The organism is Methylorubrum subtropicum, assembly GCF_038442325.1.
GTDB lineage: Bacteria > Pseudomonadota > Alphaproteobacteria > Rhizobiales > Beijerinckiaceae > Methylobacterium > Methylobacterium subtropicum.
This window is the reverse complement of sequence record NZ_JBBXMW010000031.1, coordinates 1-43,410: the sequence shown is the minus strand read 5'-3', so window position 1 is coordinate 43,410 and position 43,410 is coordinate 1. Positions and strand designations below refer to the sequence as shown.

Here is a 43,410-nt window from a genome sequence, read left to right as displayed (position 1 = left end):
TGCGTTCAGTGCCTTCCTTTACAAGTACCGCAATCGGGTCGAGCGGTTCTTCAGCAAAATTAAGCACTTCCGTGCGGTCGCGACCCGATACGACAAGGACCCGGAAAACTTCCTTGCCAGCGTCAAGCTCGCCGCCGTCCGCATCTGGCTTCGGATTTTATGAGTCCGCGACCTAGCGATCCCTGGAGCCCTCCTTCGAGGCTTCGCCTTCGGCTGCGCACCTCAGGATGAGGGGATTGGGTAGGAGACGCCGGGGTTTAGCCGGACATCGATGGCCTGTGCCTCAGGTCATCGCGTCCAAGGCCGCCCGGATGCGCGCGGCGTGCTCGGCCAGCACCGCATTGTCGGCCATGCCGCCCTCGTGGCGCTGGAGCGAAATACCCTCGCGGCGCGGGATCACGTGAAAGTGCAGGTGGAACACCGTCTGCCCGCCCGCCGGCTCGTTGAACTGGAACACCGTGAGGCCGTCGGCGTCGAAGGCCTTCTTCACCGCGCGCCCGACCCGCTGCACGCTGGCGATGAGCGCGGCGAGCGCCGCCGGCTCGGCGTCGAGCAGGCCGCGGCTCGGCGCCTTGGGGATCACCAGAGTGTGGCCCTCGCCCTGGGGCATCACGTCCATGAAGGCCAGCGTGTGCGCGTCCTCGTAGACCTTGTGGGCCGGAATCTCCCCGCGCAGGATCTTTCCGAAGATGTTGTCGGGGTCGTAGGCCGTCATCGAACTCTCCTGTCTGCCCGGCACGTTGCACCGGCGCCCCCGCGCCGTCGACCGCGAAAAATCATCCCCGACAATCGCAATCGAACCATGCGGCCCATGCGCGCGTTGGATGGCCCTGACGACGGCGACGCTTCCGGGGCGCCGGGCGGGAGCGCGAGAATGGCCGAGAGCACGGGTGCGATCTACACGGCGGCGGGGGCCAACCTCGCCATCGCGGCGGCGAAGTTCGTCGGCGCCTTTCTGACAGGCTCGACCGCGATGTTGGCCGAGGGCGCGCACTCGCTGGTGGACACCGCCAACCAGATCCTGCTGCTCGTCGGCCTCAAGCGGGCCGAGAAGCCGGCGGATGCCAAGCACCCGTTCGGCTACGGCCGCGAGGTGTATTTCTACGCCTTCATCGTCGCGCTGTTCATCTTCCTCGGCGGCGGCATCTTCGCGATCTACGAGGGCGCCCACAAGATCGAGCATCCCGAGCCCGCCGCCGACGCGACGATCCTCGGCTTCCACCTGTCGGGCTTCTGGGTGAACGTCACGATCCTCGGCTTTGCGATTCTGGCGGAGGGCTATTCCTGCATGGTCGCACTGAAGGCGTTCTGGGCCGAGAAGGGCGACCGCACCGCGATCACCGCGATCCAGCGCAGCAAGGACCCCTCGCTCTACACCATCCTGGTCGAGGACGTGGCGGCGCTGATCGGCCTCCTCATCGCCATGGCGGGCGTGGTCGCCGCGCACGTGCTCGACATGCCGGTGCTCGACGGCTGGGCCTCGATCGGCATCGGCGTGGTGCTGATCGGCATGTCGATCTTCCTGATGTTCGAGACCCACGGCCTGCTGATCGGCGAGGCCGCCGACCCGGAGGTGGTCCGCTCGATCGACGCCGCGGTGCGCGAGGAGCGGGCGGTGCGCCACGTCAACGAGGTGCTGACCCAGCATCTCGGCCCCTCCGACATCCTCGTGAACCTCAGCCTCGACTTCGCCGACGAGATCCCCGCGGGCGAGGTGGAGCAGACGGTCGGCCGGCTGGAGCGCCGCATCAAGGCCAAGAGCCCGGACGTGAAGCGCGTGTTCATCGAGATCCAGGACCGCAAGGCGCACGCCGCCACGACCGATGCGGCGAAGACGGATGCCCCGACGGATGGCGGGAAGAAGGACGCGACGCCCGCCCCGAGCCCGGCCCGCGGCCCCACGGGCCCGGAATCGGCCCCGCCCGGCTCGGCCGTGCCGGCCTGAAGGCCTCACACCGTCTCCGCTGGGCAGAGGGAGCCACGAAGAGCGCGTTCTCCTCCCCCTTGCGGGGAGGGATCAGGGGTGGGGGTCGGGCAGAAGGCACCGCAGAGGTTCCTCCTGAACCACCCCCACCTCCGGCTCCTCCCCGCAAGGGGGAGGAGAGGTGTCAGGCCCGCGCCCGCCGCTCCACCACCCGCGCCAGATACGCCGCCCCGAGCGGGATCAAACTATCGTCGAAATCGAAGCTCGCGTTGTGCAGGCCCGGCCCCGGCGTCGCGCCGAGCCACGCATAGGCGCCGGGCACCGCCGCGACCATGTCGGCGAAATCCTCGCTGCCCATGCGCGGGATCGTGTCGGCATCGACCTTGTCGGCGCCGAACAGCTCACTCGCGATCTCGGCCGCGGCCTGCGCCTGCTCGGCGCTGTTGTCGAGCACGGAAAACACGTCGCGCAGGTCCACCTCGATGGCGGCACCGTAGGCCGCGGCGAAGCCCTGGGCCAGCTCGCGGATACGCTGGCCGATGAGCTTGCGCAGGGTCGCGTCGAAGGTTCGCACGGTGCCGGCCAGATGCGCGCCCTCGGGGATGACGTTGTAGGCCGCGCCCGCATGGATCTGCGTGATCGAGACCACCGCGGCCTTGAGCGGGTCGCTGTTGCGGCTGACGATCGACTGCATCGCCTGGGCGAGGCCGGTGGCGATCACGATCGGGTCGATGCCCTGCTGCGGCATCGCCGCGTGCGCGCCGCGCCCGGTGATGCGGATGTCGAAGAAGTCGGCCGCCGCCATCATCGGCCCGGTGCGGGTCTGGAACACGCCGTGCGGCCCCTGCGGCGCGTTGTGGAGCGCGTAGATCTCGTCGACCGGAAACTTCTCGAAGAGCCCGTCGGCGATCATCGCGCGGGCGCCGCCCAAGCCCTCTTCCGCCGGCTGGAACACGAACACCGCGGTGCCGTCGAAGTCGCGGGTCTCGGCGAGGTAGCGCGCGGCGCCCACCAGCATGGTGGTGTGGCCGTCATGCCCGCAGGCGTGCATCTTGCCGGGCGTGGTCGAGCGGTAGGGGAGGTTGGTCTCCTCGGTGATCGGCAGGGCGTCCATGTCGGCGCGCAGGCCGATCCGGCGCGCGCCCGGCCGCCCCCGGAGCACGCCGACGATTCCGGTCCGCCCCAAGCCCCGGTGGACCTCGATGCCGAAGCGCTCCAAGTGCTCGGCGACGATGCCCGAGGTCCGCACCTCCTCGAAGCCGATCTCGGGATGGGCGTGCAGGTCGCGCCGGAGCGCGGTCAGCTCGTCGGCGTAGCTGCGGATGCGGTCGATCGGGCTCATTTATCCTCGCATTCCTCTCCGCCGCGGCGGAACGGCGACATCTGCGCGTATTCGTCGATGGCCGCGCGCACCGCGGCCCGCTCGCGCTTCAGATAGTCGCCGACCGCGCGGCCGAGGCCCGCATCGGCGAAATCGTGGGCCGAATGCATCGCCACCGGGCGGTAGCCGCGGGCGAGCTTGTGCTCGCCCTGCGCGCCGGCTTCCACCCGCCTGAGGCCGCGGGCAAGCGCGAAATCAATCGCCTGATAGTAGCAGACCTCGAAATGCAGGAAGGGGTGGTCTTCGAGGCAGCCCCAGTTGCGCCCGTAGAGCGCGGTGTCGCCGATGAAGTTGATCGCCCCCGCGATCGGCCGTCCGTCCTTCCGGGCGATGACGAGCAGGATGCGCTCGGCCATCCGCTCGCCGATCAGGGAGAAGAAGCGCCGGTTGAGATAGGGCCGGCCCCATTTGCGGGCGCCGGTGTCCTGATAGAATGCGTAGAAGGCGTCCCAGTCGGCCTCCTGGATGTCGGACCCGGTGCGGTGCTCGATGGTGATGCCGGAGGAGAGTGCGTCGCGCCGCTCGCGCTTGATCGCCTTGCGCTTGCGGGACGCCAGCGCCGAGAGGAAGTCGTCGAAGGTCGTGTAGCCCTCGTTGAGCCAGTGGAACTGCTGGTCGATGCGCGGCAGCATGCCCAGCGCTTCCGCCTGATCGGATTCCCGCTCGCGCAGGAAGGTGGCGTGGATCGAGGAGGCTTGCGTCTCCTCCCGCAGCGCCCTGAGGCCCGCGACGATGGCCGAGGCTGCCGCATCCGCATCCTCGCCCGGCGCGATCAGGAAGCGCGGGCCGGTGACGGGGGTGAACGGCACGCTGACTTGCAGCTTCGGATAATAGCTGCCCCCGGCCCGCTCGTAGGCGTCGGCCCAGGCATGGTCGAACACGTATTCGCCCTGGCTGTGGGACTTCAGGTAGCAGGGCGCGGCGCCGACGAGCCGGCCCTCGCGCTCGACCCGCACGTGCAGCGGCAGCCAGCCGGTGCGGCGGGAGACGCAGCCCGATTCCTCCAGCGCCGAGAGGAAGGCGTGGGAGACGAACGGGTTGAAGGTTTCGTCACCGGCCGAGAGGGTCTCGGGGGAGGTGGCGCAGGCGTCCCACTCGGCGGCCTCGAACCGGGCGAGGCCCGGCACGGCCCGCACCTGCAGGACGGGCTCGGAGCCGGTCGCCGTCGCGGGGGATGTCATGAGCGCCAACCTAGCGCCGCGGCGGCCGGGCGCAACGGGACATATGGTCGGGTGGGTTTCTGTGTGATGCGGTCTGTTGCGCCTTGATTGCCGGGGTTGTCGCACCCCAAATCCAAAAAATGTGCGGACGCTTCTTCATCGGCCAGCCCCCGGAGGTGTACCGGACGGTCTACGGCTACACCGAGCGGCCGAACTTCCCCGGCCGCTTCAACATCGCCCCGACCCAGCCGGTGCCGGTGGTGCTGACCGAGCAGGGCGAGCGGCATTTTCGCCTCGTGCGCTGGGGCCTGTGGCCGACCTGGCTCAAGGACCCCACCGGTTTTCCGGTGCTGTTCAACGCCCGCATCGAATCGGCCGCCGAGAAGCCGGCCTTCCGCGGGGCCCTGCGGCATCGCCGCTGCGTCTTCCTCGCCGACGGCTTCTACGAGTGGCGCCGCGAGGGTACGGGCAAGGCTTCGGTCAAGCAGCCCTTCGCGGTGCGCCGGAGCGACGGCGCGCCGATGGCGCTTGCCGGCCTGTGGGAGCCCTGGGCCGGCGCCGACGGCTCGGAGGTCGATACCGGGGCCATCGTCACCTGCTCGGCCAACGGCACCTTGAGCGCGATCCACGAGCGCATGCCCGCGATCCTCAGCCCCGAGGCGGTCGATGCGTGGCTCGACCCGCGGGTGGACGCCCCCGAGGCCGCCCGGCTCTGCCGCCCCTGCCCGGACGAGTGGCTGCAGCTCGACCCCGTGAGCGAGCGCGTCAACGGCACCCGCCACGACGATCCCGACCTGATCGCGCCGGTCGGCCGGGCGCGGGCGGAGGCGCCGCCCCGCGCCATGGTCCAGGGCGAGCTGTTCTGAGCGCCCGTTGGTTCGGATGCCCCCACCCACCCCCCTCATCCTGAGGTGCCGCGCCAGCGGCCTCGAAGGAGGGCTTCAGAAGTCTCCGCGATCCCTGGAGCCCTCCTTCGAGGCTCCGCTGCGCTTCGCACCTCAGGATGAGGGGGGAGCGTGGGGTTGAAGGAAGAATCGACGCAACCAGCCCCCCCGAACTGGCTGAGCGAACAAAACCTCGTCCTCTCCTGCGAGGCCGCGCGTCTCTACGGCGAGGGCGGGTTTCCGGGCGATGCCGGCCTGCTCGATCGCCTCTCGAACAAGGTCGCGCGCCACACCCGCGTCCTCGACACGGTCTTCCCCGGTTGCCCCGCCCGCGATCCCGGCGCGCCCCGCCTGCACGGCGGCGGCGCGGCGTTTCGCGAGGCCCAGGCGGCGCGCTTCGCAAAAGAATTCTCGGCCGTACCGCCGACGCTGCTGCTCGAATCCCGCGACATCCGGCTCGCCGGCAACACGCTCTACACGCTGGAAGACGGGCGCCCCGAAATCCTGTTCGAGACCGTCCGCCCGCAGGAACGCCACGTCACCCCCGGCCCGGGGCCGGACCCGGAGCCCTGCGACGAGACGGTGGACGGGGAGGGGCTCACCTTCCTCCTCAACTCCGGCGGCTCGTTCAATTACGGCCACTGGCTGATCGACGACCTGCCGCGCCTGCGGGCGATTCAGTTGCTCCGCGCCCGCCATCCCGGCCGGCCGGTCACCGTCGCGCTCGTGGCCCACGTGCCCCATGTCGATGCCGCGCGGGCGCGCTCCGTCGCCCTGTTCCTCGGGGATATGCGTGGCGTCTCGGTGCGCTTCCTCGACCGGGAGAAGACCTACCGCTTCGCCCGCCTTCACCACGCCACCCCCTGCGGCCTGCCGAACGACCGCAAGTCCCCCGATGCGCTCCGCTTCCTGCGCGAAACGATCCGCCGCCGCACCCGGATGCCGCGCCTGTGGCAGCGGCTGCGCCATCTCGGACGCGCCCCGGAGCGCCGCCTGTTCATCGACCGCCAGCCGGACCGCGGCCGGGCGCTCGTCCAGCGCGAGGGCGTGATGGCGCTGCTCGCCCGCCACGGCTTCACCGTGATCGATCCCGAGACCCTGAGCCCGCGCCAGCAGGCGATCCGGTTCGCCGACGCGGACATCGTCGTCGGCATCGCCGGCGCCGGCATGGCCAACACCGTGTTCTGCCGCCCCGGCACCCCCGTGATCCACCTCGTGCCCGAGGGCTGGGAAGACCCGTTCTACTGGGAGATCGCGGTGGCCTGCGGGCTGACCTACCACGCCGTGTTCGGGCCGCGGGTGGTGTCGGAAAAGCCGGACTTCCTGCAGGATTTTACGATCGATCCGAACGACTTGGCCGAAGCGCTCCGGCATCGGTCCGAACGGGAGGCGATGCCACACGAGAAGCGAGAGCCCATGAGCTGATGCAATCAGCTCATGGGCTCTCGTTCCGGGCTCCGCCCGGACCCGCCAAGGGCTTGCCCTTGGAACCCTTGACTTGGCTCAGCGCAATCGGCGGGGCTTGGCCGGCACCTTGCGGAAGATGCCGACGAGTTCGACATGGCCCGACCACGCGAACTGATCGACCGGCGTGACCCGCTCCAGCCGGTAGCCGCCCGCGATCAGGATCGCGGCGTCGCGGGCGAAGGTGCCGGCGTCGCAGGCCACGCCCACCACCAGCGGCACCTTCGATTCGGCCAAGCGGCGCGCCTGCGCCTCCGCCCCCGCTCGGGGCGGATCGAACACCACCGCATCACACCGGTCGAGTTCGGGCCCGAGCAGCGGGCGGCGGAACAGATCGCGCGCCTCCGCATCGATCCGCGACAGGCCGGCCGCGACCCGGTAGGCGCGGGTCAGCGCCTGGATCGAGGCCGCATCGCCCTCGGCGGCATGGACCTCGCGGCCGGTCGCCGCGAGCGCCAGAGCGAACGGGCCGCTGCCGCAAAAAAGGTCGGCGACGCGCTTGGCCTTGCCCATCGGCTCCAGCACGAGTTGGGTCAGCGCCGCCTCACCCGCTCCTGTCGCCTGCAGGAAGCCGCCGGGCGGGGGCACGCGCCGGGCCGGCCCCTCGCCGACCGCCGGCCCGCGGCGCTCCACCACCACGTCGCCGTGCAGCGACAGCCGGGCGAGGTCGAGCTCGGACGCGAGCCGGGTCAGCACGCCGCGCACGCCGTCGCTCACCGGCCCGTGGCCGCGGATGTCGACATCGAGCCCGGCGCCCGCGGCGGTCACCGCCATGTCCAGCGGCTTGCGGCCGTGGCCGAGCGGGGCCGCGAGCGCCTCGGCGACCGCGGGCGCCCGGTGCAGCCCCGGCACGGTGATCGGGCAATGGTCGAGCGGCACCAGCGCGTGGCTGCGCGCCGCCATCAGCCCGGCCCGCGCCCGGCCCTCGATCTCGCGCACGTGCAGCACGATGCGCCGCCGGCCCTCGCCCCGCGCGTCGAGGAGCGGGGCCACCTCCGTCTCGATCCGCGCCTGCGCCAACGCCCCCTCGACGATGCCGCGCTTCCACGCGGCGTAAGGCTCGGGCGCGAGATGCTGCACGGCGCAGCCGCCGCAGGCCGAATAGTGCGGGCAGAACGGTTCGATGCGCTCGGGCGAAGGCGTCTCGACGGCCACCAGGGTGCCGTGGCGGCCCTCGCGATGCACCTGCACGCGCTCGCCGGGCAGCGCGCCGGGCACGGGCAGGCCGTCCTCACTGATCCCGTCGCCGCGGGCGCCGAGGCGGGCGATGGTCAAGGTCTCGGATTCAGACATGATAGATTCGCTTGGCGCCGATCAAGAATTCGCGGTTGCCGTCGCCGCCCTCGACCGGGGAGGGGATCAGGCCGAGGGGGGTGAAGCCGAGATCGGTGAGAAGGGTCCGCACCGCCTCGCACACCTCCGCATGCACCGCCTCGTCGCGGACGATGCCGCCGCGCCCGACCCGCTCGCGCCCGGCCTCGAATTGCGGCTTGATCAGCGCCACCAGAGCCGCCTCCCCCGCCAGCAGTTTCGCGACGGTCGGCAGGACGAGGCGCAGGCCGATGAAGCTCACGTCGATGACCGCGAGGCGCGGCACCGGGTCGAGCCCGTCGAGGCCGCGGATGTCGGTACCCTCGCGCAGGCTCACCCGTGGATCGGCGCGAAGCCGGGCATCGAACTGGTCGCGGCCGACATCGACGGCGTGGACGAAGGTCCCGCCGCGCCGCAGCAGCACGTCGGTGAAGCCGCCGGTCGAGGCGCCGACATCGAGGCAGGGCCGGCCGGCGGGGTCGATTCCGAAGGCGTCGAGGGCCGCGGCGAGCTTCAAGCCGCCGCGGGAGACGTAGGGGTGGGCGGCGGCGGCCTCGATCCGGGCGCCCTCACGGATCGGGGCGGCGGGGCGCGTCACCGGGCAGCCGTCGGCGAAGACGAGGCCGGCCTCGATCGCGGCCCGCGCCTGCGCCCGGCTGCGGAAATGGCCGCGCTCGACCAGCACCCGGTCGGCACGGAGGCGTTCGCCCGTCATCATCCCTCTCTTCAGCGGCCCCGCGGTTTCGTGAAGGGCGGATCGTGACCGCCGCCGCCGGCCCGCCCCTGTCCCGCGGCCCCGGCCCGCCTTACCTTGAGCGGGTCCAATGTGCGGTGCGAGTTCCAGCGCCCGCGCCGGGGCCGGATAATCCGGTTACCCGAAGGTCACAAGCGACCGCGCCCCACGCCGGGCGGTCGCCATCGGGAGACGAACGACCCATGCGAGGACAGATGAGCGGTCTCATGACGCGTGCCACCCGACGCCTCCCGCTGGCCGCCGCCGCGCTCGCGGCCCTGTGCGCCCCGGCCCTCGCGCAGGCGCCGGCGAAAGAGCCCGCCAAGGAACCGGCCAAGGAAGAAGCCTCCGCCCCACAGACCTACGAGAGCGCCATCACCAACGGCAAGGGAGAGACCATCGGCAAGATCATGATCCGCGACGGGGCGAACTCCCTCGTCATGCGGGTGATGGTCCAGGCGGGCGGCCTGCCGCCGGGCTGGCACGGCATCCATTTCCACGCCGTCGGCGACTGCTCGGACACGGAAAAGTTCGAGAAGTCGAAGGCCCACGTGAACCACGACCAGAGCAAGCACGGCCTGCTCAACCCCGACGGCCCGGACGAGGGCGACCTCCCCAACGTCTACGCCGCCGCCGACGGCTCGGTGAACGCGGAGGTCTCCAGCGAGACCCCGCTGACCGGCGAGGGGGGCCTGCGCGACGGCGACGGCTCGGCGCTGATCGTGCACGCCAACGAGGACGACCACACCACGCAGCCGATCGGCGGGGCGGGGCCCCGGATCGCGTGCGCGGTGATCAAGTAAAGCACGCCGACAGATAACCCTCCCCCCTCCGCGGGGGAGGGTGCCTCGCGGATGCGAGGCGGGAGAGGGGACAACGCTTCCGGAGAGAACTGGACGAGCGCGGCCAAGCGGCACCGTCGCTCCCCTCTCCCGACCCCCTTCGGGGGCCACCCTCCCCCGCAGAGGGGGGAGGGCTTGGAGGCAGCTTATCGCTTCAGATTGACCACGCTGCTCTCGCGCGGCTCCGCGACCTCCCGCGGCGGCAGCGCGGCGCGGACCGCCTTGAGGATGCCCTCGGCGTCGAGGCCGGCTTCGGCGTACATCTTCTCCGGCTTGTCGTGGTCCTGATACAGGTCCGGCAGCGTCAGCGTCCGCACGCGCACCCGGCCCGCATCCAGCACGCCGCGCTCGGCCAGCAGATGCAGCACGTGTCCCCCGAAGCCGCCGACCGAGCCTTCCTCGACCGTCACCAGAACCTCATGGCTGTTGGCCAGATCCACCACCAGCTCCGCATCGAGCGGCTTCGCAAACCGCGCATCCGCGACCGTCACCGCCACGCCCTCGGCCTCCAGCGCGTCCGCCGCCTTCAGCGCCTCCGACAGCCGCGTGCCGAGCGAGAGAAGCGCCACCCGCGCCCCCTCGGGCCGGCGCACCACGCGGCCTCGACCGATGGCGAGCACCTCGCCCCTCTCCGGCAGCTCGACGCCGACGCCCTCGCCGCGCGGGTAGCGCAAGGCGATCGGGCCGGTGTCGTGGGCGTGCGCGGTGGCGACCATGTGCACCAGCTCGGCCTCGTCGGCCGCCGCCATCACCGTCATGTTCGGCAGGCAGCAGAGATAGGCCAGATCGAACGCGCCCGCATGGGTGGCGCCGTCGGCCCCCACCAGACCGGCGCGGTCCAAGGCGAAGCGAACGGGCAGGTTCTGCAGGGCGATGTCGTGCACGACCTGATCGTAGGCCCGCTGCAGGAAGGTCGAGTAGATCGCCACGAACGGCTTGTAGCCCTCCGTCGCCAGACCGCCCGCGAAGGTGACGGCGTGCTGCTCGGCGATGCCGACGTCGAAGGTCTTGTCGGGGTGGGCCTTGCCGAACAGGTCGATGCCGGTGCCGCCGGGCATCGCAGCGGTGATGGCGACCACCTTCGGGTCGGCGTCGGCGGCCTTGATCAGGCTCTCGCCGAACACGCGGGTATAGGCCGGGGCGTTCGCCTTGGCCTTGGCCTGCACGCCCGAGACTACGTCGAACTTGACGACGCCGTGGTAGCGGTCGGCCGACGCCTCGGCCGGGCCGTAGCCCTTGCCCTTCTGCGTGACGACGTGGAGCAGGATCGGACCCTGGTCCGAGTCGCGCACGTTCTTCAGGACGGGGAGCAGGTGGTCGAGGTTGTGGCCGTCGACCGGGCCGACATAGTGGAAGCCCATCTCCTCGAACATCGTGCCGCCGCCGACGACCAGCGAGCGGGCGTACTCTTCCGCCGCCGCCGCGCGCTGGTAGAGCGCCTTCGGCAGGAGCTTGCCGAGTTGCTTGGCCGTCTCGCGCAGGGAACGGTAGGTGCCGCCCGAGGCCAGCCGCGCGAAGTAGGCCGACATCGCGCCGACGGGGGGCGCGATCGACATGTCGTTGTCGTTGAGGATGACGATGAGGCGCGAGTGCAGCGCGCCGGCGTTGTTCATCGCCTCGTAGGCCATGCCGGCCGACATCGAGCCGTCGCCGATCACCGCGATCATGTTGCGGCGCCGGCCCGGATCGGTGCCCTTCGCCTTGGCGTCGGCCTCCGCCAGATCGCGGCCCACCGCCATGCCGAGCGCCGCCGAGATCGAGGTCGAGGAGTGCGCCGCGCCGAACGGATCGTACTCGCTCTCGGAGCGCTTGGTGAAGCCCGACAGCCCACCGCCCTGGCGCAGAGTGCGGATGCGGTCGCGGCGGCCGGTGAGGATCTTGTGCGGGTAGCACTGGTGTCCGACGTCCCAGACGATGCGGTCGTCGGGGGTGTCGAACACGTGATGCAGCGCGACGGTGAGTTCGACCACGCCGAGGCCCGAGCCGAGATGGCCGCCGGTGATCGAGACGGCGTCGATCATCTCGGCGCGTACGGCGTCGGCCACTTCCTGCAGCTTGCTCTCCGGCAGGAGCCGCAGCCGGTCCGGCGTCTCAAGACCTTCGAGGATCGTCGTGTCCGCTAGTGCCACCGGAGCAGCCTCATGCCCGAAGAGAGGAAAGGCGCGCGAATCCCTCGCACGCCGTGAAGTCTTGAATTCGCGGAGAGAGCCAAAGCCTACTCGACATCGAGCGGCGCGGTGCCCGCGGCCCGGCCGTCGGGCCCGACCGCGATGGTCTGGATGCGCGCCTCGGCCCGCTTCAGCAGCGCCTCGCAATGGCGCTTGAGCGCCTCGCCGCGCTCGTAGATCGCCACCGATTCGTCGAGGGGCACGTCGCCGCGCTCGAGGCGCCGCACGATCTCCTCGAGCTGCTCCATGGCCCGCTCGAACGGCAGATCGTCCGGCAGCGCCTCCGCGGGCGCGGCAGGTCGTTGAGCGTTCATCCCGGCTTTCCTGCCCGATCCCCCGTCGAGGCGGGTTATGACGGGCCGGCTCCCGTCGCACAAGCCCGGGTGGATTGCGTGCGACCGATCAGGGGGCACGTTGGCGCGAGCGGGGTCACGTGGGCGTTCGCCGAGCCTAGGGTAACGTAAGCCGAAATGGCGTGCCTTCGAACGCCTCCGCGCCCCGGCCGATCGCGGCGATGGCGGCGCTCATCCGGCCCCGGCGCCCGAGTAGGTCGTCGGCGATGGCGACGAACCGCTGGTTCGGCGTGGCGCTGGGCGCCAGCCGGCGCAGCTCCCTGGCCAGCTCGGCCTCGTCGCGGTCGGGCGAGAGGGCGCAGGCCACCGCGTAGGCGGCGGCCGTCGAGCGGCTGATGCCGGCGTAGCAGTGCAGCAGCAGCGGGCGCTCCCTGTCCGGCCCCTCTGCCCACCCGGCGGCGAAGTCGAGCACGGCCCGCACATGGGTCTCATTCGGCGGCAGATGGCCCTCCATCGGCGCGACGATGTCGCTGAAGCCGACCCGCAGATGGTGCTCCGGCGCGATCTGTGGCGGGCGCTCGATGGCGAGCCCCGGAGAGCCGAGCGTCGCAAGGGTGACGAGATGGCTGGCGCCGCTCAGGGCCAGGGTCTCGGGCAGCCGCGACAGCGGGCAGACGTGGAGATGCGGCATCAGGCGCCCGCCTGGAGCGCGCCGAGGCGGGCGAGGTAGGCGGCTTCCGCCTCCGCGGTGGGGCGGGGGGTGAGCAGGGCCTCGATCACCGGCATCGCTTCCGCCGATAGGGCGGGAGGTCTTCCAAAAATCTGGTCGGCCTCGGCCATGGAGAAGCCGGCGAGCCGCGTGGCTTCGAGATAGGCCGCGATCCGGTCGGCGCGCTTGACGAGGCGGGTCAGGGCCGGGGCCGGGGCGGGCAGGCCGACGCGCTGGCGGATGGCGCCGAGCAGGCGCCGCTCGACGCTGCGATAGGCGTCGCCGATGGCGTTCTTGAGGGGCGAGATGATGTCGCCGATGACGTATTCCGGCGCGTCGTGCAGCAGCAGTTCCAGCCGCTCCGGGGCCCCGAGCCGCGGATCGAGGGCGCCGCCGATGGCCTCGACCAGGAGCGAGTGCTGGGCCACCGAGAAGACGTGCGGCCCCGCGGTCTGGCCGTTCCAGCGGGCGACGCGGGCGAGCCCGTGGGCAATGTCGGCGATCTCGACATCCAGCGCCGACGGATCGAGCAGGTCGAGGCGGCGCCCGGACAGCATCCGCTGCCACGCCCGCGCTTTCTTGGGGGTTCGCGTCGGCGCGTTCACGGGCGGGCGGCCTCGCCGAGGGCGGCGCAGGGGCCGTGGCGGTGGCAGCCGACGAGATGGTCGTTAACCATGCCGACCGCCTGCATGAAGGCGTGGACGATGGTGGGGCCGACGAAGGTGAAACCTTTCTGTTTCAGGGCCTTACTGATTTTGCGCGAGACCTCGGTCTCGGTGGCGATGTCGGCCCGGCTCCTGGCGTTGGTCTGGATCGGCCGGCCGTCGCAGAAATCCCAGAGGAAGTCCGAAAACCCCGGCCCAGCCTCCTCGATGGCGAGCCACGCCCGCGCCCCGGCAACCGTCCCGCGGATCTTGGCGCGGTTGCGGATGATGCCGGTGTCCCCCATCAGCCGCTCGACATCGGCCTCGGTGAAGCGGGCGACGCGCTCAGGGTGGAAGCCCTCGAAGGCCCGGCGAAACCCCTCGCGGCGGCGCAGGATGGTGATCCACGACAGCCCGGCCTGGAACCCGTCGAGGATCAGCTTCTCGTAGAGGGCGCGGGACTCGTATTCCGGCACGCCCCATTCGGTGTCGTGATAGGCCACGTAAAAGGGGTCGAGCCCCGGCCACCAGCAGCGCGGGCAGCCGTCGGGATGCTCCGTGATCAGGCCGTCCGCACTCATCCGGCGGCGGCCGTGTCGGTGGGGAAGGCGAAGGTGGCGAAAGTCGGCTTCTCCACGCCCGCGACGCTGCCCCCGGCCCGCACCGGCTCGCCCGCAGCGAGCGCGTCGCCAAGGCGGTCGAGGCGGATCGTGGCGAGGCCGCGCCCGCCCGCCGTACTGCCGAGGACGCCGAGGCTGCGGGCGCCCGCCGTCACCTCGGTGCCGGGCGCCGGGGCCGGGCCCTCGGTAAACACCACGGGTAGGATGCGGGTGCGGGCGGTGCCGCGGTGCTGCATGCGCGAGACGACCTCCTGGCCGACATAGCAGCCCTTCCGGAAGTCCACGCCGCCGAGCTGGTCCATCAGGGCCTCGTGCGGGAAGGCGTCGGCGAAGGCGAAGTCGCGCCCGCCCTCGGGGACGCCGAGCGCGATGCGGTGGGCGTGGTAGTCGTCTTCCGAGGCATCCGCCGAGAAGGCGCCTTCCGAAAAGTACAGGCGCTCGCCGAGTGCCGGCAGGCGCCCGTCGCGCAGCCGGATCGTCTCGGCGGCGGTCTCCGCGCCGTCCCAGGCGGCGGCGACGCCCAGCGTCGGGTCGGCCACGATGCCGACCTTGGCGCGCAGGCGGTAGAGCCCGAGGCGCTTGACGAGATCGGGCGCGCGCTCCGCTGCCACGTCGAGCTTGAACCCCTCCGCGCCGTCCCGAGAAACAAAAAAGTCGAACTGGATCTTGCCCTGCGGCGTCAGCAGGGCGCCGAGGCGGGCCTCGCCCTCGGGCAGGGTCTCGACGTTGCAGGTGAGGATGCCCTGGAGGAAGGCGGTCGCCTCCGCGCCCGTGACGGCGACGACGGCGCGGTCCGGCAGCAGGGCGATCGGCATGGTCTCTCCGGAGGCTGGCGTTGCATGGGGTCCGCGGCTGACATAAGCCGCGCCCATCCCGGCCTCAATCGCCCGACTGGAGAGAAGAGCCCCGATGGACACTCCCTTCGATCTCGTCCTCGCCGGCGGCACGCTGGTCAACCACGACGGCGCTACCATCGCCGATCTCGGCATCCGCGGCGGGCGCGTCGCCGCCATCGGCGACCTGTCGAACGCATCCGCCGCCGAGCGCCGCGATTGCCGCGGCCTGCATCTCCTGCCCGGCGTGATCGACAGTCAGGTGCATTTCCGCGAGCCCGGCCTCGATCACAAGGAGGATCTGGAGACCGGTTCGCGCGCCGCGGTGATGGGCGGCGTGACGGCGGTGTTCGAGATGCCCAACACCAACCCGCAGACCACGACCGCGGAGGCGCTGGCCGACAAGGTGGCCCGCGCCCGTCACCGGATGCATTGCGACTTCGCCTTCTGGGTCGGCGGCACCCACGAGAACGCGGGCGAGGTCGCGGCGCTGGAGCGGCTGCCGGGGGCGGCCGGCATCAAGGTGTTCATCGGCTCCTCCACCGGCTCGCTGCTGGTCGAGGACGATGCGGGCGTGCGGGCGATCCTCCAGAACATCCGCCGCCGGGCCGCCTTCCATTCGGAGGACGAGCCGATGCTGCGCGAGCGGAAAGCGCTTCGCGTGCCGGGAGACCCAGCCTCGCACCCGGTCTGGCGCTCGCCGGAAGTCGCGGTGAAGGCGACGCAGCGGCTGATCGCGCTGGCGCGGGAGACCGGCGCGCGCATCCACATCCTGCACATCTCGACCGCGGACGAGATGCCGATCTTGGGCGCCGCCAAGGACGTGGCGAGCGTCGAGGTGACGCCGCACCACCTCACGATCGACGGCACGGAAGCCTATGCCCGTCTCGGCACGCTGGTGCAGATGAACCCGCCGGTGCGCGACGCGGCCCACCGCGACGGCATCTGGCGCGGCCTCGCGCAGGGCGTGGTGGACGTGCTCGGCTCCGACCACGCGCCGCACACTTTGGACGAGAAGGCCAAGCCCTATCCCGACTCGCCCTCGGGCATGACCGGCGTGCAGACGCTGGTGCCGATCATGCTCGACCACGTGGCGGCAGGCCGGCTGTCGCTCGCCCGCCTCGTCGATCTGACGAGCGCGGGCCCGAAGCGCCTGTTCGGCATCGCCCGGAAGGGGCGTCTGGCGCTCGGCTACGACGCCGACGTGACGGTGGTGGACCTCAAGCGCCGCGAGACCATCCGCAACGCGTGGATCGCCTCGAAATGCGGCTGGACGCCCTACGACGGCGTGACCGTCACCGGCTGGCCGGTCGGCACCGTGGTCCGCGGCGTGCCGGTGATGTGGCAGGGGGAGCTGGCCAACCCGTCGCGGGGCGAGGCGGTTGTGTTCGAGGAGGCGTTGCCGACGGGCTGAGGGCCGAACTCGGCTGACGATACGTCCACGTCCGCTCACCAGCACCCTCATTCCGGGGCGCCGCAGGCGAACCCGGAAGCCACGACTGGCCGCGACGGTTCGACTTAGGCCGGGTATCCCGCATCACGGGTGGATTCCGGGTTCCGCTTCGCGGCCCCGGAATGACGGCGATCCGGATGAAGGAAGTTCGAGAGCTACTGCGGCTGCGCCCAGATCAGGTGCAGCCCGGTGCGGCTGCGGAACCAGCGCGTCATCGGCGGCAGGTCGCAGCCGTTCTCCTCGAACACGCCGGCCAGACTCTCCACGAGCTGCCCGGCGGTGCGCCGTCCTTCGATGTCGATGGCCAGTGTCTGAGACGGATGCACGACTTCAGGGTCGATCCGGCGATACTTGATCGCAAAACGCATAGCATACACCCTTACGCGTTGTTGACGAAAGCCCGAGAGGGCTCGCTCTAACAATCGCACGACTTGGCGTGTCGCTGCATACGCAAAATGAGAAACTTCATTGTTGCGCAGATAAGCCAAAAATGTACGTAAAATTTTTGGATTTACAGTGTCGTCAGCTCGATCCGCGCTCTTCCACCCCTCGACCTCATCCTGAGGTGCTGCGCGAAGCGCAGCCTCGAAGGAGGGCTCCAGGGGTCGCCAAGCGAACTGGAGGGCTCCTTCGAGGCCGCTTCGCGGCACCTCAGGATGAGGAGATTTGGTAGGAGAAACCGAGCGAACGGGTCCTCAGTGCTGCAGCGTCGTGGTGAAGCCGCCGCCGCGGATGCGCTCGGGGAGGGTCTCGGCGTAGCGGGCGGTCGCGTCCTCGCCGTAGGTGGCGACGAGCTCCTGGAAGGCGGCGAACAGGGCGGCCTGGGCCATGCAGTCGCCGTCGATCCCGTCGAGGCAGCCTTCGGCGAACGCCTCGGTCACGAGGCCCAGCGCGGCGCGCTTGCTCTCCGGATCGGATTCGAACGGAGCGGGGTCATGGATCATGGCGCGGACTTCGTTTCCCGGCCGGCATGGTGCCGGCAAGACATCGGCACGATACGGCGTCGCGGACGGGCCGGGAAGCAGGGAATTGCGAAGAGGTTAATGCGGACGCTCGATTGCGAAGGTTTTTTGGAAGCCGTCGGGGTTGTGGTGTTGGGGCAACAGAGCCGTCCCGACCCCGAAAAGAATCAACCGCCGAAGCGGCCGGCGATGGCGTGGGAGAGGCGTTCGCCTTCCGCGAGGTAGCGGCGGGAGGCCTCGGTCGCGGCCGGGGTGCAGACCCGGTAGGTCAGGCTGTAGCCGCGAAAGCCGCGGTTGTAGGCGCCGGCCAGCCGGTCGCGGCGGGCGGGGGTGACGCCCTCGGTCTCGAGGATCGCCTTCATCCGGGTGGGCCATTCGGGGGCGTCGGAAGCGGCGCAGAGGTTGCGCAGGAAGGCCAGCGCCCCGACGATCTCGGAGAGCCGCATCAGGTCGCGGTCGTAGGGCGCGGGCGGCGGCTCCGGCGGGGGCGGGGGTTCCTTCTCTTTCTCCGGCGGCTTGGCCGGCGCGCGCGCGGGGGCGGAACGCTGCTGCGCCCAGGCCTCGGGGGCGAGCGGCGCGAGCATCAGGAGGGCGGCGAGCGCGAGGCGCGTCGTCTTCATGCGGCCTCGCCCACCCGAACAAACGCCTCGCGCAGGGTGTCGATCAGGCCCGGCGTGGTGGCGAGGTCCGCGACCTCGTCGAGGTGGGCCCAGCGCACCGCCAGCGCCTCCGGCCCCGGCGCGGGCTCGCCCGCGCGCCAGAGCGCGGCGTGGGGATGGATGACGTAGTGGTGGCGCAGGCGTTCGTCGGCGTCGCGCATCAGGATCTCGGTCGGGGTCAGGCTCGGGCCGACCACCTCGGCGTGGACGCCCACCTCCTCCTCCAACTCGCGGAGCGCGGCCTCGGCCAAGCGCTCGCCGGCCTCGACGAGGCCGCCGGGCAGGGTCCAGACGCCGCGCATCGGCTCGGCGGCGCGCTGCGCCAGCAGCACGCGACCGTCCCGGATCACCGCGATGGAGACGCCGATCAGCGGGCGGCCCGGAAACAGGCGCCCGTCGTCGGCCGGCACGTTCGCCCCGGCGCTCACGGCGCCACCGTCGCGGCGGCGAGCCGCCCGTCACCGAGGCCGACGAGGATTTTTTTGGGACTTAAGGCGGCGACGCCGTGGGCGGCGGGGGCGGGTAGGGGGATGCGAAGCCGCTCGACCGGGGCGCCGCCCTTCAGCGACAGCACCGCGAGCGCAGTGCGGCCCGAGAGCGGCAGGACGAGCGAGGCCGGCTCGCCGGGGAGGACGGCGGCGAGGCTCGCCGCCTCGCCCGCCTCCGGGCCGGCATAGCCCGGCCACGCGCCGGCCTGCGTCAGGGTGCTTTGGGAGGGGCGCCAGAGCTGGAGTTCGCCCCCGCCCTCCGTCGTTCGGACAGCGGCGATCTCGGCGCCGGCCCCGGAGAAGGCGGCGATGCCGGCGACGCTCAAGGGCGCGCTTCCCGCCTGCGGCGGCGTGCGGGCCGTGAGGCTCCAGCCGGCGTTGTTCGAAGAATCCTTCGTCGCGACGACGAGGCTCGATTCCGTCGCGCCCTGCGCGGTCACGGCGATCACCGCCGGGCGGCCGTCGAGGGGCGCGATGCGGGGCGCGCGGCCGGCGAAGACCTGATCGGGGCCGGGCGTCAGGGTGCGGGTCGCCACCGGCACCGCCTTCGGCTCGGCGGTGACGCCGATGGGCTGGCGCTCGCGGATGGTCAGGCCCGCGGCCTGTCCCGGCGCGCCGCCCAGCGCCCGGGTCGGGCCGGTGAGGTAGGCGCTCAAGGGGCCGTCCTGCGCCATGCGCGAGCCCGGCACGGCGCCGCGCGGGGTCTCGGCGGCGGCGAATCCCTCGATCGCCTCGGCGCCGACCAGCGTGGTGCGCAAGGTCTCGCCGTCGAGATGGATCACCGCGCCGCCGCCCTCGCCCCAGACCACGACGACGGGCCGCGGGCCCTCGACGGCCTTCGGCGCCAGCTTCGGGTCGGCGCTGGCGCCCGCGCGGGCGACCGGCAGCAGGCCCGAAGTCGCGACCGCGAGCGCGACCTCGCTGCCGGGCCCGCGCATCGCCGTAATGCGGAACGGCAGGTCGATCGGCTCAGCCGGGACCGTGGCGGGCTCGGCCAGGGCGGGGAGGGCGACGAGGTACAGCAGGGCGGCGAGCGCCGCCCGGCGGTCACACATGCTGGCCGCCGTTGATGTGGAGTTCGGCACCGTTCACGTAGGAGGAGGCCTCGGTGCAGAGGAAGTAGATCGCCTTGGCGACCTCGTCCGGGGTGCCAAGCCGCCGCTGCGGGATCTGCTCCACCAGCTTGTCGGTGCCGGGCGAGAGGATCGAGGTGTCGATCTCGCCGGGCGAGATCGCGTTGACGCGGACCCCCAGCGGCCCGAAATCGGCGGCCATCTCGCGGGTCAGGCCGGCGAGCGCCGCCTTCGAGGTGCCGTAGGCCGCGCCCGCGAAGGGATGGACCCGCGAGCCCGCGATGGAGGACACGTTGACGACCGAGCCGCGGGCGCGGGTCAGCTCGTCGCGCAGGCCCCGCGCCAGGAGGATGGGCGCGAAGAAGTTGACCTGGAACACGCGGGCCCAGTCGGCATATTCGGTGTCGATGGCGCCGAGCCGCGCGCCGCCGGGGCCCTTGGGCGAGATGCCGGCATTGTTGACCAGCGCGTGCAGCAGGCCGCCCTCGGCCGCCAAGCGCTCGGCCACCTCGCGCACGCCGCGCACGGTGTCGGCAGCGTCCGCCAGATCGACCTGAAGGTGGTCCTCCGGCCCCATCTCCCACGGGCAGTTCTCGGGAAACGGATGGCGCGAGCAGGTGATGACGCGCCAGCCCGCGGCGGAGAAGCGCTTCACCGTGGCGTGCCCGATGCCCCGGCTCGCGCCGGTGAGCAGCATCACCCGTCGACGTTCGTTGGAGGCCAAGGCCGATCCCTCGCTGCCCCGTCTCGCGGCATCGCGTGCGGGGCCTGTCCGGGTTCAGGTCTAAGCCGCACGGGGGCGGAAATCCAGGGTCGCCGCTGCGATGCGAAAGAGGAAGCGGAGCGTCACGCGCGCGCGAGGATCTGCACGCGGAATTGTAAGGCGGATCGGCGGGGGCCTGTTATCCGTTGGGACAGGTTGCCGGTGCGGGCGTTCCGTGCGACCGGGCGCCGTGGGCGGGCTCTCGACAGCCTCTGGGGATGAAGACGCGTGAGCGAGGCGCTGCCGAGGCCGACCGTGCTCGTGGTCGAGGACGACGCCTTCACCCGCCACGCCGCCGTCGCGATGGTGGAAGATGCGGGCTACGCCGTGCGCGAGGCCAGCAACGGCAACGAGGCGATCCGCCTGCTCGACCGGGAGGTCGGCATCCGGGCGGTCGTCACCGACATCGACATGCCGTTCGGCATCGACGGCATCAAGCTCGCCGCCTGCATCCACCGGCGCTGGCCGGAGATCGGCATCGTCATCACCTCGGGCAAGGTGCGCCCCAAGGACGGCGACGTGCCCGCGCAGGGGCGCTTCGTGCGCAAGCCCTACACGGAAGAGCAGGTGATCGGGGCGATCCGGGCCGTGCTGGCCGGGCGTTGAGGCGGCCTCAAACCGCCGCTCCCGGCACACCTCAGGGATAGAGCCGCGACCGGCACCACCCCTCCCCCTCGCGGGTGAAGCGCACCCGGTCGTGCAGGCGGTAATCGCCGTTCTGCCAGAACTCCATCCGCACCGGATCGAGGCGGAAGCCGCTCCAATGCTCGGGCCGCGGCACCGGGCCGTTCTCGTATTTCGCCGAGAGTTCGGACACCGCCGCCATCAGGGTCGGGCGGTCGGTGAGCGGGCGCGATTGCTGGCTGGCGATGGCGCCGATGCGGCTGTCGCGGTGGCGGCTGGCGAAGTAGGCGTCGGCCTCCTCGGGGCTCACCGGCGTCACGGCCCCGCGGGCGCGGATCTGGCGGCGCAGCGACTTCCAGTGCAGCACAAGCGCCGCCTGCGGGTTGGCCGCGAGCTGCTCGCCCTTGGTCGATTGCGTGTTGGTGTAGAACACGAATCCGCGCCGGTCGAAGCCCTTCAGCAGCACCACCCGCACGTCGGGCAGGCCGTCGGCGTCGGCGGTGGCGAGCGCCATGGCGTTGGCGTCCTCGGGCTCGGCCGTTTCCGCTTCCGCCATCCACGCGTCGAACAGCGCGAAGGGATCTGACGACAATGTGAAATCGCTCGGATCGACGCCGACGCCGGCCGGCTCACCGTCTCTTAACCGTTCGATGGCCATTTTCACCCCTGTGACATCCGGGTCGGGGGGCACCGGCACGGGCAGCACACCCCGATGCGCAATCCGACCGTCGAACGGACTGCACGTCAAAACAGAACTGCGAGCCAGGCTCGACCAGCGGTCGGGCAGGGCTCGGACGGACCCTTCAGTCTGCCTCGAGTTCAGGTGTAATGCGTCTGCGTCTGTGTAAAGCCCTCGACCGGGTCGTGCCGATGGCCTTCGCGTGGATGGCGGCGGGCTTCGTCGCCGCATCCTGCACCGGCTGCAGCGGCCCCGTGCTGTCCTTCCAGGCGAAGGAACCCGCGGCGGCGCCCGAGCCGCTGGTGACCGGCAGCATCGCCAAGCGCCCGACCCGGTTCGGCGCCGACCTCGGCGACGAGGATTGGCGGCGCGCCCACGGCGCCCTGGCGATGGCGCTCGATCCGCAGGGCAACGGCCGTCCGGTGAAGTGGGACAACCCCGAGACCGCGATGCGCGGCTCGGTCAACCCGACCGGCCTGCCCTACGTGGCGGGCGACGAGATCTGCCGCGACTTCCTGGCGACGGTGGTCGCGGGCGGGGAGGGCAAGGGGGAGAGCAAGGGCCGCTTCCTGCGCGGCACCGGCTGCAAGCTCACCGGCGGCGAGTGGGAGCTGAAGCGGCTGCGCTCGGCGCGATCGTGAGAGTGCCGGAAGGGTGTTGCAGAACCGCAACGCCCTTCCCACGTTGAAGCGACGCGGCCATAGCCGTATCTCTCGACGGTAGACCCCACAAAAGAACCCCGATGCGCAACCCCTACGACGTGCTGGGCGTGCCGAAAGGCGCGAGCGAGGCCGAGATCAAGAAGGCCTTCCGCAAGCTCGCCAAGGCCTATCACCCCGACAGCAACAAGGACCCGAAGGCCAAGGAGCGCTTCTCGGAGGCGAACACCGCCTACGAGATCCTCGGCGACAAGGACAAGCGCGATCAGTTCGACCGCGGCGAGATCGACGCCGAGGGCAAGCCGCGCGCGACCGGCTTCGAGGGCTTTTCCGGGTTCGGCGGCGGCGGCTTCGACGGCTTCACCCAGCGGCGCGGCGGCGGCGGCGGGGCCGGCCCCGGCGGCATGGGCGAGGATTTCCTCAGCAGCATCTTCGAGCAGGCGTTCCGCGCGGGCGGCGCCGCCTCGGGCGGCATGGGCGGGCGCGGCGGGCCGACCCGCGGCGAGGACGTGGCGGCCGAACTCAGCGTGAGCCTGGAGCAGATCGCGGGCGAGGAGAAAATGCGCATCGGCCTGCCCGGCGGGCGCGACGTCGACGTGATGGTGCCGAAGGGCGTCGTCGACGGCCAGACCATCCGCCTGCGCGGCCTCGGCGGCTCCGCCGGCCCCCGCGGCGAGCCCGGCGACGCGCTGCTGACCATCCGCGTGCTGCCGCATCCGGTCTTCAAGGTCGAGGGCGCGGACCTGCGCGCCACCGTCGATCTGCCGCTGGAGGACGCGGTGCTGGGCGGAACCCTGCGCGTGCCGACGCTGACCGGCGCCGTCGAGATGAAGGTGCCGGCGATGACGAGTTCCGGCCGCACGTTTCGCCTGCGCGGCAAGGGCCTGCCGAAGAAGGACGGCACCCGCGGCGATCTTCTGGCGACGACCGCCGTGACCCTGCCCGCGGGCGAGGACTCCGCGCTGGTCGATTATGCCCGCCGCCGCCGCGAGGCGAAGGCCGGGACGGCGTAAGAACTTCGTCTCCCCCATCAACTCCCCTCATCCTGAGGTGCCGCGCAGCGGCCTCGAAGGAGGGCTCCAGCTCGCGCAGTGATCCCTGGAGCCCTCCTTCGAGGCCTCCGCTTCGCTGCGGCACCTCAGGATGAGGGGATGGGTGGGAGCGGCCGATTCGATGACCTTCCCCGTTAGACGACCTTCAGGCTTCCCCCCTCGGCAGGCCTCCGCTAAGGAAGCGGCCTTGCGCGGGCGGCCTCCGGCAGGGCCGGCCGCTTTAGGCCGAAGCGAAGGTGACGCATGTCGGATCAGAAGGCGGGCGGATTGCTCGCGGGCAAGCGCGGGCTGGTGCTGGGCGTGGCCAACAACCGCTCGATCGCCTGGGGCATCGCCCGCAGCGCCGCGCAGCACGGGGCCGAACTCGCCTTCACCTACCAGGGCGACGCGCTCAAGAAGCGGGTCGAGCCCCTGGCGAAGGAGCTGAACGCCAAGGTCGTCGGCCATTGCGACGTGACCGACCCGGCCTCCATCGACGCCGTGTTCGCGGCGACCGCCGAGGCGTTCCCGGGCGGGATCGACTTCGTGGTCCACTGCATCGCCTTCTCCGACAAGGACGAGCTGACGGGGCGCTACATCGAGACCTCGGAGGGCAACTTCACCAAGTCGCTCCTGATCTCCTGCTACTCGTTCACGGCCATCGCCCAGCGCGCGGAAAAGATCATGCGCGACGGCGGCTCGCTGCTGACGCTGACCTATTACGGCGCCGAGAAGTGGATGCCGCACTACAACGTCATGGGCGTCGCCAAGGCCGCACTGGAAGCCTCCGTGCGCTACCTCGCCGCCGACATGGGCCCCAAGCAGATCCGCGTGAACGCGATCTCGGCCGGCCCGATCAAGACGCTGGCGGCCTCCGGCATCGGCGACTTCCGCTACATCCTCAAGTGGAACGAGTACAACGCCCCCTTACGCCGGACCGTGACCATCGAGGAAGTCGGCGAGACCGCCGCCTACCTGTTCTCGGATATGTCCAAGGGCGTCACCGGCGAGGTGCTGCACGTGGACGCCGGCTACCACGTCGTCGGCATGAAGCACCCGGACGCGCCGGACATCGCGCGCGAGCGGGAGTAGGGCTTCAGCCTCCGGCTTCGTCCGGCGAAGCCGGAGGATCGCGTCGCGTCAGTGCTGCGTAGAGCGCGGGTGGCAGCACCTCGTGGGCTGGCCGCATCCGGGTCAGCTCTTCGGCCGTCAGTTCGCGGGCATCCGGGTCCGAGGCGATGCGGGCTTGAAGCTCGGCTTCTTCCGCCGTACCGAGAAGCGGTACGCCCGTGGCTCCGGTGCGCGGCATAGGGCCGTTCTCTCGCATTTCGATTCGTATTGTATCAGCGATACCGCTTTAAAAGCGCTGGCAAAGATCGGCGCGGCAAGGCGGTGCATCGGACCTTATCCCGAGCCGAAGCCGTAGCGCGACGCACACCGCTGCATCTCCCTCTCCCCTCCGCGGGAGAGGGTGGCCCCCGAAGGGGGTCGGGTGAGGGGAGCGACGCTTCCAGAGATAGCTGGACGACGGCGGCCAAGCGGCACCGCCGCTCCCCTCTCCCGCCCGATCCGCGGGCACCCTCCCCCGCAGAGGGGGGAGGGTTTGGGCGCACCCCTACCGGAACGCCAGCACCAGCGCCCCCACGGCGATCGCCCACAAAGCCAGCGTGGACCAGACCGCCCGGCTCTGCTCCAGATGGGCGATGCGCTCCAGCGCCTTCACGTCCCGCGCCCCCTCCTCGTCGAGGCGGATCATGATGCGGCGGATGCGTTGCGCGATGTCGGGGATGTCGGAGACGACCTCGGACAGCGTCAGCGCGGCCCGCGCGCCGCCCTCGATCCGGCCGATGGGGCCGAGATGGCGGGTGATCCACGAGCGCACCACCGGCTCGGCGCCGGTCCACATATCGAGCTGCGGATCGAGGGAGCGGGCCACGCCCTCCACCACCACCATGGTTTTCTGCAGCATCACCAGCTCGGTGCGGGTGCTCATGTCGAACAGCGCGGTGACGTCGAACAGCAGGGTGAGCACCTTGGCCATCGAGATCTCGTCGGCCTTCCGCTGGTGGATCGGCTCGCCGATGGCGCGGATGGCCTGGGCGAAGTCGTCCACCGAGTGGTGGCGCGGCACGTAGCCGGCCTCGAAATGCACCTGCGCGACGCGGCGGTAGTCGCGGGTGATGAAGCCGAGAAGGATTTCGGCGAGGAAGCGCCGCTCGGCGTGTCCTAGCCGGCCCATGATGCCGAAATCGACCGCGACGAGGCGCCCCTGCGGGTCCACGAACAGGTTTCCGGGATGCATGTCGGCGTGGAAGAAGCCGTCGCGGATCGCCTGCCTCAGGAAGGACTGGATCACCGTGCGCCCGAGCGCCTTGGCGTCATGGCCCGCCGCGACGATGCCGGCGCGGTCGTTGAGCCGAATGCCGTCGATCCACTCGCTGGTCAGCACGTCGCGCGCGGTCAGCGCCCATTCGGGGCGGGGCGTGCGGAAATCCTCGTCGCCCGCGGTGTTCTGCGCGAGTTCGGACATCGCCGCCGCTTCGAGGCGGAAATCCATCTCCATGGTGACGGAGCGGGCGAGGATCTCCACGACCTCCCGCGGGCGCAGGCGCTCGGCATCCGGCAGCAGCGCCTGGACCACGCGCGCCATGAAGCGCATCGCCTGGATGTCGCGCGCGAACCGCTCGCGCACGCCGGGGCGCATGATCTTGACGGCGAGCGTCCGCTGCGTGCCGTCGGCGTCGAGCACGGTCGCCCGGTGGACCTGGGCGATGGAGGCCGCGGCCACCGGCTCGCTGAAGGCGGTGAACAGGGCCGAGACCGGCTTGCCGAATTCCTGCTCCACCACCCGCAGCGCCACGCCCTGGGGGAAGGGCGGCACCCGGTCCTGAAGGCGCTCCAGATCGCGGGCGGCGGCCATGCCGACGATGTCGGGCCGCGTCGCCAGGAACTGGCCGAACTTGACGTAGGACGGCCCGAGCCGGGTCAGCGCCCGCTCCAAGGGGCTGGCGCCGGGGGTCGCGGCGATGCCGCGCCGCTCCAGCGAGCGCCCGAGCTTCAGCGCGAGGCGCAGATGGGGCGGCAGCGCCTGCGCATCAATCAGCGCGAGCCCGCCCTCGCGGGCCAGCACGAAGCCGACATGGGCGCCGCGGGCGAGGTGGAAGACCGCGCCTAGCATGGCTGGAACCCGCCCTGAGGTAATGCCGAATGCCGGGCGCGAAGAGCGCCCCGCGCAGTGGCCTCGGCGTCAGCCGAGGCGTCTAACGGAGCGAAGCCTAAGGCCGCGGATGCGGCCGCCGGCGTCTGAGGCCGGAAGAAAATCAAGTGATTTTCCAGCCGGAGTGGATGGCCACGATCCCGCCCGACAGCCGACGATGCGTCACGTGCGTGAAGCCGGCCGCCTGGATCATGGCGGCGAAGGCGCCGGGGGAGGGGAACTTGCGGATCGATTCCACGAGGTACTGGTAGGATTCGCGGTCGCCCGCCACCCGCTCGCCGATGCGCGGGATCACGTGGAAGGAATAGGCGTCGTAGATCTTCTCCAACACCGGCAGGTCGACGCGGGAGAATTCCAGACAGAGGAACCGCCCGCCGGGCTTGAGCACGCGCCGCGCCTCCTTGAGCGCCGCATCGATGCGCGGCACGTTCCGGATGCCGAAGGCGATGGTGTAGCTGTCGAAGGTATTTTCGGGCAGCGGCAGGGTCTCGGCGTTGCCGGTGACGAAATCGATGCGGCCGTCGTACTTCGTGCCCGCCCGCTCGGCGCCGACGCGCAGCATCGACTCGTTGATGTCGAGCACGGTGACGTGCGTGTCCGGCCCGCCGGCTTCCAGGGTGCGGAAGGCGATGTCGCCGGTGCCGCCCGCCACGTCGAGATGGCGGTAGGGCCGCGTGCGCGAGGGGCGCAGCATGCCGATGAGGTGAGACTTCCAGGCCCGGTGCAGGCCGCCCGACATCAGGTCGTTCATCAGGTCGTAGCGGCGGGCGACCGAGCGGAAGACGTCGTCGACGCGGGCCTGCTTCTCGGAGAGCCGGACGCGCTCGTAGCCGAAATCGGCGGTGTCCTCGCCCGTCTCAGAGCCGATTCCGGTGCTGTTGCCGCTCATCCGATTCCGTGCCGTCCGCGCCGCTGCATCCCCTGGCCGAGCCTCATAGCGAAACCGCGCGGGAACCGCCATGCGGCAGGGGGAGCGGCGGAAGGCGCCGGTGCGGATCGCGCGGCGCGCGCCTATGTGTGAGCGTCCCTGATCGAAAAAATCCCAAAAGAATGCCCGAACTGCCCGAAGTCGAGACCGTGCGCCGGGGCCTCGCGCCCGCGATGGTCGGCGCGCGGATCACCCGCGTCACCTTACGCCGGCCGAACCTGCGCTTCCCCTTCCCCGAACGTTTCGTCGAACGGCTGGAGGGCCGGCGCGTCCTCGACCTGTCGCGGCGGGCCAAGTACCTGACGGCGGCGCTCGATTCCGGCGAGAGCCTGATCCTGCATCTCGGCATGAGCGGGCGCTTCGACGTGGCGCGGCCCGACGGCACGAACCTGTCGCCGGGCGACTTCTACCTCGACGGGGCGCTGGGCACCCCGAAGCACGACCACGTGGTGATGGCGTTCGAGACGGGGGCCACCGTCACCTACAACGACGCCCGCCGCTTCGGCTTCATGGACCTCGTGGCGACGCAAGAGCTCGAACGCTGCCGCCACTTCGCCAACATGGGGATCGAGCCCCTGAGCGAGGCCCTCGACGGCGCGGCCATCGCCCGTCTCTTCCGCCACAAGATCACGCCGCTGAAGGCCGCCCTGCTCGACCAGCGCCTGATCGCGGGCTTGGGCAACATCTACGTCTGCGAGGCCCTGCACCGGGCGGGCCTGCACCCGGCGCTGCCGGCCGGCGCGCTCGCCAAGCCCGACGGCAGCCCGACGCCGAAGGCGAAAAAGCTCGCCAAGGACATCAAGGCAGTGCTGACCGAGGCGGTCGCCGCGGGCGGCTCCACCTTACGCGACTACGCCCACCCCGACGGCCAGAGCGGCGGCTTCCAGCACGTGTTTCGGGTCTACGACCGCACGGGTTTTCCCTGCCAGGCGCGGGGCTGCACCGGGCATGTGATGCGGATCGTGCAGGGGGGGCGTTCAACGTTTTTTTGTGAGGTTTGTCAGGTGATGCCGGGACGGTGAGGGGTGGTGCCCAGGAAACAACTAAGGCGCTCGCCGCTCAGAAATCTGATCCTATTGATCTTTTAAGTAGCTGCCCACGATTGCTGAATAGGCCCAACGAAGAACTACGGAAGCTTATTGTCGAGGCGAGGATAACGGCACCACCGGACGACCAAACGGCTTCGTCACGCCTCCCACCCCTCGAAGAAATCCTCGTCGAGCCTCTTGATTACAACCGTCCTATCAACCTGAACCCCGACTCCGAATCGAACCATCAGCTCAGCAAGCTTGTCGCCATCGATCAGAGCGATCTGCTTCTGACTAGCTCGGCCAGACCGTTGTGCAGCCTCGCTGAATTTCGCAGTCGTGATGAACACGCCTCTTGTTGCGCCCTTGTCGTCAAGAGCACCCTTGAACGCCTGAATTTTTTCCGGCCCGATGCCACTATCGCGGTCGTAGCACTTCGCCTGAACGTAAACCGGATCAAGACCAAGGGCATCTTGATGGATGACGCCGTCAACTCCACCGTCACCACGTCCGCCTGTATGGAACGCGGATTGGTCTCTGCCACCGCCGTAGCCCATCGCCACAAGCAGCCGGATCACGAGTTGCTCGAAGAACCGCGCTCTCGTTGCTTGTGGCTCAATTGAGAAGATACGGTCTAGGAGATCGCCTCGCAGCTCTGCCTCAAGTTCCTTTGCGGCTCCGTCGATCCGCTCATCAGGCGGAACCGTAACTGTATTGCGATCAAGGTGGACCACATCAGCGACTGGAAGAGATCGATCAGAAATTGGCAGATTGCCAGCCGCGGTTAGTTTGGTCTTGGCAAACGCGCGGAACTCCTCGAACTCGGCAAGGACGGCATTGTCGATGCGCTTCGGCTTCCGCTGAAGCACCTCCCGTCCTCGCGCGGTCGCCTGGAATACACCTCGTCGAGGCTGCTCCAAGAGACCAGCCTTAACGAGATAAGTTTTTGCCCAGTGAGCACGGTTGTTGATCAGACGGATGCCACGACCACTGGGAAGCAACTCTGCCATCTGATCAGGTGTAAGCGCGAACTCGACGGCTATCTGTTCGACCACCTTCGGGATCGTTGTCTCGCCTACCGCAGCAAGGCGCAGGACCGGTAGCATCAATGTCTGGTAGTCGGGGATGTCGGGCAAGATCGTACCGGAACGGTTCCGCGCACCACAGAAAGGGATCAGCTCCACCGTAGCAAGATCGTAGGCCAACGATCCACGGTAGAAATTGCTGGCGGAAGTTTTCGCGCCCCCTCGACGATCCCCTCTTTGGTCCTGCGTTCCCCTTCGGCTGGCTCGGACGAAGGAGCCACGAGGAAGAATTTGTCCGCCCCCGAATTGCGCTCCATCGGTCAGATGTCATCGAACGGCTTACCGCCTCGCGACAGCGCAATGTTACGCCAATGGAAATCCCGGCGATCGCATTGCCGGCTCCCGGGATCGTGATCACTCCCGGAACGGTTTTCCCGCGCCCATAGTTCGACCGGGGCAAACAGAACGGAGGAACCGTCCGCCATGCGTATCGCCCGTCTTCTGCCCGTCTTCGGCCTCCTCGCCCTGGGTCTCGCGGCCTGCAAGGACGAGAAGAAGGATGCTCCGCCGCCTCCGCCCCCGCCGCCGGCCACCACCGCGCCGACCCAGCCGAGCGCGCCTCCGGCCACGGCGCCCACCCCGCCGCCGACCAACAAGCCCGCCGGGCAGTAGGCCCGAACACGACAGGGAAGGGCGCGCCCGCGCGACGGGCGCGCCCTTCCCCCCGTGAAAAGGCTCGTGAGGGGGCCTGAACGTTCGGGCGCGGCTCGCGTTGGTTGTCGGTCAGGCTCTGCCTTCCAAACCACCGGGAGCACCCATGAAGCCGCTGTTTCTCGCCGCCCTCGCCCTGCCGCTCGCCACCGCCGCGCTGGCCCAGGCCGGCCCTGCCGAGATCAAGCCGCCCGGCCCCAAGCAGACGCTCGGCCCCGCCGACGGCACCACCACGGTCGTCCAGCCCGGCGGCGTCGACAACGGCGGACCCGGCTCGCTCGGCACAGCGGCGCCCGGCGCCACGGGGGCCACCAACATCACCAACAATCCAGGCGCCGCCGGCAACGCCGAAAAACCGGCCTTACCGATCGGCAATGCCGGCTCGCCCGACACCGCGGGCGGCGGCTAAAACCTTACTCCTTCCCGGCCACCTGCCGCAGCACTTCCGCCAGCTCCTGCGCCGAGTAGGGTTTGCGCAGGAGTTCGAACCCGTGCGCGTCGTCCTGGGCCAGCACGTGGCTGTAGCCGGAGGTCAGCACCACCGGCAGCGCCGGGCATTTCTGCCGGAGCAGGCGGGCCAGCGCGATGCCGCCCATGCCGGGCATCACCACGTCGGAAAACACCGCGTCGAACGGCTCGGGCGCGGCGGCCAGCGCAGCGAGCGCGGCCTCGGCGTTCTCGGTCCAGACCGGGCGATGGCCGAGGTCTTCCAGAATCTGCGTGCAGAAGCGCCCGACATCGAGATTGTCCTCCACGACGAGGACGCGCAGCCCCGTCGCCCCGGCGCCGGAGACGGTCTCGCGGCGGGCGGCGGGCGCGTCGGCGGGGGCGGGGGCGGGGACCTCGGGCAGGTAGAGGGTGAAGGTGGCGCCCGCGCCGGGCTGGCTCTTCACGTCCACGTCGCCGCCCGATTGCTTCGCGAAGCCGATCACCTGCGACAGGCCGAGGCCCGTGCCCTTGCCGACCTCCTTGGTGGTGTAGAACGGCTCGAAAATCCGCATCAGGTCGGCCTGCGGGATGCCGGCGCCGGAATCCGCCACCGAGACGGCGACGAAGGCGCCCGCCGCGCCGGCATGGCCCCGGATCGGCGGCAGGGTCAGGGGCGCGTCGAGGCGCAGCGTCAGGGTGCCCTCGCCGTCCATGGCGTCGCGGGCGTTGACCGCCATGTTGACGAGCGCGGTCTCGAACTGGCTGGCGTCGGCGCGGACGTAGCAGGATTTTCCGGGCAGGTCGGTGACGACGCGGATGCGGGCGCCGGTCACCGAATCGAGCATCTCCGAGATGCCGCGCAGGCGCTCGCACACGTCGAAGGTCTCGGGCTTGAGCGCTTGGCGCCGGGCGAAGGCCAGCAACTGCCCGGTGAGCTTGGCGGCGCGGTCCACCGTGTCGGAGACCGCATCGAGATAGCGGGCCTTGCGCGCCTCCGGCAGCTCGGGGCGCCGCAGGAACTCGACCGAGGAGCGGATGATGGTGAGCAGGTTGTTGAAGTCGTGGGCGACGCCGCCGGTGAGCTGGCCCACCGCCTCCAGCTTCTGCGACTGGCGCAGCGCCTCTTCCGCGTGGCGCTGCTCGGTGATGTCGCGGCCGAAGCCGTAGAGCAGGCCGTCCTCCGGCACGATGGTCCACAGCACGCGCCGCGGCTCGGCCCCGGCGGCGAGGCAGGTCAGCTCCAGTTCGAGCTCGCGGCGGGTGTCCGTGCCGGCCATCAGCCCGTCGAGGGCGGCCGTGAGGGTGGGGCGCTCCTCCGCGACGACGAAGGCGTCGAGCGTCCGGCCGAGGGACTCGGCGGCGGGCCAGCCGAGCGCGCGGGTCCAGGACGGGTTCACCGCCGCGATCCGCCCGTCCGGCCCGGTCACGGCCTTCAGCACCGGCGAGAGCGCCCAGACGCGATCACGGTCGCGCCGCTGCGCCGTCACCTCGGCTTCGAGATCGGCGGCGCGGGTGTGCAGCCGATGCTCGACCCGGCGGCGCGCGGTGATATCTTGGAACAGCACCGCCACCTGCCGCCGCTGCGGCGGCTCGATGCGGAAGGCGGCGAGTTCGAGATAGCGGCCGGTCTCGACCAGCTCGCGCTGGAACCGGATCGGCGTGCCGGTGCGCAGAACCTCGCCGTAGAGCCCGAGCCAGCCCTCCGCCTCGTCGCCCGAGACGACCTCGCGCAGCCGCTTGCCGACGATGTTCTCGAGGCCGGCATGCTGCGTGTAGGCGCGGTTGGCCTCGACATGGACGTAGTCGCTCAGGGCCCCGTGCGGCCCGTCGATGAACTGGATGACGCAGTAGCCCTCGTCCATCTGCTCGAACAGGGCGCGGTAATGCCGCTCGCGCTCGGCGAGCTCGGTCTCGTGGCCGCGCTCGGCGGTGACGTCGCGCACCACGCCGGCCCATCCGCCCGGCGCGGGCACGAGGGTGCGGTTCAGCCACGCCACCGCGCCGGTATCGGCCCGCCGGATGCGGTAGACGGCCCTTTCCGGCGGCGCCTCGCCGGAGAGGGCCGCCCCGTCCCCGGGGAAGGCCAGCGCCTCGACCGCAGCCAGCGGAAGGGCGGCCCGGGGCGCGAGGCCGTGCAGGCGGCAGAAGGCCGGGTTCGGGCGCAGGGTCGCGCCGGATGCCTCGACGGTGAACAGGCCGAGGCCGGCCGCATCCTGGGCGCGGGCGAGGGCGTCGGCCTCCGGGGAGGCTTCTTCGTGCGGTCGGTCGATGGGGCGCAGGCTCTCGGTCTCGGTCACGGCGCCATCCTACTCCGCCGGGACTGGCGTGGAGCTGACCTAAGATAGCGGCGGCCACGCTTCCGGACAGCGGCCGAGGCGCGTAGGTGGCGGGTCGGTACGCTGTCCGGCCGGGCAACTCTGATTTCCGCGCCGCGCCGTCCTTGCGCGGCGGGGCCGATCAGTCCGGGTCCAGCTCCGGATAACGCCGAAAAACCCCGTCCTCGCTGAACGGGCGGCGGCGGTCGCTCGCGAGGTAGGCGGCGAGGCGGGGCAGGCGGCGCACGCGCTCGGCGTGGGCGGCGATCCGCGGTGTCGCGTCCAGCGCCCGGGCGGTGGCGTGGGGGAAGGCGTAGCGCAGGCCCTCCACGAGCTGGAACAGCGAGGTGTCGGCGTAGGAGAGCGCGCCGCCGACGAGATGCTCCGGCCCCGCCGGGTTGCGGGCGAGCACGCGCTCGAACCACCCGAAGAATTTCGGGATGCGGTTCTCGCGAAAATCCCGCGCCCGGCGTTCGGCCTCGGGTTTCTGGTCTTCGTAATACAGGCCGACGCCGACCGGATGGTGGGTGTCGTGGGCTTCCGTCACCATGTCGGCGACCGTGAGTTGGATCTGGTGGGTCCAGACCCGGTCGGTCTCATGCGCGCCGACGAGGCCGATGCGGGGGCCGAGATAGAGCAGGATCGCCGCGGTCTGGCCGACGACGAGGTCGCCGTCGCGCAGGAAGGGCGGGGCGAAGGGCGGGCGGATCGGCTCGTCCTCCAGCCGGTCCATCATCGCCGCGATGCCGCCGCCCTCCTCGTGCGGCAGGCGGGCGACGTCGATGTAGGCGGCGCCGGCCTGTTCCAGGGCGAGGCGGACGAACTCGCCCCGCCCCTGGATCATCGGCCAGTAGTGCAGCTCGTAGGCCATCGAGCTTACCAGCCGCGGGCATCCTCGCGGCTCGGCGGGCGGCCCTGCGGGGTCAGGGCGTCGATCACGCCCGGCAGCGCCTGGGCGAGCTGGCCGAGCAGGTCGTCGCGCGACAGGCCGGTCTCGCGGCTGAGCGAGTCGACGGTGTCGGGGCCCAGCGCCTCGGCGAGGCGGTTGGGCGCGACCTGCTGGTTCGGGCCGTGGCCGATCCACGAGCCGATCACGTCGCCGAGCCCGCTGCGCTCGAAGCTCTGGATCAGGCCACCGAGCCCGCCCGCGGCCTCCTGCCCGGCGGCATCCGCCTCGTCGCGGTCGAGCCGGGCATAGGGGCCGGCGCCCGGCGCGCGGTCGCCGCCAACGCCCGGCCCGTCGAGCATGCCGGCGAGGTCGCCGAACTCGCCGCCCAAATCGGAGTCCCCTTGACGCTGGACCGGCGGCCCGCTGCGGCGGCCCTGGCCGAACCCGCCGAGATCGCCGTCGTCGGCGCCGGGGTCCGGCATGGGGGGACGGCCTTCGTGTCCGCCGCCCTCCTGCCCGCCGAGCCGGCCCAGGATGTCGCCGAGCCCGCCGCCGCTCGCGCCCTTGGCGAGCAGCAGCATGAGCAAGGCCTTGACGATGGGCGAAGACAGGGCGCCGCCGCGCCCCCCGCCCAGAACCTGTCCGACGACCCCGCCGATGACCTGATCGAGCAATCCCATGCGGCTCTCCCTCGTTCGATTTCGGTCAAACGGCCGCGGCCGGGCCGCGGTTGCGCGGCGGCCAGCCCGACCGGCTCGTCCCGTCCAATCCCCTCATCCTGAGGTGCGGAGCGAAGCGCAGCCTCGAAGGAGGGCTCCAGCGAATCGCGCGATCCCTGGAGCCCTCCTTCGAGGCCGCTGCGCGGCACCTCAGGATGAGGGGGAGGGTGGAATGTCTCGCAGCATCGAACCGGCGCGGCCTCGAAGAGCCGAGCCGGCGTGTCCGATCAATTCTCCAGGCTGGAGCGGTAGCGCGCGGAGAGGTGGTCGAGGGGGTTGGTGCGGGTCTTGCCGCCGTCGGGCACCACCGAGGTCGAGGAGCGGATCGCGCTCGGCGCCCGCACCTCGCCGGTCGGCCGGTCGGCGGAGGGGTCCTGGCGGGGGAGCGTGCTGGTGCCGGAAGGCAGGGTGCCGGCGGTGGGCTGGTCGTTGGGGTTGGCCACGCTCTGCGCGAGCGCGGCGCCGGGCAGGATCGTCGCGGCGAGGAGGGCCGCCGCGAGGGGGCGTCGAAGGGTGGGGCGCATCGGAGGGCTCCGTCGTGCGGCAAGCGGATCTGACTAGCCAATCCGAGGCTGCGGCCGAGGTTCCGATCTCGCCCTGCCCGAGTTTCGGGCAGGGGTTTTCGTCACCCCCGCTTGCGCCCACCGCCGCCCTTGTAGCGCGGCTTCTGCCCGCCCAGCCCTTGCGTCGAGCGCGCCTTGGGCCGCTCCTGCCAGGGTACGGCGCCCGCCGGCAATTCGCGGTCGGTGCCGGGGCCCATGTTGTCGAGCGTCGGCTTCGAGATGCGGCTGCCCTTCTGGCCGTAGCGGCCGGCCTCGCGCTCGATGTCGCCCTGGCGGGCCATGGGGTCGTCGGAGACCATGAGTTCGGTGGTCTGGAGCCGCTTCAGCTCGTCGCGCAGGCGCGCGGCCTCCTCGAAGTCGAGGTCGGCGGCGGCCGCCCGCATCCGCTTCTCGAGGTCGGCCATGACCGCCTTGAGGTTGTGGCCCACCGTGATCGCGTCCTTGGCGAGACCGGTGTCGACGCGGACATGGTCCCGCTCGTAGACGCTCTCCAGAATGTCGCTGATGCCGCGCTTGACCGATTGTGGCGTGATGCCGTGTTCGGCGTTGTAGGCGAGTTGCTTGGTACGGCGGCGCTCGGTCTCGGCCATCGCCCGCTCCATCGAGCCGGTGATGCTGTCGGCGTAGAGGATGCAGCGGGCATCGGCGTTGCGGGCCGCGCGGCCGATGGTCTGGATCAGCGAGGTCTCGGAGCGCAGGAAACCTTCCTTGTCGGCGTCCAGGATGGCGACCAGCGCACATTCCGGGATGTCGAGGCCCTCGCGCAGGAGGTTGATGCCGATGAGGACATCGAAGGCGCCGAGCCGCAGGTCGCGGATGATCTCGATGCGCTCCAGGGTATCGATGTCGGAGTGCATGTAGCGCACCCGCACCGAGTTCTCGTGCAGGTACTCGGTCAGGTCCTCGGCCATACGCTTGGTGAGCGTCGTCACCAGCGTGCGGTAGCCGGCCTGGGCCACCGCGCGGACCTCGCCCAGCAGATCGTCCACCTGGGAGCGGGCGGGGCGGATCTCGATCACCGGATCGACCAGGCCGGTGGGGCGGATCACCTGCTCGGCGAAGACGCCCTGCGTCCGCTCCATCTCCCACTTCGCGGGCGTGGCCGAGACGTGGATCGACATGGGCCGCATCGCGTCCCATTCCTCGAACCGTAAGGGTCGGTTGTCGAGGCAGGAGGGCAGGCGGAAGCCGTATTCGGCGAGCGTCGCCTTCCGCCGGAAGTCGCCCCGGTACATGCCGCCGATCTGCGGCACGGTGACGTGGCTCTCGTCGGTGAAGACGAGCGCGTTGTCCGGCAGGTACTCGAACAGGGTCGGCGGCGGCTCGCCGGGTTTGCGCCCCGTGAGGTAGCGGGAATAGTTCTCGATGCCGTTGCAGGCGCCGGTGGCCTCGATCATCTCGATGTCGAAGGTGCAGCGCTGCTCCAGCCGCTGCGCCTCGATCAGGCGGCCCATCTTGGTCAGCTCCTCGACGCGGAGCTTCAGCTCGGTCTTGATGCCCTTGATCGCCTGCTGCAGGGTCGGGCGCGGCGTGACGTAGTGCGAGTTGGCGTAGACTTTTACGAACTTGAGTTCGTTGATCTTCTTGCCCGTCAGCGGATCGAATTCCACGATCGACTCGATCTCGTCGCCGAACAGGCCGATGCGCCAGCCGCGATCCTCCAAGTGGGCCGGCCACAGCTCGATCACGTCGCCGCGGACGCGAAACGTGCCGCGGGCGAAGTCCGACTGGATGCGCTTGTACTGCAGCGCCACGAGGTCGGCGATGAGCTGGCGCTGCTCGATCTTCTCGCCGAGCGAGACCGTGAACGACATCGCCGTGTAGGTCTCGACCGAGCCGATGCCGTAGATGCAGGACACCGAGGCGACGATGATGACGTCGTCCCGCTCCAAGAGGGCGCGGGTGGCCGAGTGACGCATCCGGTCGATCTGCTCGTTGATCGACGATTCCTTCTCGATGAAGGTGTCCGACCGGGGCACGTAGGCCTCGGGCTGGTAATAGTCGTAGTAGGAGACGAAGTATTCTACGGCATTATCTGGAAAAAAACTCTTGAACTCGCCGTAGAGCTGCGCCGCGAGCGTCTTGTTCGGCGCCAGGATCAGGGCCGGGCGCTGGGTCTCCTCGATAACCTTGGCCATCGTGAAGGTCTTGCCCGAGCCCGTGACGCCGAGCAGCACCTGATCGCGCTCCGTCCCCTTCACACCCTCGACCAAAGCCGCGATGGCGGTCGGCTGGTCGCCCGCGGGGGTGAAGTCGGATTTCAGGGTGAACTTGTAGCCGCCCTCCGACTTCGCCGGACGCTCCGGCCGGTGCGGCACCCAGGCCTCGCCGTTCTTGAACAGCGGATTGCCCTCGGTGAGGAGCTTTTCGAGGGCCTCGACGGTGGCCGAGACGCCCTCGGTGGCGAGGGACGGAGCGTCCTCCGGGGTGTTGCCGGGGGCCGGGCCGTCGTCGGGCGGGGTCAGGCCGAGCGCCTGCGCCAGCCGCGGATCGACGTCGGCGGCGTCACCCAGGGCGAACCCCGCCTGCGGCGCCTCGGCGAAGCCGTCCTGCGCAATGCGCTTGTAGGCGGTCGCCTCGCCCTTTGCCGTGTCCTTGGTCTCGCCCTTGCGCCCGCGCCCCTTCCGCGGCGGCTCCGGCACCGGCTCGGCCGGGCGGATGCGCTCGCGGTTGAGCGCGGGGCTCAGCAGGGCGGCCAGATGCTCGTCGAGGGGCTTCAGCTCGGGCTTGTCGGCCCGCGTGGTCGCGGCGCGCGGTTTTTTCGGTGCGGGCATGGGTGCAATATGGGCCGGACGGCGCTCAAGCGGAAGACGCGGGCCGGTTCGGTGTTGCCGCGCCCGTGCCGGCCGCATACCGTCATCCGCCCGACGCACGAGGACGCGCCATGAAGACGGTCAGCCTCCGCGAGGCCGAAGCGGATTTCTCCCGGCTGGTCGAGGAAGCCGCCCGCGGCGAATCCTTCGTGATCGCCGAGGACGGCCGCCCCCTGGTCCGCGTCGTCCCCGCCGAGACGGAGGCCCCGCGCACCCGGCGGATCGGCGGCCTCGTCGGTCAGATCACGGTGCCCGACGACTTCGACACGATGTTCCAAGACGAGATCATCCGGATGTTCGAGGGCGAGTACAAGGGCAAGCCGGAGCCTTGAGGCTTCTCCTCGACACGCATCTGCTGGTCTGGGCGCTGGGCGCGCCTCATCGTTTGTCGAGCGCGGCCCGGCAGATGATCGACGATCCGGCTCATATCCCGATGTTCAGCACGGTGAGCATCTGGGAGTTGGCGATCAAGCAGAGCCTCACCCGCTCGAAGAGCCCGATCGATGCGGCGGTGGTCCGGAACACCCTGCTCCGGGACGGCTACGAGGAACTGACCGTCCTCGGCACGCACGCCGTCGCGGTCGCGAATCTTCCGCTCGTTCACAAGGACCCGTTCGACCGCTTGCTCGTCGCCCAGGCGACCGTCGAGGGCCTCACGCTGCTGACCTCGGACGGGCTCCTCGCGCGCTATCCGGGGCCGATCCGGCGGATTTAGCCGTCCCGCTCGACGAGGCGAGGGGCTTCCGAATCGGGGTTTCCGAAGGGCTCGCCCTTCGGCGGGTCGCCAGGGCAGAGCCCTGGCACGGCATTCCGCTTGACGGCTCTGCATTCGCGTGTACTTTGCGATGCAAAGTAGGCAAGCCTCGGAGGGGGCGCCCCATGCGGGATCTGGACAGAGCCTTGGCCGATATCGTCGCGATCCGGATGCAGATCGCGCGCGATACCGCCTTCCGCGGCCTCGGGGCGGCGACGCTGGCTGCGACCGGCGCGCTGGCGCTCGCGGTGGCGGCGGGGCAGGCGCTCGTGCTCGACGATCCGACCGGGCGGCCGGTCGCCTTCTTCGGCCTGTGGATCGCGACCGCCATTGCGGCCTGCGCGCTGATCGGCTTCGAGGCAGTGCGGCGCTCGCGGCGGGTCCATTCGGGGCTCGCCGACGCCATGGTGTTCAACGCCATCGAGGGCTTTCTGCCGGCCGGCGGGGCGGGTTTGTGCCTCGGGCTCGTCTTCGCCCGGTTCGTGCCCGAGGGGCTGTGGATGCTGCCGGGGCTGTGGCAGGTGCTGGTCGGGCTCGGGCTGTTCGCCTCCGCCCGCATCCTGCCGCGCCCGGTCCAGCTCGTCGGCGCGTGGTATCTGCTCGCCGGCCTCGCCGTGCTGGCGCTGGCGAGCGAGGGCCGCCAGCTCTCGCCCTGGCTGATGGGCCTGCCCTTCGCGGCCGGCCAGGGGCTGCTTGCCGTCATCGTCCACCGCCAGAGCGAGGGAGGCCTCGATGCCTGACGCGACGGAAGCGCGCTTCTCCTACGAGGGGCTCGACCGGGTCATCCACGAGCGGGCGCGGCTCTCGGTGCTGACCTCGCTGGTCGCCCATCCCCGCGGGCTGGCCTTCCCCGATCTCAAGCGCCTGTGCGGGCTCACCGACGGCAATCTCAGCCGCCACCTCGCGGTGCTGCAGGAGGCCGACCTCGTCGCCCTGGAGAAGGGCTACGACCACAACCGCCCGCAGACCCTGTGCCGGCTGACGCCGTCCGGCCGCGCCCGCTTCCTCGACTACCTCGCGGTGCTGGAGCAGGTGGTGCGCGACGCCCAGAGCGCGGGCGGCAAGCCCGCCGGTAAGGACACTACAGCCAGCGGAAAAAAGGCCTCGGGCCTCGCCGAGCCGGCCTGACCGGCACCGAATTCGCTTCGATCTTAATGATTTTCCGCTTTCCTCGTCCGACCGTGCCCGGGAGCTTTACGATGCAAAGCCATTTCGAGCGCAAACCCGAAAAACTCCACGCCGCCATCATCATGGACGGCAACGGCCGCTGGGCCAGCGCCCGCGGCCTGCCGCGCGGGGCGGGCCACCGGGCCGGCGTCAAGACGATCCAGCGGGTGGCGGAGGTAGCAAGCGATCTCGGCGTCGGCACGCTGACGCTCTACGCCTTCTCCTCCGACAACTGGCGCCGCCCGGCCGACGAGGTCGGCGGGCTGATGCGCCTGCTGCGCGCCTATCTGCGCAGCGAGACCGACCGTCTGGCCCGCACCGGCACGCGGCTGACCGTGATCGGCCGCCGCGACCGCCTGCCCGAGGGCATCCCCCAGGCGATCGAGCGCGCCGAGGCCGCCACCGCCGCCGGCACCCGGCTGAATCTGCGCATCGCCGTCGATTATTCCTCCCGCGACGCGATCCTTTCGGCCGCCGCCCGTCTCGGACCCGAGGGATGTTCGCGGGAGGCGATGAGCGGCGCCCTGGGCGAGGCCGGCGACGTCGATCTCCTGATCCGCACCGGCGGCGAGAAGCGCCTGTCCGACTTCCTGCTGTGGGAGGCAGCCTATGCCGAACTGCACTTCACCGACCGGATGTGGCCGGATTTCGGGGAGGCGGATCTGGCGGCGGCGGTGAGCGACTTCACCGCGCGGGACCGCCGCTTCGGCGGGCTGACCGCACCGCGGGTGCCCGAGGCAGCATAAAATTTCAGACTTTCATACCTAAAATTATCAGACAGTCGCGAAATTGCTACATCCTGATGGCAAATCATGCAGAATTCATTCCTATAATATTACCATAAAACAAAAACTTGTCGCGCATGCAGATTATATAAAAATGACATTAGGTCTCTTGTTTTATTTACAAGCAAATCCAAGGCTGAATTATAAAATCGACAAATCAACTCATAACTCTTCTTTTTCGCAAGTCGGACAGCCTTTGATTTTTTCGAACAAATGAGTCAAAGCGCTCGATTTGATGCTTTGAAATGTATGCCTTATCGATCATTATTCCGTGGGAAGAAAATTTAATCGCCGCCAAGCCATTAACATCTGCGCCTGAAATTAAGCCATCATCGTAAACGGCAATGCCAGCTTCGATTGAGTTTCGTGCAGAACCAATCTTGTCACGCAACATTTCCCGGACAGCATCATGTAAGCAGCTCAACCCATCAGCGGCATCGCGCATTAGATCTTGAACACTTCGGCCACGCAACTCCGTCTCACGATTAGCAACCCTCTCACCTGACTTTCTATCATTCCTCAATCCGTCGAGGTCTATTGCGGCAAACACATCATAAACAGTGATATCCTTCTGATTGAGCTGGCTTCTTGAGCCGCCGATACTAATGCTATCGATTGCGCCGCTGGCATGCTGTGCGAAGTTCCGCAAATGCTCAAGAATAAACATGCCAGCATTGCTGTTTTTGAGAGAAACAAGCAACTCATTGAACTGAGCGATCTCAGGAGATCCCCTGCCGCAAACATTTGTCAAGTGGCGCTTAGTTTGGTCAATATACATCGTTGTTGAGGTGAGATAATTGAGAAGATTCCTATTCAATAGAGCAGTCTCACCCAGAAATATGTCGTCTGGTATCTCAAATAACATATGGCGCAGCGCGATATCAAAACATGCCCTTTCAAATTCGCAAAAATTCTCCATCATAATGTCATATTTTTCTTCAATATTTACAAAATTACGCCAATTATTTGTTGAAAGAACTATATCTTGAAAAGCTTGCTCGCTTATGTGAGCAACTCTCTGCGGCCCTATTTTTACGAACGCAATCGCATATTCACCATGCATCCGGACGGCATCAGGAGAAATATGCACCATAATACACCCCCTTCTGTATATTCGTAAATTTGCAAACGAATAATCCTACACCGCAAGCAATAAAGATTGCTTGCAAAATTGGAAACTTGCTCCCGAACGCTGTCGGTTGCCGCGCGAAAGGACTTGTCCTTTCGAAACCGGGATCAGCCGTAGGCCGCCATCGCCCGCACCCCGCCGGGCTCGGCCACCGGCACGCCGGCATCGACATACTCGTTGAGCTTGTTACGGAGCGTCCGGATCGAGATGCCGAGGATGCGGGCGGCATGCGTGCGGTTGCCGAGGCAATGGTCGAGGGTGTCGAGGATCAGGTCGCGCTCGACATCGGCCACCGTGCGGCCGACGAGGCCGCGGGTGGCGGCTTCCGCGAGGCTCGCGGCGCGCTCGACCGGGCCGGACGGCGCGGGCGCCGCCAGGGAGTCGCCCTCCGGGCTCAGGATCGCGTCCGCGCCGATCTCGGCGCCCTGGGCCAGGAGCACGGCGCGGTGGATCGTGTTCTCCAATTCCCGCACATTGCCGCGCCACGGGTTGCGGGCGACGAGGCCCTGCGCCTCGCGGGCGAGCGCGCGCACCGGCACGCCGTTGATCTCGGCATATTTGCGGGCGAAGTGGGCGGCGAGTTCCAGAATGTCGGCGGGGCGCTCGCGCAGCGGCGGCAGGCGCAAGTGCACGACGTTCAGCCGGTAGAACAGGTCTTCGCGAAAAGTGCCCTTCTTCACCTCCTCGGCGAGGTTGCGGTTCGAGGTCGCGAGCACGCGGATATCGACCTTCACGGGCGCTGCGCCGCCGACCCGGTCGATCACCCGCTCCTGCAGGGCGCGCAGGAGCTTGGATTGCAGCCGCACGTCCATCTCGGAAATCTCGTCGAGGAGCAGCGTGCCGCCGTTGGCCTCCTCGAACCGGCCGATGCGCCGGGCCACCGCGCCGGTGAAGGCGCCCTTCTCGTGGCCGAACAGCTCGGATTCGAGCAGGGCCTCGGGGATGGCCGCGCAATTGACCGAGACGAAGGGCCGGCTGCCGCGGTTCGACTTGACGTGGACGTGGCGGGCCAGCACCTCCTTGCCGGTGCCGCTCTCGCCGGTGATGAGCACCGAGGCCTCCGAGCGGGCGACCTGCTCGGCGAGCTTCACGACCCGCTCCATCGACGGATCGCGCCAGACGAAGCTGCGGGCGTCCGCCGCCACCGCCTCCAGCACCGCCGCGATCAGCTCCGGGTCCGGGGGGAGGGGAATGTATTCCTTGGCGCCGGCCTGGATCGCGGCCACCGCGGCGCGGGCGTCCGAGGCGATGCCGCAAGCGACCACGGGGGTGCGGATGCGCTCCTCGCTGAGCGCCTGCACCAGCCGGGCGATGTCGAGCCCGACATCGACCATGACGAGGTCGCCGCCCTTGGCGCGCAACACCGCGAGGCCCTGATCGAGCCCTTCGGCATGGGTCACCGAGGCGCCCCGGTGCATGGCGATCTTCGAGGCGGTGACCAGCTCGCCCGAGAGCCGTCCGACGATGAGGAGCCGCATGACGTCGTCCTGTTCCTGATCCCGTCGGCGAGTGACCGCCTCGGTTGAGCGTGCATCCCCTCTCCCCGCCCGAAGTTGGGCCTGCCCAACTTCGGGCGGGGAG

General features: G+C 69.9%; 46 protein-coding genes and 1 pseudogene. 18 read left to right on the top strand and 29 right to left on the bottom strand.

Features of this window, described 5'->3' with window-relative positions; translation table 11 throughout:
* Positions 1-163, top strand: a pseudogene (locus tag AAHG03_RS25360) (IS5/IS1182 family transposase); the annotation flags it as partial.
* 120 nt (positions 164-283) lie between these two features.
* Here AAHG03_RS25360 and AAHG03_RS25355 read toward each other — a convergent pair.
* Entirely contained in the window at positions 284-715 is a 432-nt protein-coding gene (locus AAHG03_RS25355; RefSeq protein ID WP_342154297.1) for an HIT family protein, read from the bottom strand.
* Between the two features lie 159 nt (positions 716-874).
* Between AAHG03_RS25355 and AAHG03_RS25350 the strand changes: the two genes are divergently transcribed.
* On the top strand, positions 875-1,945 hold the full coding sequence (locus tag AAHG03_RS25350; protein ID WP_342154295.1) for a cation diffusion facilitator family transporter: 1,071 nt from the start codon (positions 875-877) through the stop codon (positions 1,943-1,945).
* Between the two features lie 163 nt (positions 1,946-2,108).
* Here AAHG03_RS25350 and AAHG03_RS25345 read toward each other — a convergent pair whose 3' ends face one another.
* Together AAHG03_RS25345 and AAHG03_RS25340 are read right to left on the bottom strand one after the other, a co-directional pair.
* Entirely contained in the window at positions 2,109-3,266 is a 1,158-nt protein-coding gene (locus tag AAHG03_RS25345) for a M20 aminoacylase family protein (RefSeq protein WP_342154293.1), read from the bottom strand.
* Complete coding sequence (locus tag AAHG03_RS25340) at positions 3,263-4,486, bottom strand: GNAT family N-acetyltransferase (RefSeq protein ID WP_342154291.1); 1,224 nt, start codon at positions 4,484-4,486, stop codon at positions 3,263-3,265. The genes AAHG03_RS25345 and AAHG03_RS25340 overlap by 4 nt, the downstream gene beginning before the upstream one ends.
* A gap of 119 nt (positions 4,487-4,605) precedes the next feature.
* On the opposite strand from AAHG03_RS25340, the gene AAHG03_RS25335 reads away from it, so the two are divergent.
* Positions 4,606-5,331: an SOS response-associated peptidase gene (locus tag AAHG03_RS25335; RefSeq protein ID WP_342154289.1), complete on the top strand. Its 726-nt coding sequence runs from the start codon at positions 4,606-4,608 to the stop codon at positions 5,329-5,331.
* 156 nt (positions 5,332-5,487) lie between these two features.
* Positions 5,488-6,774 carry a glycosyltransferase family 61 protein gene (locus tag AAHG03_RS25330; protein ID WP_342154287.1) on the top strand — a complete coding sequence of 429 codons (1,287 nt, stop codon included), beginning with the start codon at positions 5,488-5,490 and terminating at the stop codon, positions 6,772-6,774.
* 78 nt (positions 6,775-6,852) lie between these two features.
* Here AAHG03_RS25330 and AAHG03_RS25325 read toward each other — a convergent pair whose 3' ends face one another.
* Both AAHG03_RS25325 and AAHG03_RS25320 read right to left on the bottom strand, forming a co-directional pair.
* Positions 6,853-8,106, bottom strand: coding sequence for a class I SAM-dependent RNA methyltransferase (locus tag AAHG03_RS25325; protein ID WP_342154285.1), 1,254 nt, complete (start codon positions 8,104-8,106; stop codon positions 6,853-6,855).
* A complete protein-coding gene (locus AAHG03_RS25320; RefSeq protein ID WP_342154283.1) occupies positions 8,099-8,839 on the bottom strand; it encodes a TlyA family RNA methyltransferase in 741 nt (246 codons plus the stop codon). The genes AAHG03_RS25325 and AAHG03_RS25320 overlap by 8 nt, the downstream gene beginning before the upstream one ends.
* A 245-nt stretch (positions 8,840-9,084) precedes the next feature.
* On the opposite strand from AAHG03_RS25320, the gene AAHG03_RS25315 reads away from it, so the two are divergent.
* Positions 9,085-9,660 (top strand): superoxide dismutase family protein, encoded by a 576-nt coding sequence (locus AAHG03_RS25315; protein WP_412759793.1) that lies wholly within the window; start codon positions 9,085-9,087, stop codon positions 9,658-9,660.
* A gap of 185 nt (positions 9,661-9,845) precedes the next feature.
* On the opposite strand, the gene dxs is transcribed toward AAHG03_RS25315, so the two are convergent.
* The 6 genes from dxs to ygfZ all read right to left on the bottom strand — a co-directional run bounded on the left by dxs (position 9,846) and on the right by ygfZ (position 14,948).
* Entirely contained in the window at positions 9,846-11,828 is a 1,983-nt protein-coding gene (gene dxs, locus AAHG03_RS25310; protein WP_342154279.1) for a 1-deoxy-D-xylulose-5-phosphate synthase, read from the bottom strand.
* 86 nt (positions 11,829-11,914) lie between these two features.
* Positions 11,915-12,181 (bottom strand): exodeoxyribonuclease VII small subunit, encoded by a 267-nt coding sequence (locus tag AAHG03_RS25305; RefSeq protein ID WP_056238601.1) that lies wholly within the window; start codon positions 12,179-12,181, stop codon positions 11,915-11,917.
* 136 nt (positions 12,182-12,317) lie between these two features.
* On the bottom strand, positions 12,318-12,851 hold the full coding sequence (locus AAHG03_RS25300; protein WP_342154276.1) for a tyrosine phosphatase family protein: 534 nt from the start codon (positions 12,849-12,851) through the stop codon (positions 12,318-12,320).
* Positions 12,851-13,426, bottom strand: a complete 576-nt coding sequence (locus AAHG03_RS25295; RefSeq protein ID WP_342154303.1) for an HD family hydrolase — start codon at positions 13,424-13,426, stop codon at positions 12,851-12,853. Before AAHG03_RS25295 ends, AAHG03_RS25300 begins: the two co-directional genes overlap by 1 nt.
* A 44-nt stretch (positions 13,427-13,470) precedes the next feature.
* Positions 13,471-14,094, bottom strand: coding sequence for a DNA-3-methyladenine glycosylase I (locus AAHG03_RS25290; RefSeq protein ID WP_342154274.1), 624 nt, complete (start codon positions 14,092-14,094; stop codon positions 13,471-13,473).
* A complete protein-coding gene (gene ygfZ, locus AAHG03_RS25285) occupies positions 14,091-14,948 on the bottom strand; it encodes a CAF17-like 4Fe-4S cluster assembly/insertion protein YgfZ (protein WP_342154272.1) in 858 nt (285 codons plus the stop codon). Before ygfZ ends, AAHG03_RS25290 begins: the two co-directional genes overlap by 4 nt.
* Positions 14,949-15,042: 94 nt before the next feature.
* On the opposite strand from ygfZ, the gene AAHG03_RS25280 reads away from it, so the two are divergent.
* Entirely contained in the window at positions 15,043-16,380 is a 1,338-nt protein-coding gene (locus tag AAHG03_RS25280; RefSeq protein ID WP_342154270.1) for a dihydroorotase, read from the top strand.
* Positions 16,381-16,574: 194 nt separating this feature from the next.
* On the opposite strand, the gene AAHG03_RS25275 is transcribed toward AAHG03_RS25280, so the two are convergent.
* The 6 genes from AAHG03_RS25275 to AAHG03_RS25250 form a co-directional block, all read right to left on the bottom strand.
* Positions 16,575-16,787 (bottom strand): hypothetical protein, encoded by a 213-nt coding sequence (locus AAHG03_RS25275; RefSeq protein ID WP_056238686.1) that lies wholly within the window; start codon positions 16,785-16,787, stop codon positions 16,575-16,577.
* A gap of 327 nt (positions 16,788-17,114) precedes the next feature.
* On the bottom strand, positions 17,115-17,363 hold the full coding sequence (locus tag AAHG03_RS25270) for a hypothetical protein (protein ID WP_056238899.1): 249 nt from the start codon (positions 17,361-17,363) through the stop codon (positions 17,115-17,117).
* A 185-nt stretch (positions 17,364-17,548) separates the two neighbouring features.
* Positions 17,549-18,001 carry a TIGR02301 family protein gene (locus AAHG03_RS25265; RefSeq protein WP_342154266.1) on the bottom strand — a complete coding sequence of 151 codons (453 nt, stop codon included), beginning with the start codon at positions 17,999-18,001 and terminating at the stop codon, positions 17,549-17,551.
* On the bottom strand, positions 17,998-18,468 hold the full coding sequence (locus tag AAHG03_RS25260; protein ID WP_342154264.1) for an NUDIX hydrolase: 471 nt from the start codon (positions 18,466-18,468) through the stop codon (positions 17,998-18,000). Before AAHG03_RS25260 ends, AAHG03_RS25265 begins: the two co-directional genes overlap by 4 nt.
* Positions 18,465-19,583 carry a hypothetical protein gene (locus AAHG03_RS25255; RefSeq protein ID WP_342154262.1) on the bottom strand — a complete coding sequence of 373 codons (1,119 nt, stop codon included), beginning with the start codon at positions 19,581-19,583 and terminating at the stop codon, positions 18,465-18,467. Before AAHG03_RS25255 ends, AAHG03_RS25260 begins: the two co-directional genes overlap by 4 nt.
* Positions 19,576-20,298: an SDR family NAD(P)-dependent oxidoreductase gene (locus AAHG03_RS25250; RefSeq protein ID WP_342154301.1), complete on the bottom strand. Its 723-nt coding sequence runs from the start codon at positions 20,296-20,298 to the stop codon at positions 19,576-19,578. Before AAHG03_RS25250 ends, AAHG03_RS25255 begins: the two co-directional genes overlap by 8 nt.
* Positions 20,299-20,592: 294 nt before the next feature.
* Here AAHG03_RS25250 and AAHG03_RS25245 point away from each other — a divergent pair, with 294 nt between their 5' ends.
* Positions 20,593-20,970 (top strand): response regulator, encoded by a 378-nt coding sequence (locus AAHG03_RS25245; protein WP_342154260.1) that lies wholly within the window; start codon positions 20,593-20,595, stop codon positions 20,968-20,970.
* Positions 20,971-21,001: 31 nt separating this feature from the next.
* On the opposite strand, the gene pdxH is transcribed toward AAHG03_RS25245, so the two are convergent.
* Entirely contained in the window at positions 21,002-21,646 is a 645-nt protein-coding gene (gene pdxH, locus AAHG03_RS25240; protein ID WP_342154258.1) for a pyridoxamine 5'-phosphate oxidase, read from the bottom strand.
* A gap of 227 nt (positions 21,647-21,873) precedes the next feature.
* Here pdxH and AAHG03_RS25235 point away from each other — a divergent pair, with 227 nt between their 5' ends.
* The 3 genes from AAHG03_RS25235 to fabI all read left to right on the top strand — a co-directional run bounded on the left by AAHG03_RS25235 (position 21,874) and on the right by fabI (position 24,449).
* Entirely contained in the window at positions 21,874-22,308 is a 435-nt protein-coding gene (locus AAHG03_RS25235) for an RT0821/Lpp0805 family surface protein (protein ID WP_412759794.1), read from the top strand.
* A gap of 101 nt (positions 22,309-22,409) precedes the next feature.
* Entirely contained in the window at positions 22,410-23,339 is a 930-nt protein-coding gene (locus AAHG03_RS25230; RefSeq protein ID WP_342154254.1) for a DnaJ C-terminal domain-containing protein, read from the top strand.
* 282 nt (positions 23,340-23,621) lie between these two features.
* Positions 23,622-24,449 carry an enoyl-ACP reductase FabI gene (gene fabI / locus AAHG03_RS25225; protein WP_342154252.1) on the top strand — a complete coding sequence of 276 codons (828 nt, stop codon included), beginning with the start codon at positions 23,622-23,624 and terminating at the stop codon, positions 24,447-24,449.
* A 4-nt stretch (positions 24,450-24,453) separates the two neighbouring features.
* On the opposite strand, the gene AAHG03_RS25220 is transcribed toward fabI, so the two are convergent.
* The 3 genes from AAHG03_RS25220 to ubiE form a co-directional block, all read right to left on the bottom strand.
* Positions 24,454-24,666 carry a hypothetical protein gene (locus tag AAHG03_RS25220; protein WP_342154250.1) on the bottom strand — a complete coding sequence of 71 codons (213 nt, stop codon included), beginning with the start codon at positions 24,664-24,666 and terminating at the stop codon, positions 24,454-24,456.
* 306 nt (positions 24,667-24,972) lie between these two features.
* Positions 24,973-26,535, bottom strand: coding sequence for a 2-polyprenylphenol 6-hydroxylase (gene ubiB, locus AAHG03_RS25215; RefSeq protein ID WP_342154249.1), 1,563 nt, complete (start codon positions 26,533-26,535; stop codon positions 24,973-24,975).
* A gap of 142 nt (positions 26,536-26,677) precedes the next feature.
* Positions 26,678-27,463, bottom strand: a complete 786-nt coding sequence (ubiE, locus tag AAHG03_RS25210) for a bifunctional demethylmenaquinone methyltransferase/2-methoxy-6-polyprenyl-1,4-benzoquinol methylase UbiE (protein ID WP_342154247.1) — start codon at positions 27,461-27,463, stop codon at positions 26,678-26,680.
* Between the two features lie 161 nt (positions 27,464-27,624).
* Here ubiE and mutM point away from each other — a divergent pair, with 161 nt between their 5' ends.
* Positions 27,625-28,524 carry a bifunctional DNA-formamidopyrimidine glycosylase/DNA-(apurinic or apyrimidinic site) lyase gene (mutM, locus tag AAHG03_RS25205; RefSeq protein WP_342154244.1) on the top strand — a complete coding sequence of 300 codons (900 nt, stop codon included), beginning with the start codon at positions 27,625-27,627 and terminating at the stop codon, positions 28,522-28,524.
* Positions 28,525-28,688: 164 nt separating this feature from the next.
* On the opposite strand, the gene AAHG03_RS25200 is transcribed toward mutM, so the two are convergent.
* On the bottom strand, positions 28,689-29,735 hold the full coding sequence (locus AAHG03_RS25200) for a restriction endonuclease (protein ID WP_342154242.1): 1,047 nt from the start codon (positions 29,733-29,735) through the stop codon (positions 28,689-28,691).
* A gap of 303 nt (positions 29,736-30,038) precedes the next feature.
* On the opposite strand from AAHG03_RS25200, the gene AAHG03_RS25195 reads away from it, so the two are divergent.
* Positions 30,039-30,227: a hypothetical protein gene (locus AAHG03_RS25195; RefSeq protein WP_342154240.1), complete on the top strand. Its 189-nt coding sequence runs from the start codon at positions 30,039-30,041 to the stop codon at positions 30,225-30,227.
* Between the two features lie 145 nt (positions 30,228-30,372).
* The gene (locus tag AAHG03_RS25190; RefSeq protein WP_342154238.1) at positions 30,373-30,675 is read left to right on the top strand and encodes a hypothetical protein; all 303 of its coding nucleotides are present in this window, start codon (positions 30,373-30,375) and stop codon (positions 30,673-30,675) included.
* 4 nt (positions 30,676-30,679) lie between these two features.
* Here AAHG03_RS25190 and AAHG03_RS25185 read toward each other — a convergent pair whose 3' ends face one another.
* The 5 genes from AAHG03_RS25185 to uvrB all read right to left on the bottom strand — a co-directional run bounded on the left by AAHG03_RS25185 (position 30,680) and on the right by uvrB (position 37,955).
* Entirely contained in the window at positions 30,680-32,974 is a 2,295-nt protein-coding gene (locus AAHG03_RS25185) for a hybrid sensor histidine kinase/response regulator (protein WP_342154299.1), read from the bottom strand.
* A gap of 178 nt (positions 32,975-33,152) precedes the next feature.
* Positions 33,153-33,881, bottom strand: a complete 729-nt coding sequence (locus AAHG03_RS25180) for a glutathione S-transferase (RefSeq protein ID WP_342154236.1) — start codon at positions 33,879-33,881, stop codon at positions 33,153-33,155.
* A 5-nt stretch (positions 33,882-33,886) separates the two neighbouring features.
* Positions 33,887-34,579 carry a YidB family protein gene (locus AAHG03_RS25175; protein ID WP_342154234.1) on the bottom strand — a complete coding sequence of 231 codons (693 nt, stop codon included), beginning with the start codon at positions 34,577-34,579 and terminating at the stop codon, positions 33,887-33,889.
* A gap of 266 nt (positions 34,580-34,845) precedes the next feature.
* Positions 34,846-35,142 (bottom strand): hypothetical protein, encoded by a 297-nt coding sequence (locus AAHG03_RS25170; protein WP_342154232.1) that lies wholly within the window; start codon positions 35,140-35,142, stop codon positions 34,846-34,848.
* Positions 35,143-35,243: 101 nt separating this feature from the next.
* Entirely contained in the window at positions 35,244-37,955 is a 2,712-nt protein-coding gene (gene uvrB, locus AAHG03_RS25165) for an excinuclease ABC subunit UvrB (protein ID WP_342154230.1), read from the bottom strand.
* A 110-nt stretch (positions 37,956-38,065) separates the two neighbouring features.
* Here uvrB and AAHG03_RS25160 point away from each other — a divergent pair, with 110 nt between their 5' ends.
* The 5 genes from AAHG03_RS25160 to AAHG03_RS25140 all read left to right on the top strand — a co-directional run bounded on the left by AAHG03_RS25160 (position 38,066) and on the right by AAHG03_RS25140 (position 40,661).
* The gene (locus tag AAHG03_RS25160; protein ID WP_342154228.1) at positions 38,066-38,326 is read left to right on the top strand and encodes a type II toxin-antitoxin system Phd/YefM family antitoxin; all 261 of its coding nucleotides are present in this window, start codon (positions 38,066-38,068) and stop codon (positions 38,324-38,326) included.
* Positions 38,323-38,709, top strand: coding sequence for a type II toxin-antitoxin system VapC family toxin (locus AAHG03_RS25155; RefSeq protein ID WP_342154226.1), 387 nt, complete (start codon positions 38,323-38,325; stop codon positions 38,707-38,709). The genes AAHG03_RS25160 and AAHG03_RS25155 overlap by 4 nt, the downstream gene beginning before the upstream one ends.
* A 164-nt stretch (positions 38,710-38,873) precedes the next feature.
* A complete protein-coding gene (locus AAHG03_RS25150; protein ID WP_342154224.1) occupies positions 38,874-39,488 on the top strand; it encodes a hypothetical protein in 615 nt (204 codons plus the stop codon).
* Entirely contained in the window at positions 39,481-39,876 is a 396-nt protein-coding gene (locus AAHG03_RS25145; RefSeq protein ID WP_342154222.1) for a transcriptional regulator, read from the top strand. Before AAHG03_RS25150 ends, AAHG03_RS25145 begins: the two co-directional genes overlap by 8 nt.
* Before the next feature lie 71 nt (positions 39,877-39,947).
* Positions 39,948-40,661 (top strand): di-trans,poly-cis-decaprenylcistransferase, encoded by a 714-nt coding sequence (locus AAHG03_RS25140; protein ID WP_342154220.1) that lies wholly within the window; start codon positions 39,948-39,950, stop codon positions 40,659-40,661.
* Between the two features lie 196 nt (positions 40,662-40,857).
* On the opposite strand, the gene AAHG03_RS25135 is transcribed toward AAHG03_RS25140, so the two are convergent.
* Both AAHG03_RS25135 and flbD read right to left on the bottom strand, forming a co-directional pair.
* Complete coding sequence (locus tag AAHG03_RS25135) at positions 40,858-41,793, bottom strand: hypothetical protein (protein WP_342154218.1); 936 nt, start codon at positions 41,791-41,793, stop codon at positions 40,858-40,860.
* A 143-nt stretch (positions 41,794-41,936) separates the two neighbouring features.
* The gene (gene flbD, locus AAHG03_RS25130) at positions 41,937-43,307 is read right to left on the bottom strand and encodes a sigma-54-dependent transcriptional regulator FlbD (RefSeq protein ID WP_342154216.1); all 1,371 of its coding nucleotides are present in this window, start codon (positions 43,305-43,307) and stop codon (positions 41,937-41,939) included.
* Between the last annotated feature and the right edge of the window lie 103 nt (positions 43,308-43,410).

Coding starts and splice junctions, on each gene's coding strand:
- AAHG03_RS25355 (WP_342154297.1), bottom strand. CDS start 715: ATGACGGCCTACGACCCCGACAACATCTTCGGAAAGATCCTGCGCGGG.
- AAHG03_RS25350 (WP_342154295.1), top strand. CDS start 875: ATGGCCGAGAGCACGGGTGCGATCTACACGGCGGCGGGGGCCAACCTC.
- AAHG03_RS25345 (WP_342154293.1), bottom strand. CDS start 3,266: ATGAGCCCGATCGACCGCATCCGCAGCTACGCCGACGAGCTGACCGCG.
- AAHG03_RS25340 (WP_342154291.1), bottom strand. CDS start 4,486: ATGACATCCCCCGCGACGGCGACCGGCTCCGAGCCCGTCCTGCAGGTG.
- AAHG03_RS25335 (WP_342154289.1), top strand. CDS start 4,606: ATGTGCGGACGCTTCTTCATCGGCCAGCCCCCGGAGGTGTACCGGACG.
- AAHG03_RS25325 (WP_342154285.1), bottom strand. CDS start 8,106: ATGTCTGAATCCGAGACCTTGACCATCGCCCGCCTCGGCGCCCGCGGC.
- AAHG03_RS25320 (WP_342154283.1), bottom strand. CDS start 8,839: ATGACGGGCGAACGCCTCCGTGCCGACCGGGTGCTGGTCGAGCGCGGC.
- AAHG03_RS25315 (WP_412759793.1), top strand. CDS start 9,085: ATGACGCGTGCCACCCGACGCCTCCCGCTGGCCGCCGCCGCGCTCGCG.
- AAHG03_RS25305 (WP_056238601.1), bottom strand. CDS start 12,181: ATGAACGCTCAACGACCTGCCGCGCCCGCGGAGGCGCTGCCGGACGAT.
- AAHG03_RS25300 (WP_342154276.1), bottom strand. CDS start 12,851: ATGCCGCATCTCCACGTCTGCCCGCTGTCGCGGCTGCCCGAGACCCTG.
- AAHG03_RS25295 (WP_342154303.1), bottom strand. CDS start 13,426: ATGCTGTCCGGGCGCCGCCTCGACCTGCTCGATCCGTCGGCGCTGGAT.
- AAHG03_RS25290 (WP_342154274.1), bottom strand. CDS start 14,094: ATGAGTGCGGACGGCCTGATCACGGAGCATCCCGACGGCTGCCCGCGC.
- ygfZ (WP_342154272.1), bottom strand. CDS start 14,948: ATGCCGATCGCCCTGCTGCCGGACCGCGCCGTCGTCGCCGTCACGGGC.
- AAHG03_RS25280 (WP_342154270.1), top strand. CDS start 15,043: ATGGACACTCCCTTCGATCTCGTCCTCGCCGGCGGCACGCTGGTCAAC.
- AAHG03_RS25275 (WP_056238686.1), bottom strand. CDS start 16,787: ATGCGTTTTGCGATCAAGTATCGCCGGATCGACCCTGAAGTCGTGCAT.
- AAHG03_RS25270 (WP_056238899.1), bottom strand. CDS start 17,363: ATGATCCATGACCCCGCTCCGTTCGAATCCGATCCGGAGAGCAAGCGC.
- AAHG03_RS25265 (WP_342154266.1), bottom strand. CDS start 18,001: ATGAAGACGACGCGCCTCGCGCTCGCCGCCCTCCTGATGCTCGCGCCG.
- AAHG03_RS25255 (WP_342154262.1), bottom strand. CDS start 19,583: ATGTGTGACCGCCGGGCGGCGCTCGCCGCCCTGCTGTACCTCGTCGCC.
- AAHG03_RS25250 (WP_342154301.1), bottom strand. CDS start 20,298: ATGCTGCTCACCGGCGCGAGCCGGGGCATCGGGCACGCCACGGTGAAG.
- pdxH (WP_342154258.1), bottom strand. CDS start 21,646: ATGGCCATCGAACGGTTAAGAGACGGTGAGCCGGCCGGCGTCGGCGTC.
- AAHG03_RS25235 (WP_412759794.1), top strand. CDS start 21,874: ATGGCGGCGGGCTTCGTCGCCGCATCCTGCACCGGCTGCAGCGGCCCC.
- AAHG03_RS25230 (WP_342154254.1), top strand. CDS start 22,410: ATGCGCAACCCCTACGACGTGCTGGGCGTGCCGAAAGGCGCGAGCGAG.
- fabI (WP_342154252.1), top strand. CDS start 23,622: ATGTCGGATCAGAAGGCGGGCGGATTGCTCGCGGGCAAGCGCGGGCTG.
- AAHG03_RS25220 (WP_342154250.1), bottom strand. CDS start 24,666: ATGCCGCGCACCGGAGCCACGGGCGTACCGCTTCTCGGTACGGCGGAA.
- ubiB (WP_342154249.1), bottom strand. CDS start 26,535: ATGCTAGGCGCGGTCTTCCACCTCGCCCGCGGCGCCCATGTCGGCTTC.
- ubiE (WP_342154247.1), bottom strand. CDS start 27,463: ATGAGCGGCAACAGCACCGGAATCGGCTCTGAGACGGGCGAGGACACC.
- mutM (WP_342154244.1), top strand. CDS start 27,625: ATGCCCGAACTGCCCGAAGTCGAGACCGTGCGCCGGGGCCTCGCGCCC.
- AAHG03_RS25195 (WP_342154240.1), top strand. CDS start 30,039: ATGCGTATCGCCCGTCTTCTGCCCGTCTTCGGCCTCCTCGCCCTGGGT.
- AAHG03_RS25190 (WP_342154238.1), top strand. CDS start 30,373: ATGAAGCCGCTGTTTCTCGCCGCCCTCGCCCTGCCGCTCGCCACCGCC.
- AAHG03_RS25180 (WP_342154236.1), bottom strand. CDS start 33,881: ATGGCCTACGAGCTGCACTACTGGCCGATGATCCAGGGGCGGGGCGAG.
- AAHG03_RS25175 (WP_342154234.1), bottom strand. CDS start 34,579: ATGGGATTGCTCGATCAGGTCATCGGCGGGGTCGTCGGACAGGTTCTG.
- AAHG03_RS25170 (WP_342154232.1), bottom strand. CDS start 35,142: ATGCGCCCCACCCTTCGACGCCCCCTCGCGGCGGCCCTCCTCGCCGCG.
- uvrB (WP_342154230.1), bottom strand. CDS start 37,955: ATGCCCGCACCGAAAAAACCGCGCGCCGCGACCACGCGGGCCGACAAG.
- AAHG03_RS25160 (WP_342154228.1), top strand. CDS start 38,066: ATGAAGACGGTCAGCCTCCGCGAGGCCGAAGCGGATTTCTCCCGGCTG.
- AAHG03_RS25150 (WP_342154224.1), top strand. CDS start 38,874: ATGCGGGATCTGGACAGAGCCTTGGCCGATATCGTCGCGATCCGGATG.
- AAHG03_RS25145 (WP_342154222.1), top strand. CDS start 39,481: ATGCCTGACGCGACGGAAGCGCGCTTCTCCTACGAGGGGCTCGACCGG.
- AAHG03_RS25140 (WP_342154220.1), top strand. CDS start 39,948: ATGCAAAGCCATTTCGAGCGCAAACCCGAAAAACTCCACGCCGCCATC.
- AAHG03_RS25135 (WP_342154218.1), bottom strand. CDS start 41,793: ATGGTGCATATTTCTCCTGATGCCGTCCGGATGCATGGTGAATATGCG.
- flbD (WP_342154216.1), bottom strand. CDS start 43,307: ATGCGGCTCCTCATCGTCGGACGGCTCTCGGGCGAGCTGGTCACCGCC.